This window comes from Bradyrhizobium guangxiense (assembly GCF_004114915.1).
Classification (GTDB): Bacteria; Pseudomonadota; Alphaproteobacteria; order Rhizobiales; family Xanthobacteraceae; genus Bradyrhizobium; species Bradyrhizobium guangxiense.
The window spans coordinates 2114066-2170819 of sequence record NZ_CP022219.1 but is presented as its reverse complement, the minus strand read 5'-3'; the positions used below and the strand labels follow the sequence as shown (position 1 = coordinate 2170819).

Here is a 56754-nt window from a genome sequence, read left to right as displayed (position 1 = left end):
TGAAGGGCTACGCCGATCCGATCAACGAGGGCGCGCGCTGGCTGCTGGCGCACCTGCCCTTCTATGTGCAGTGGTACCGCTTCAACATGTTCTGGCGCTACGGCGACGGCCTGCTGCCGTTCCTGCGCAAGGATCCGGCCTGGCCGCATCCGGAGCGCGCGGTGAACAAAGGCAACGACCGGCACCGCCAGGAGCTGACGGACTTCATCTTGTCGGAGCTGCAGGGCCGACCCGACCTGATCGGGAAATGCGTGCCGACCTATCCGCCCTACGGCAAGCGCATCCTGCTCGACAACAACTGGTTCAAGACCTTGAGGCGGGACAATGTCGAGCTCGTCACCGACACGATCGACCATTTCGACGAAACCGGCATCGTCACTGCAGACGGCAAGCACCGTCCCGCCGACATCATCGTGGTCGCGACCGGCTTCAAGGTGACGGAAATGGCGGCCCGTCTCAACATTACTGGCCGCGACGGTAAGGATTTGCGCGAGGCCTGGGCCAACGACAATCCGACCGCGTTTCTCGGCCTCACCGTGCCCGGTTTCCCAAACTTCTTCTGCATGCTCGGGCCGAACTCTGGCCCGGCCCATGGCGGCAGCGTCATCTTCCAGTCCGAATGCCAGAGCCGCTACATCTCGGCGTGCCTGGTCGACATGATCGAGAAAGGCGTCACCGCGATCGACGTCCGCCAGGACGTGCTCGACGATTACGTCCGGAAGGTCGACGCCGAGCACGAGGCGATGATCTGGACCCACAAGGGCATGAGCACCTACTACCGCAACCGCAGCGGCCGCGTGTTCTCGGCGATGCCCTGGCGCTTCGTCGATTATTGGCGCATGACGCACGACCCGGATCTGCGGCAATACAGACTGACGAAGGGGTAAGAGATTGAGGCGCTGATCGCCACTACGACATCGGTGCACCCTCTCCCCTTGCGGGAGAGAGTGGCTTCGCAAAGCGAAGACGGGGGAGGGGTTCTATCCTCACCAACAGTAGCGCGAGTGGATAGAACTCCTCATCCGGCGCTTCGCGCCACCTTCTCCCGCAAGGGGAGAAGGAAGAACGCCCCGCTTCGCAATGACGGCCTTGTCAGGCCGCCAGCCCGCTCTCCACCGGGGCGAACTCCAGCCCGAGGCTCTCCGCCACTGCCTTGTTGGTGATGCGGCCGCGATGGACGTTCAGCCCATTGCGCAGATGCGGATTTTCCAGCACCGCGGCAAAGCCCTTGGTCGCCAGCATCAGGCCGAACGGCAGCGTCGCGTTGTTCAGTGCCTGGCTCGACGTCACCGGCACCGCGCCTGGCATGTTGGCGACGCAATAGTGCACGACGCCGTCCACCTCGTAGGTCGGATCGGCATGCGTAGTCGGATGCGAGGTCTCGAAGCAGCCGCCCTGGTCGATCGCGACGTCGACCAGTACCGCGCCGGGCCGCATTGATGTCAGCATGGCGCGCGTGACCAGCTTGGGTGCGCTGGCGCCCGGCACCAGCACCGCGCCGATCACGACGTCGGCGGCAAACACTTCCTCCTCGACCGACTCGATCGTGGAGAAGCGGGTGCGCACCCGTCCGGCAAAGAGATCGTCCAGCTGGCGCAGACGGGGAAGCGAGCGATCGATCACCGTGACTTCCGCACCAAGGCCCGCGGCCATGCGGGCCGCCTGCGTTCCGACCACGCCGCCGCCAAGCACGACGACGCGGGCCGGCTGCACGCCGGGCACGCCGCCCAGCAGCAGGCCACGCCCGCCGGCTGACCGTTTGAGCGCGGCGCCGGCGGCCTCGATGGCGAGGCGGCCGGCGACTTCGCTCATCGGCGCGAGCAGCGGGAGGTGACCGTTCGCGTCCGTGACGGTTTCATAGGCGATCGCGGTGCAGCCCGAGGCAAGCAAGCCCTTGGCCTGCTCCGGATCCGGCGCAAGGTGAAGATAAGTAAATAGAATCTGGCCTTCGCGAAGCTGAGCCCATTCGCTTTTCTGCGGCTCCTTCACCTTCACGATCATGTCGGACTTGGCGAAGATGTCGCGGGCGTTCTCGGCAATGGTCGCCCCCGCCCGCCGATATACCTCGTCGGACGCGCCGATGCCGCCGCCGGCGCCGGTCTCGACGGTCACCTGATGCCCGGCCGCGACATATTCACGGACGGCCCCCGGGGTGAGCCCGACGCGATATTCCTGTAGCTTGATCTCCCTGGGAACACCGACGCGCATCTTGAGCTCCTTCGCCAACGCATTGATTCCGCTTCTCATCGTAGCGACCGGGGCGGTTTGGTTTCGTGCAAATATCCGCTAGTTTCGCCCGGGCCGCGCCGGTTTCCGGCGCCGAACTGCCCTTTCACGCTGGAAACGAAACCTTGGCCCTCGACCGGAAAGACCTCGCGATCCTGGCGGAACTCACGACCAATGCGCGCGCCAGTCATACCGAGCTGGCCAACAAGATCGGCTTGTCCAGCACCGCCCTGGCACGGCGACAGAAAGCGCTCGAAGACGACGGCTACATCCAGGCCTACCAGGCCGCGCTCGACCTCGCCCAGTTCGGCCTCACCACCACCGTGCTGGTTCGCATCGCGCTGGAGAGCCAGAGCGACGAGGCGCTCAAGGCCTTCGAAGCCGAGGTGGTGAAATGCCCCTCCGTCGTGCGCTGCTTCCTGATGTCGGGCACCGACGACTACATCCTCATCGTGCTCGCCCGCGACATCCAGGATTTCGAGCGCATCCACCGCACCGAGCTGTCCCGCCTGCCCCGCGTCGCACGCGTGCAGTCGAGTTTTGCCCTGCGCGAGATCGTCAACCGCGCGGTGCCGACGGTGGTGTTCGGCGAGGCGAAGCGCTGACCTCGTCTGTCTGACCGCAAGAAACGATCAGGAACCAAGCAACCCGTCATCCGTTGGGCGCTATCGGCCAGCGGCGGCAACGCAGTCTCGCGTCACGTCCCAATCTCTGCCCAGCTCGGCCTTTTCGCAGGGAAATCAAAGATGGCCGACATTGCGATCCCCGAACGCATTCCGATCAACCTCATCGTCAATGGCGAAAGGCGCACCCTCGAGGTCGTGCCATGGACCACGCTTCTGGATGCGCTGCGAGACCGCCTGGAGTTGACCGGCACCAAAAAAGGCTGCGATCACGGCCAATGCGGCGCCTGCACCGTGCTGGTTGATGGAAGACGGGTCAATTCCTGCCTGACGCTCGCGGTCATGAAGGATGGCGCTGAGATCACGACGATCGAAGGCCTGGCCAGGGACGGCACGTTGCATCCCCTGCAACAAGCCTTCATCGACCATGATGCCTTTCAGTGCGGCTATTGCACGCCGGGACAGATCTGCTCTGCCGCGGGCCTGTTGGCCGAGGGCCGTGCGCGAGATGCCGACGAGATCCGGGAGCTGATGAGCGGAAACCTCTGCCGCTGCGGCGCATATCCCAGCATCGTGGCAGCGATCGAGCAAGCCATGAGCCGGTCATGAACAACTTTCATTATTCCCGCGCAAGCGACGTTGCCGACGCCATTCGCCTGCTTGCCGCCGATCCAGGCGCAAAGCTGATTGCCGGCGGCACCAACCTGATCGATCTGATGAAGGAGAATGTCGAACGGCCCTCCCGGCTCATCGACATCTCGCGCCTGCCGCTCCGCGATATCGAGGAGACGGCCGACGGCGGTCTGCGCATCGGCGCCTTGGTGCCGAATTCAGACCTCGCCTACCATCCCTTGATCAAGCAGCGCTATCCGCTCCTCGCCAGCGCGATCCTGGCCGGCGCCTCCGCGCAACTGCGCAACATGGCCTCGGTCGGCGGCAATCTGATGCAGCGAACGCGCTGCCCGTACTTCTATGACACCACGACGCCTTGCAACAAGCGAAGCCCCGGCACGAGCTGCTCGGCAATCGATGGCCTCAATCGCAACCACGCAATCCTCGGCGCCAGCAAGTCCTGCATCGCCACCAATCCATCCGACATGAGCGTGGCGCTGGCCGCGCTCGGCGCGCGGGTGCATGTCGCAGGCCCCTCGGGTCAGCGCAGCATCGCGCTGACGGACTTCCACCGGCTTCCGGACGATACGCCGCATCTCGACACGAATCTGGGCAAAGGAGAGATCATTACGGCAATCGAGCTGGCGCCGCACGGCTTTGCACGGAACTACAGCTATCTGAAGCTCCGCGATCGGCTGTCCTACGCCTTTGCCCTGGTCTCGGTCGCAGCCGCGCTCGAACTGGAGGGCAACGCGATCAGCGAAGCGCGCCTGGCACTGGGGGGCGTGGCTCACAAGCCCTGGCGAAGCCCTGAGGCCGAAGCAGCATTGCGCGGCCAGGCGGCGACACCGGATCATTTCGGACGCGCCGCTGACCTGCTGCTGCAGGGGGCAACTGCTCGATCTCATAATGGATTCAAGATCGAGCTGGCCCGCCGAGCGATCGTGCGTACGCTCATGCAAGCCGCAAGTGCCACGCCGCAGTCACAAGCTCACAAGAAGATCGCATGAGGGGCCGATGAACGCCTATGTCGGAACACCAGCGTCGCGCGTCGACGGCCGGGCCAAGGTCACCGGAGCTGCGAAGTACGCCGGCGAATTCAACGCCAACGGCCTGGTCCATGGGTTCGTGGTCGAAGCCACCATACCGCGCGGTCGTATCGTGCGGCTCGACACCCGCGAGGCTCTGAAGATTCCCGGCGTTCTCAACGTGCTCACGCATGCCAACCGTCCTCCCCTGGCGGAGAAGGACGAGGCCTGGAAGGATGAAGTGGCCCCGGAGGGGTCGCCGTTCCGGCCGCTTTATGACGACAGGATCAAGTTCAACGGACAGCCGATTGCTCTCGTCGTCGCCGACGAATGGGAAACCGCGAAGTTCGCCGCGACGCTGGTGCGGATCGACTACGAGCAGGATGGGTTTGCGACCGATCTGGAGGCCGAACGCGGCAGTGCCAGCGAGATGGACAAGCCGCACAAGCCGCGCGGCGACGCCAAAGCAGCGCTCGCGGCCGCAGCCGTCCGGCACGAAGCGGACTATCTCATTCCGACCGAGCATCACAATCCGATGGAGCTCTATGCGACGACGACCGTCTGGGAAGACGACGGCAGGCTCACGGTCTACGACAAGACGCAAGGCGTTCAGAACGTGCATAAGTTCCTCTGCGGCGTTTTCGAGAAGAAGCCTGAACAGATCCGCGTGCTTTCGCCCTATGTCGGCGGCGCGTTCGGCTCCGGTCTACGGCCACAATACCAGGTGGTGCTGGCAACGATGGCCGCGCTCGCCCTCAAGCGCTCCGTCCGCGTCGTGCTGACACGACAGCAGATGTACGGGCTTGGCTATCGGCCGATGACGATAGAGCATGTCGCGCTGGGGGCAAGGTCCGACGGTACCCTTGATGCCGTTGCCCACGAGGCGATCGCCGTGACCTCACGTTATGAAGACTTCTCCCGCAATGACACGGGGTGGGCCGAGCAGCTCTACAGAAGCCCGAATAGCTACTTTTCCCACAGACTGGTCGACCTCGACGTCTCGACGCCCTGCGACATGCGCGCGCCGGGTGCGGCAACGGGCGTTTGCGCTCTCGAATGCGCCATGGACGAATTGGCTGTCGCGCTGAAGCTGGATCCGATCGAGCTGCGCCTGAAGTGCTACTCGGATCGCGACCAGAGCGAGGACCTCCCTTACACCAGCAAGCAGTTGCGCGAATGCTACGCCCGCGGCGCCGAAGCCTTCGGCTGGAGCCGGCGCAGTCCAGCGCCGCGCTCCATGCGCGACGGCAAGGAACTGGTCGGCTGGGGCATGGCGACTGGGGTCTGGGAAGCACTGCAGATGCCGGTCGCCGCCCGCATCGTCCTGACGGCCAACGGCCACGCCGAGGTCTCCTGCGCCGCCTCCGACATCGGCACCGGCACGTACACCATCGTGGCACAGGTAGCGGCCGATGCCCTCGGGCTTCCGATCGAGAACATCAGCGTGCGGCTCGCCGATTCGACCTTGCCGCAAGCCCCCGTCGAGGGCGGCTCCTGGATGGCGGCATCCAGCGCGCACGCGGTGTTGGGAGCGGCCGAAGACATTCGCCAGGAGCTAGCACGTCTCGCCAAGGCCATGCCCGGCTCGCCGCTCGCTGACCTCGACGCCGCCAATGTCATCCTGGCAGACGGCATGATCGCCAGCGACGACAGGCGCGGGGCTGCTGTCTCGGTTGCGGATGTCATGCGCTACAGCAAGCTTGAGCGGATCGAAAAGGAGAAGCTCAACCAGTTCACGGAGGATAAGTCGCATGCCCGCAACACGCATTCGGCGGTCTTTGCCGAGGTAAAGATTGACGAGCAGTTGGGAATCATCCGCGTCACGCGGATCGTCAGCGCGATCGCAGCCGGGCGCATCCTGAACACCAAGACGGGCCGCAGCCAAGTCATGGGCAGCGTGGTCTGGGGAATTGGTATGGCGCTACACGAGGAGACGATGATGGATCACCGCTTCGGCCGCATCATGAACGCTGACATCGCCGAGTACCACATTCCCGTGAACGCCGACATTCACGACATTGACGTCATTTTCGTCGACGAAACCGACAGCCGCATCAATCGACTGGGCGTCAAGGGTCTCGGCGAAATCGGCATCGTCGGCGTACCTGCGGCGATCGCGAACGCTGTCCATCATGCGACCGGCAAGCGCATCCGGCGCTTCCCGATCACGCTAGACAAGCTGCTGGCCTAAGGGGGCGGGCCAGCCCTACTGCGGCAGTCGGGCCTGTCATCCAGGTGTCATCGAATGTGCAGAGAGCTGTATCTCCTGCACATTCGGGACACGCCATGGACTATTTCAAGCGCTTCAACTTCCTGTTCGCCGCACCAATGTTCGACGCCGACGATCTCGAAGGCGTCCGCTTCAACCAGATCATTGAGGAGATCCAGCGCTCCGGCTTCGAGGTGGTCCGGGCCCGCAGGCTCGAGGACGCCGAGATCGCGGTGCAGACCGATGCGGCGATCGGCTGCATGGTCGTGGACTGGGGCAAGAAGGGCCTGGAGGGCAAGACCTCGGCGCTGATCAATCTGATGCGGCGCCGGGGCCTCGACTTCCCGATCATCCTCCTGATCCGACGCAAGCGCTTCGAGGACCTCCCGGTCGAGGTGCTCGACTTCATCGACGGCTACGTGTTCCTGTCAGAGGAAACCCCGCCCTTCATCGCCAAGAACTTGATCAGCCGTCTCAAGCAATATGCCGAGACGCTGAAGACGCCGTTCTTCGGCGCGCTGGTCGACTATGCCGAGGAAGGCAACCAGCTCTGGACCTGTCCCGGTCACAATGGCGGCTCGTTCTACAGCCGCAGCCCGATTGGCCGCGTCTTCGTCGAGCATCTCGGCGAATCCGTGTTCCGCGACGACCTCGACAATTCCGTGCTCGATCTCGGCGACCTCCTGACCCACGAAGGGCCGGCGCTCAAGGCGCAGAAGGAAGCCGCCCAGATCTTCGGCGCCGAAAAGACCTATTTCGTGCTCAACGGCACCTCCACCTCCAACAAGGTTGCGCTCGGCGCCCTCGTCACCGACGGTGATCTCGTGCTGTTCGACCGCAACAACCACAAGGCCGCCCATCACGGCGCGCTGATGATCAACGGCGGCATCCCGGTCTACGTCCCGACCATCCGCAACGCCTGGGGCCTGATCGGCCCGATGCGCTGGGACGCGCTCGACGAGAAGGCCCTGCGTGAGGCGATCCGCAACCATCCGCTGGTCAGCGACAGGGACGCCTGGCGCAAGGGGCGGCCGTTCCGCGTCGCCGTCGTCGAGCAGTGCACCTATGACGGCTCGATCCATAGCGCCGAGATGATCATCAAGCGCATCGGCCATCTCTGCGACTATATCCTGTTCGACGAGGCCTGGGCCGGCTTCATGAAGTTCCATCCGCTCTATGCCGGCCGCTTCGCCATGGGCCTTTCCAACCTTCCCCCGGAGGCACCGGGCATCATCGCGACGCAGTCGACCCACAAGCAGCTTGCCAGCTTCTCACAGGCTTCGCAGATTCACATCAAGGACCGCCACATCCGCGGCCAGAAGCGACGCGTCGAGCACCGCCGCTTCAACGAAAGCTTCATGCAGCACGCATCGACATCTCCCTTCTATCCACTCTTCGCATCACTGGATGTGGGCGCGCAGATGATGAAGGGCCGCTCCGGCGAAGTCTTGTGGGACGACACGATCCGTCTCGGCATCGAGCTGCGCAAGAAGATCCGCGCGATGCGCCGGGAGTTCGAAGAGAAGGAGCAGACCCCCGATCGGCGCTGGTTCTTCGAGCCCTTCGTTCCCGACCGTATCGCCATTCCCGACGTCAGCCGCCCCGGCGCGGTGCACAACGTCGCCTGGGAAACCCTCTCGACCGACGAGCTCGCCACCAATCCCACGCTCTGGCAGCTTTCCCCCGATGGCAATTGGCATGGCTTCCCCGGCCTCACCGAGGGCTTTGCCATGACCGACCCGAACAAGCTGACGCTGCTCACGCCGGGCTTCGATCGTGCCACCGGCGCCTATGCCGAGCACGGCATCCCCGCCCCCGTGGTCGCGCAATACTTGCGCGAGAACCGCATCGTCCCGGAAAAGAACGACCTCAACTCCCTGCTCTTCCTGCTCACCCCCGGGGTCGAAGCAAGCAAGGCCGGCACGCTGATCTCCGGGCTCGTCGCCTTCAAGAAGCTCCACGACGACAATGCGCTGCTGGAGGACGTCATTCCCGAATTCTACCAGCGGCGGCAAGCGCGCTATGCCGGCGTGCGCCTGCGCGATCTCTGCGGCGAGATGCACCGCTTCTTCCGCGCCGCCGACGTCAGCGCGCTCCAGGCGCGGCAGTTCATGCCCGAGCACATGCCCGAGATCGCGATGTCCCCCCGTGACGCCGCGCGGTACCTGTTCCGCAACGATGTCGATTATCTGCCGATCGAGGCGATCGCGGGCCGCGTCGCCACCACGCCCTTCGTGGTCTATCCGCCCGGCATCGCCACCATCGTTCCGGGCGAAAGGCTTAACCAACAAGCCAGGCCTATGATCGATTATCTCAAGATGTTCGAGACCTGCTTCAACACATTCCCGGGCTTCGACGTTGAGATCCAGGGCGTCTACAAGGAGATCGACGCCCACGGGCGTATCGGGCTCTATACGTACGTCGTGGCCGAGTAGGTGCGAATGAACGACACCGCAATTGTACGTCCAGATGACGAACCCGTCCTGGTCCGCACCTCACGCGAGAGCGATGTCGAGGCGATGCTGGCGATCTACCGCCATCACGTCCGCAATGGCGTGCCGCGCGATGTCGAGGGAACCGGCGCCCCCGAGCCGGACGATCTCCGCGACCGGCGCAAGAACCTGAAGCAGACCCGCCTTCCCCATCTGGTCGCGACCTTTCGCGGCGAGGTGGTCGGCTATGCCTACGCCGTCCTGTTTCGCAAGCGGCCGGCCTATCGCTACACGGCCAAGCATTCGATCTACGTCCACCACGCGCAGCTCGGCCGCGGGGTTGGACGGCTGCTGCTGCAGGAATTGGTCGATGCTTGTGCGGCGGCGGGCTTTCGCCAGATGATCGGCTATATCGACGCCGACAACGCCTCCTCGCTGGCGCTGCACGAAAAATTTGGCTTCGCGCGCGCCGGCCTGCTCTGCGGCGTCGCCTATCGCCACGGCCGCTGGTCCGACACGGTCATGGTGCAGCGCTCGCTCGGCGCGGGAACGACGGCGCCCCCGCCAGTCACGGCGCCCGGGCGTTAGCCCTACGACGGAAAGTCGGCCGGCTTCACATGGATGCGGTCGGCATGCAACGACCAGTGATGCAACGCCTGGTCCTTGCAGAACTTCGCTTTCGCCCGCTCCGTGGCCTCCTCCTCGTCGGCGGCATCGATCTCGAGCGTGCCCTGGCAGACCTCGCACTGTCGGCCGTACTCGCCGAGCACGTTCTTCATGAACCTGACGACATAAGTAGCCATGGGACCTCCTGCTGCCATCGCAGCACCTTAGTCCCATTTAGGCCGGGCGGGGGAAGGAGATTTTGACGCGGATCAAGGCCGGGCAGCCCTGACGGAAGATCCGTTGCGGAACCCGCCGCCCGGGTTTATGGGCAAATGCCGGTCGCCCATGAGGATCTTGCCTTGCACTTTGTCTCCGATACCGAAGTCACGAGAGTTCTGACGTTTCCGATCCTCATTGCGGCGCTGGAAGCGGCGCATCGCCGGCCGAAGATGGAGGTGCTGGACGCCTTCCTGGGCGATGAGAAGGGACAATACGTCATCCGCAGCGCCGTCGATCCCGGCCGTTACATGGCGAGCAAGATGTTCACCAGCTTCCCCAGCAATCTGGCAGAGGGCAAGATGCCGGCGGTGCAGGCCGTGTGCGTACTGTTCGACGGCACCAACGGACGGCCGCTTGCGGCGATGGACGGGACCGAGATCACGCACTGGCGCACGGCCGCCGATTCCGCACTCGGCACGAAATTGCTCGCCGCGCCCGCCCCCGAGACGCTGCTTTGCGTCGGTGCCGGTGAGATGTCCGAATGGCTGATCCGGGGGCATCGGACGGTGAGACCGTCGCTCGAGCGCGTCCTGATCTGGAATCGAAGCCCGGAGCGGGCTTCCGACCTCGCCAGGCGGTTGGCGGAAGGCGGCGTGAAGGCGGAAACGACCTGGGATCTCGACGCCGCGACGCGCGAGGCTGATGTCATCACCACCTGCACGAGATCGCATCAGGCGCTGATCAAGGGCCGCAATTTGCGGCCGGGCGCGCATCTGGATCTCGTCGGTGGCTACACGCCGCAAACCCGTGAAGCCGATGACGAGGCAGCAAGGATGTCGCGCGTGTTCGTGGACCGCAGGGAATCCGCCTTCCACGGCGTCGGCGACATCCTGCAACCGATCGCAAGCGGTGCGATCAGCGGGGCGGACGTGCTGGGCGATCTCTACGATCTCGCCGGCGGCCGTGTGCAGGGACGCGTCTCACCGTCCGACATTACCTTCTTCAAGAATGCCGGCGGCGGTCATCTCGACCTCATGACCTGCGAGGCCGTGTTCCAACAGCTCGGCGCAAAACTTGGGTAGACGACCGGAGCAGGCGAGCAGGAGGCTGGCGAAGGCAAGGCCGAATTCAGCCGTCAGGCCTTGATGTCGAGGAGCGACTCTGTCGTTTCCGCGTAGGCCTGAATGACCTTCGCATTGGCAATGAAGCTGTACTTGGCGGCCGCCAGTTGAACGAACTCGCCCGCGATATCGACATTCGGGGCTGCGACCAGGCCATCCTGGTTTGCAAACGGGGCACTTGGGTCGGATTGCGCGGTATAGCTCGGCGAAACCGTCGACACGGTCGCGGTCGTGCCGCCCGGCGCCGAGCCGCTGGATTGATCGACCTGATCGACGCGCAACGGCACGTAGGCCGCAGGAAACGTCGGAGCAATGCTCGAACTGCCTGTAACGGCCGACGTGCCCGACGACGCGCCTGATGCGGGCAGCGGGCCCGTCGTACGGACATTGGCAATGTTGCTCGCGGCAACGTTCGCGCGCAAGCTCGCCGCGGAAAGTCCGGATGTCGCAATCGAGAATATGCTCATGGACTTTCAATTACCGGACAAGTGATACGCGTTCACTTACCCGGTCGATAAGATGCGGCGCTTTGCCTTTCCGTCGTGGTAACCAGTGATGGGAGGGCAATCAGATTGCGCGGCCCCCTACCCCGGCATCACGCCGAACGCCTGCTTGAAACGCTCCGCATAGCGCGGCCAGACCTCGGGATTGATGATGCGCGGAGGACGCTTGCCGTCGAGCGTGTCCAGCACCTGCTCGGCCGCGATCCGGCCCATGTTCTGACGCGCCTCGATCGTCACCCCCGCGGTATGCGGGCTTGCCAGCACGTTGTCGAACTGCAGCAACGGATGCTCCGGCGGCGGGGGCTCCTTGGACCAGACGTCGAGGCCGGCACCGGCGATGCGCTTGTCGCGCAGCGCCTGCAGCAGCGCATCCTCGTCGTGAATGAAGCCGCGCGCCGTGGTGATGAAGTAGGCGTGCGGCTGCATCAGGGCGAACTCGCGCGTGCTGATCATGTTGCGGCTGCCCTTGTCGAGTGGGCAGGAGATCGAGACGAAATCGGCGCGCCGCAACAGCTCGTCGAGCTCGACTTTCTCGCCGCCCCGCTCGGCCATCACCTCGGCCGACAGATAGGGGTCGTAGGCCAGCACCTTCATGCCGAGCAGGCCCTTGCACAGCGCGGCGATGCGGCGGCCCACATTGCCGAGGCCGATGATGCCGACGGTCTTGTGCTCGACCTCGTTGCCGACCAGCTCGTTGCGGTTGACGTCGCGCTCGCGACGCAGGCGCCGATCCGACTGGATGATGCGTTTGGACAGCGTTAGCATCATCGCCAGCGCGTGCTCGGCAACCGAATGGGCATTGCCCCCCGACTGATTGACGACCAGCACCCCCGCAGCCGTGCAGGCCTCGACATCGACAGGGTCGAAGCCCGCACCGTTGCTGGAGACAAGCACCAGGTTCGGCGTGCGCTTCAGGAAGGCGCCATCGACATGGAAATGGGGGGCGAGTTCGTCCCGGGCCGCGCCGATCTGGTAGACATGCGCCGCCCTCAGGATCGGCGCGTAGAAATCTTCGGGACTCTCGTTCTCGATGCGGTCGAGCCGGACATCGGGCCGCGCCTTGAGAATATCGACATAGATCGGATTGGCCAGGTATTTGACGTAGAAGACGCGCTTGTTGTTGACGGACATCAGGACCCTTCCGGCTCTCTCGTGGGAGATCCGCAAGGTCAGCGCGATGCGCGCCCGTCCGTGCCCCCTCCCGTCTTCTGGTTATAGCCGCTTATGCCATGGCGGCGCCGGCCACGGCAGGCCGTCTGGCGCAGATCACGGTGCCGGCCCGGACATGTTGACAATCCCGCTGCCTGCGTCAAGTTCGGCAGACCGCCGCGACGGCCACAACCAAGAAGCATGCGCGGCTCGAGGGAGAACGCAATGGCGATTGCGGAACAGCAGACTCAGGCGCCACCTGGATCCAGCGACAGGAGCTGGCACAGCATCGTCCTGCAAAGCCTGAAACGGAACGAGATCAGCCTCGTCCCTTACGTGCCCGACCGCGTGCTGACCCCGCTGATCAAAAACCTACACGCCGATCCCTTCTTCACCACTTTCGCCACGGCGCGCGAAGAGGAGGCGGTCGGCATCGTCTCGGGCGCCTGGATGGGCGGCCGGCGAGGCGCGGTGCTGATGCAGACCTCCGGCTTTGCCACGCTCGCCAACGTGCTCGCCTCGCTCGCGGTGCCCTACCAGATCCCTCTGATCATGTTCGTCTCCGAACGCGGCACGCTCGGCGAATTCAATTACGGCCAGTCGCTGGTCTGCCGCACCATGCGCCCGGTGCTGGATTCGCTGGCGCTCGAGCACCACACCATCACCCGGCTCGACGAGCTCGAATTCATCACCGACCGCTCGATCAAGCAGGCCGTCACCACGCAGGCGCCGGTGGCGCTGATCCTCAACCCGCTGCTCACCGGCGGCAAGACGTTCGACAAGTGAGGTCGGCCGTGACTATGCGCAACACCAAGGTGATGAACCGCTTCGACCTGACCTCGCGCTTGATCGGAAAGCTGAAGCACGAGGAGGCCGTGATTGGCGGCATCGGCAACACCAATTTCGACCTCTGGGCCGCCGGACACCGGCCGCAGAATTTCTACATGCTGGGCAGCATGGGTCTCGCCTTCCCGATTGCGCTCGGCGTCGCGCTGGCGCAGCCCGACCGCCGCGTCTTCGCGCTCGAAGGCGACGGCTCGCTGCTGATGCAGCTCGGCGCACTCTCGACCATTGCGGCGTTGAAGCCGAAAAACCTCGTCATGGTCGTGATGGACAACGGCATCTACCAGATCACTGGCGCACAGCCGACCCCCGCGGCGAGCGTCGCGGACATCGTTGCCATCGCCATCGGCTCCGGCCTCGCCAACAGCGCCTGGGCCGCAGACGAGGAGGATTTCGAGCGTCTGGTCGACGCCGCGATGTCCGCTACCGAGCCCAGCCTGATCGCGGTCCGGATCGACGACAAGCCCGGCGTCGGGACCACAAGGCGAGATCCCGTGCAGATCCGCGAGCGCTTCATGCACGGGCTCGGCGTGCGGGAGCCTCTTTAACGCTTCGTCATTAACTACACGGCGATCTGATGGGACGATGGTGCCGGCTGGCTGCAAATCTGTGCTAAGCGGGCCGAATGTCCATTTTGGTTCGATCCATTGCCTGGCTGCTCGCAGCCGCCGTTACGTTCGCCACCCTCGGTCCCCCCGGCCTGCGGCCCCATTCCAACCTCGGCCGGAACGGCGAACACGCGCTCGCATTCATCCTGGTGGGGCTGACCTTCGGCCTCGCCTATCCGCGCCGGCGCCTGCTGATCGCGGCGGCCGCGATCGTCCTGATCGGTGTGCTCGAGCTGATGCAGTTTTGGGCGCCCGGACGCCACGCCCGGCTGGAGGATTTTCTGGTCGACGCGCTCACCGCCTGCATCGGCTTTGCGCTCGCGGCCGCGGCCGACTGGTTGCTCACGCGCTTTCGCCCTGGGCCCGCCCTGACGAGCGAAGGCCCCGCGGAGTGACACTCCGCAGGGCCCATCTTCTCAACGCCTGGGATTGCCGAGGGGTCAGTCGATGATCTTGACGACGCGACGCGTGCGCGGCTCGACGATCACGCGGCGGTCGTTCACGACTGCATAGCGGTACTCGGTGTAGTTCGGCACGGGGCGCAGCACCACGGTCGGCGGCAGCGGCTCGCCGACGACGACGCGCTCGTGGATGACCACTGAATCATCGCGCGGAATTCCGCCCAATACGGCATTCGGAATTTCCAGACCGGCGCCGACGGCCGCACCGACGGTGCCGCCGACCATCGCGCCGATCGGACCGCCGATATCGCCACCCGCACGCGCGCCATCCGCTGCGCCCTGGGCGGTCGTCGACTGAGCAAAGGCTGCACTCGACGCCAGCAGCGACGCGGCAGCCAACGAAATCGCAAGACGGGTCTTCATGTTGTTTTGTCTCCAGTGATTGTCCTGCGCCTTCAACCGCGGGGCCGGATCATTGTTCCGGTTCCCGCGTGCCGAAGAACGCACCAAAGCTGGAGAGTGTTACGGCGTAACAGTTCAGGCTGCGGCGATCTCGTGGCCGGCCATCAGTTCCAACGCTCGCACCATCGCCGAATGATCCCAGCCCTCGCCGCCATGGGCGGTGCAGGCCGAGAACAATTGCTGCGCCACCGCCGTACTCGGCAGCGAGAGACCGAGCGAGCGCGCGCCTTCGAGCGCGAGATTGAGATCCTTCTGGTGCAGCTCGATGCGGAAGCCGGGATCGAAATTGCGTTTCACCATGCGCTCACCATGCACTTCGAGGATGCGCGAGGAAGCAAACCCGCCCATCAGCGCCTTGCGCACCAGCGCAGGGTTTGCGCCGGCTTTCGATGCAAACAGCAGCGCCTCGCTCACAGCTTCGATGGTTAGCGCGACGATGATCTGGTTGGCGACCTTCGTAGTCTGGCCGTCGCCATTGGCGCCGACATGCGTGACGTTCTTGCCCATCTTGTCGAAGACCGGCTTCATGGTCCCAAAAGCCCGCTCCGGCCCGCCGACCATGATGGTGAGGCTCGCGGCTTTCGCCCCGACCTCCCCACCCGAGACCGGCGCGTCGAGATAGTCCGCCCCGAGCGCCTCGATCTTCTTCGCAAACTGCTTCGTCGCCAGCGGCGAGATCGAGCTCATGTCGACGACGATCTTGCCGTTCGAGATGCCGCTGGCCACCCCGTCCTCGCCGAACAGTACGGCCTCCACATGCGGCGTGTCCGGGACCATGATGATGACCGCATCGGCCTCCTCCGCGACCTGCTTGCCGGACTTGCAGGGAATGCCGCCCGCCGCGATCAGCTCCGGCGCAACCGGCGCGACGTCATGCAGCAGAACATGGTGCCCCGCCGCTAGGAGATGGCCGGCCATCGGCCGTCCCATGGTGCCAAGCCCGATGAAGCCGATGTCGATCATGTCTGCGTTTCCCTCAGTTGCATTGGCAAGATTTCATCCGCACGCCCGGTGCCCCTCTCCCGCACGCGGGAGAGGGAGCGCACTGTCACTGCGTTCGGTATCCCCTACGTCTCGAATGTCTGCGCCGCGTGCCAGGCCAGCCCTTCCAGCGTCGTGGTGCGCGGCTTGTATTCGCATCCGACCCAGCCGCGATAGCCGATCGCGTCGAGGTGGCGGAACAAGAAGGGATAGTTGATCTCGCCGGTGCCGGGCTCGTGACGGCCGGGATTGTCGGCGAGCTGGATATGGGCAATCTGGGGCAGATATTCCTGCATCGTGCGGGCGAGATCGCCCTCCATGATCTGCATGTGATAGATGTCGTATTGGATGAAGAGGTTGTTCGAGCGCACCTCCGAGATCAGCTGCACCGCCTGCTCGGTGCCGTTGAGGAAGAAGCCGGGAATGTCGAGCGTGTTGATCGGCTCGACCAGCAGCCTGATGTTCTCCCGTGCCAGCGTCGAAGCGGCAAAGCGCAAGTTTCCGACCAGCGTCTCCTGAAGCTCGCGCGGGTCGGCATCGACGGGCGCGATGCCGACGAGGCAGTTGAGCTGCTCGCAATCGAGCGCCTTGGCATAGTCGATGGCGCGGAACACACCGTCGCGGAATTCGGCGGTGCGATCGGGCAGGATCGCGATGCCGCGCTCGCCACCCGCCCAGTTTCCGGCCGGCAGATTGTGCAGCACCTGCGTCAACCCGTGCGCCTCGAGCTGCTCGCGCAGCTGCGCCTTGTCGAAATCATAGGGGAAGAGATACTCGACCCCGACAAAGCCTGGCGCCTTGGCCGCAGCGAAGCGGTCGAGGAACGGCATTTCGTTGAAGAGCATGGTGAGGTTGGCGGCAAATTTCGGCATGATGTGGTCCTTCCCTATTCCGCCGGCTGCAGCACGCCAGGGCGCGCCCGCTCGACCTCGTCGAGCGGCAGGGCCAGCACCTCCTCGAACTCGACGATGTTGTCGATCTCCGTGCCCATCGCGATGTTGGTGACGCGTTCGAGGATGAACTCGACCACCACGGGCACGCGATGCTTGGCCATCAGTTCGCGCGCGGTCGCGAACGCCGCTTGAGCGTCCTTCGGATCGGTGACGCGGATCGCCTTGCAGCCGAGGCCTTCGGCGACGGCGACATGGTCGACGCCGTAGACGCCGATTTCGGGCGCGTTGATGTTCTCGAAGGAGAGCTGAACGTGATAGTCCATGTCGAAGCCGCGCTGGGCCTGTCGGATCAGACCGAGATAGGAATTGTTCACGACGACGTGGATGTAGGGCAGATTGAACTGCGCCCCGACCGCGAGCTCCTCGATCAGGAACTGGAAGTCGTAGTCGCCGGAGAGCGCAACGATGTCGCGATCCGGGCATGCGGCACGTACGCCGAGCGCTGCGGGCAATGTCCAGCCGAGCGGCCCCGCCTGCCCGGCATTGATCCAGTTGCGCGGCTTGTAAACGCCGAGGAACTGCGCGCCGGCGATCTGCGACAGGCCGATCACGGTGACGTAGCAGGTGTCCCGGCCGAAGGCCTTGGTCATCTCCTCATAGACGCGCTGCGGCTTGATTGGGACGTTGTCGAAATGGCTCTTGCGCAGCATGGTCTTCTTGCGATCGCGGCAGGCCGCGGGCCACGCCTGGCGCTCGCGGAGCCTGCCTGACCGCCGCCACTCCCTGGCGACGGTGACGAACAGCTCGAGCGCGGCCTTGGCGTCCGAGACGATGCCGAGATCGGGATTGAACACGCGCCCGATCTGCGTCGGCTCGATATCGACATGCACGAAGGTGCGGCCCTTGGTGTAGGTCTCGACCGAGCCGGTGTGGCGGTTGGCCCAGCGATTGCCGATGCCGAGCACGAAGTCGGATTCCAGCATGGTGGCATTGCCGTAGCGGTGGCTGGTCTGAAGACCGACCATGCCGGCCATCAGCACGTGGTCGTCCGGGATCGCGCCCCATCCCATCAGGGTCGGTACCACAGGCACATTGGCGATCTCGGCAAATTCGACCAGGAGGTCCGAAGCGTCGGCATTGATGATGCCGCCGCCCGCGACGATCAGCGGACGCTCGGCGGCGTTGAGCATCTCCAGCGCCTTCTCGACCTGCTTGCGGGTCGCTGCGGGCTTGTAGACCGGCAGCGGCTCGTAGGTCTCGTCGTCGAACTCGATCTCGGCGAGCTGCACGTCGAGCGGCATGTCGATCAGCACCGGCCCCGGCCGTCCTGAGCGCATGATGTGAAAGGCCTGGCTGAACACGCGCGGCACCAATGCCGGCTCGCGCACTGTCACCGCCCATTTGGTCACAGGCTTTGCGATCGACTCAATGTCAACGGCCTGGAAATCCTCCTTGTAGAGCCGCGCCCGCGGTGCCTGGCCGGTGATGCAGAGGATCGGGATGGAATCGGCGATCGCGGAGTAAAGCCCGGTGATCATGTCGGTGCCGGCCGGCCCAGAGGTTCCGATGCAGACCCCGATATTGCCGGCCTTGGCGCGCGTATAGCCCTCGGCCATATGCGAGGCACCCTCGACATGCCGCGCCAAGATGTGGCGGATCGAGCCGCGCTTCTTCAGCGCCGAGTAAAGCGGATTGATCGCAGCACCGGGAACGCCGAAGGCAGCCGAGATGCCTTCCTTCTCCAGGATACGCACGGCTGCATCGACGGCTCGCATCTTCGCCATATCGGACCTCGCTTGGTTCAAGTCAGCGAGCGAGATCATCAGGTGCGCAGAAGCCGATCTCAACGAGATCGATTTTATTTTCCACGATGCGGCAGCCACGAGAAAATCGTGGGCGTCTCAAGCGGTTAGATCACGAGATGCGTGAAAGCCGTTTCACTCGAACAGCGGCGCCAGTTCCATCTGCGGCACCAGCACGAGGCCCTTGTCGGTGATGCGAATTTCCGGAATGACCGATAGCGGAATCAAATTGAAGCCCATGTACGGGATGGTGCAGCCGGCCTCCGCCCACTCCTTTTTCAGCGCCTTGACTTCCTCCGCCACTTCGGTGACGCGCTTGTCGGAGAGCAGCCCCGCGATCGGCAGCGGAACAAGTGCCCTCACCTTGCCGTCGGCAACGACGCAAACGCCGCCCTGGTGCGTCTTGATGGCGGCGATGGCGACCTGCATGTCGGCCTCGTTGGTTCCGGCCACGATGATGTTATGGCTGTCGTGGCCAACGCTGGAGGCCACCGCGCCGCGCTTCAGGCCGAAATCCTTCAGCAGACCGTAGGCGACGTTGCCAGCCGACTTGCCGTGGCGCTCGACTACCGTGACGAAGCACAGGCCGTAGCGCGCGAACAGCGACGGCCAGTCCTTTGCGGGCTCGATCGCCACCTTCTCATGGATCAGCGTGATACCGGGCAGCGCCGTCTTGATCGCGTTGACCCTACACGCGTTTGCCGGCAACTCCGGTGTGAGCTTCACCTTCTCCGGCAGCTTCACCGTGACATAGGCCGCCTTCGGATATTGATAGCGCTGCGAGAGCGCTTCATCGAGGCGTGGCGTGATCTTGCCATGCTCGACCACGAGCTCGCCGCCATACCAGGTGCATTGCGGCTTGAGCTGATCATCCATCAGCACGAGATCGGCGCGGCGGCCGCCGCCGAGCCCACCGATGTCGCCATCCATGCCGAAGCGCGTCGCGCCATGCAGCGAGCCCATCGACCAGGACTGCTCCGGCGACATGCCCGCCTTGACAGCTTCGCGCACCACCCAGTCGAGCCCGAACAGCAGCAGATCGTCGGCGTCGCGGTCGTCGGTGCACACGGCCGCGCGCTTGTGCGAAGCGCCGAGCTCGGTGATGGTGCGGATGGCCTGCGGCAGCGAATGCCATGGCGTCGTCGGCGGTCCGCCGCGCAAGAACACCCAGACGCCGGCATCGAGCAGATCGTCGGCGATATCGCGGTCGATTGCCTCATGCGTGTCGGTGACGCCGCTCGCCGCATAGGCCGCGACGAATTCGCGGCCGTAGACGTGGCCGGACACCGGACGGCCACGCTGCAACGCGGCCGCGAGGATCGCATGGCTGCGCTCATCACCCATCGTCACCGGCACAAAGTCCATCTTCTCGCCGAGTGCGACGGCTTCGGGCCAGCGGTCGAACAGGCCCGCGATCTTGTCCGGCGTGAGATCGCCGCCCGCCGTCTCGAGCTCGGCCGAGGTCGCCGGGACCGTCGAAGGCACCGTCAGGAAGATCGAGAGCGGCGCCTCGCGCGCGTCCTCCAGCATCGCCTCGACGCCGGCGACGTCCATGACGTTGCCGATCTCGTGGCTGTCGCAGAAGATCGTCGTGGTGCCGTTGAGCAGCGCGGCCTCGGCATAGGCGCAGGCCGTCACCATCGAGGACTCGATGTGGATGTGCGGGTCGACGAGGCCCGGCGCAATGATCCCGCCGGCGGCATCGTACAGCGGAACATCGCTCCAGACCTTCTTCGCTGTGCCAGCCGGCTTCACCGCCGCGATGCGGCCGCCGGTGATCCAGACCTCTCGCCCCGGATGGATCCGCTCCGAATAGGTCGAAAGCGCCCGCGCGCCCGAGATGACGAGATCCGGCGCGAGGCGGGCCGAGGCGACATCGGCCAGACGCCGCGTCATGCTGTGCAGCGGCGCGACGGAGAAACGGGTGAGTTTGGTCATCGGGACTCTCGCGTGGCGTTACGGGCGAGCGATGGTTACGCCCCGCGCCAAACCGGGCAAGCGCAAATATGACGGCAGGCCCTGCTTACGTCTTAGGCGCCGAACTGCCTGCCGTCCCCGACCCGGCAGATCTCCGCGAGTTCCGCCGCCGCGGCGGCGGTGCGGCAGTAGGCTTGACCCGGATTCGCATCGACCGGCCCTTTGCCTCATCGATCTCGAACGAATTCGTCTTTCGCACGAGATCACTCAGCTTGCGGAAGCCGAACGTCCTCGGATCGAAATCGGAAGCCAGGTTTGCAAGCTGCCGCCCGACTTCTCCGAGCGTGACCCAACCGTCCTCACTCTCCATCTGGGTGATGACCTTCTTGATGATGGGCGTGGCTGCATCGGGCGGTTGAAGCGGTGCAGACCTCGAGGCGGCGTCCTGGGTGGTCGTCGTGCCGGCCAGCAGGTTCTCTGTGTAGACGAACCTTCGGCAGGCCTGCCTGAAGCTTTCCGGCGTTTTCTGCTCGCCGAACCCAAAGACATCGATGCCCTGCTCCCGGATACGGGCGGCAAGCCGGGTAAAGTCGCTGTCGGACGAGACGAGGCAAAAACCATCGAACCGTCCGCTGTGCAGCAGGTCCATCGCGTCGATGACAAGGGTAATGTCCGACGCGTTCTTTCCTGTCGTGTATGCGAACTGCTGCTGCGGGATGATCGCATGTTTGGACAGGATGTCGGCCCAGCCCCTGGAACGCGCATTGGAGAAATCGCCGTAGATGCGGCGAACGCTGGCCTCGCCGATCTTGGCAATCTCCTCGAACAGTCCGTCCGCGATCTTTGCGGAGGCATTGTCAGCATCGATCAGGACAGCGAGACGGGGCGAGCGAACTTCAGACGGCATGGCATGTCCCCACGAGATGGACGCAACATCAAAAGATGCATGCGTCGGAACCACTAGTCCTCGTTCGCCTTGAACCGGCCAAGCCCCTTCAGCACGAAGGGCGCCAGCAGCGCGATCAGCGCGACGCCGAGCAGCGTCGCCGAGATCGGGCTCTGCAGCAGCGCCATGGGATCGCCGAGGCTGATCGCGAGGGCGCGGCGCAGCTGGCTCTCGGCGATGGGGCCGAGGATCAGGCCGACGACGACAGGCGCGATCGGAAAATCGAACCGGCGCATCAGGAAGCCGAGCACGCCGAAACCGGCCAGCATCGACAACTCCACCACCGACGGCTTTGCCGCAATAGTGCCCATGGTCGCGAACACGAGGATGCCGGCATAGAGCCAGGGCTGCGGGATCGCGAGCAGCCGCACCCACAGGCCGACCAGCGGCAGGGTCAGCACCAGCAGCATCACGTTGGCAATGAACAAGCTGGCGATCAGGCCCCAGACGAGATCGGGCCGTTCGGCGAACAGCAGCGGCCCCGGGTTGAGGCCGTATTGCTGGAACCCCGCCAGCATCATCGCGGCGGTGGCCGAGGTCGGCAGTCCCAACGTCAGCAACGGCACCAGCGTGCCGGCGGCCGAGGCGTTGTTGGCAGCTTCAGGGCCGGCCACGCCTTCGATCGCACCCTTGCCGAATTCCTCGGGATGTTTTGTGAGCCGCTTCTCGGTCGAATAGGACAGGAAGGTCGGAATCTCCGCACCGCCCGCCGGCAGCGCGCCGATCGGAAAGCCGAACAGGGTGCCGCGTAGCCACGGCTTCCACGATCGCTTCCAGTCCTCTTTCGTCATCCACAGCGAGCCGCGCACCGGCTCGAGCTTCTCCTCGCTGTGGTGGCGGCGCGAGGCGACGTAGAGGGCCTCGCCGACCGCAAACAGGCCGACCGCAAGCGTCGTCACCTCGACGCCGTCGAGCAATTCAGGAACACCGAACGCAAGCCGCGCCTGACCTGTCAGCTTGTCGATGCCGACGAGGCCGAGCGTCAGGCCGATGAACAGGCTGGTCAGGCCGCGGATCGGTGAATCGCCGAAGGTCGCCGACACCGTGACGAACGCAACGCACATCAGCGCGAAATAGTCCTCGGGGCCGAAACGCACGGCGAAATCGACCAGCCATGGCGCGAGGAAGGCGAGACCGATGGTGGCGATGGTTCCGGCGACGAAGGAGCCGATCGCGGAGGTCGCCAAAGCCGGCCCGCCACGGCCGGCCTTGGCCATCTTGTTGCCTTCGAGCGCGGTCGCCATCGAAGCGCTCTCGCCGGGCGTGTTGATCAGGATCGCGGTGGTTGAGCCGCCGTACATGCCGCCATAATAGATGCCGGCAAACATGATCAGCGAGCCGCCGGGGTCGAGCTTGTAGGTCACGGGCAGCAGCAGCGCGACCGTCAGTGCCGGGCCGATGCCTGGCAGCACCCCGACGGCCGTGCCGAGGAACACGCCGATCAGCGCATAGAGCAGGTTTATCGGCTGGACGGCAACGGCCATGCCGTGGGCCAGCGCCGCAAAAGTGTCCATCACAGCAGTCGCTCCAGCGGGCCGGTCGGAAGGCTCAGCGTCAACAGCCGGTCGAACGCGAGATAGATCAGGGTCGACATCACCAGCGCGATGATGGCGTCGACGAGGATGGCGCGGCGTCCGAACGCCGCCGACGTCGTCACGAACAGCGCCGAGGTCGCCAGGATGAAGCCGCCGCCGAAACCGATGATGGCGATCAGCAGCGCAAGGCCGATGAGAATCAAGACCACCGGCACCGGGTCGGCGCTCTCGCGCGCCGGCAAATTGCCGCGCAGCGCATCGATGAAATTGCCGATCGCAAGCAGCGCAAGACCGCTCGCGACCACGACCGGCATCGCCTCCGGTCCCATTCCGTACATCGCGGCAGATTGCAGGCCGCGCGCGTCCCAGACCAGCACCGCGGCGAGACCTGCGAGCAATGCAGCGATGACGAGGCCGGCGCGATCCACGCGCCGCGGCGGCTGAGCCGGATCGCCCGAGGTCATGACTTGACGAGGCCGACCGATTTCAGCACGTCGGTGACGCGCACCGTCTCCTTCTTCAGGAAGTCGGCGAAGGCGTCACCGCCGAGATAGGCATCCTCCCAGCCCTTCTGCTTGAGGATCTCCTTCCAGGCGTCCGACTTCACCATCTTCTCGACCGCATCGCTCAGCGTCTTCTTCTGCTCCGGCGTGATGCCGGGAGGCGCGACCACCGAACGCCAGTTGGCGATCACGAGGTCGATGCCCTGCTCCTTGAAGGTCGGGATGTCGCTGCCGGCGATGCGCTTCTCCGAGGTCACGCCGATCGCGCGCAGCTTGCCGGACTTGATCTGCCCTTCATATTCGCTGAGGCCCGAAATGCCCGCAGTGACTTTGCCGCCGAGGATCGCCGCGAGCGATTCGCCGCCGCCGGAGAACGGGATGTAGTTGATCTTCTTGGCGTCGGCGCCGACTGCGCCGGCGAACAACGCCGCCATGACATGGTCGACGCCGCCGGCCGAGCCGCCGGCGAAGGTCACCTTGGCAATGTCGGCCTTCACCGCAGCGGCCAGATCCTGCGCGGTCTTGATCGGCGAATTGGCGGGAACCACGATCACCTGGATTTCCTCGGTGAGGCGCGCGATCGGCGTCACCTGCTCGAGCGTCACCGGTGACTTGTTCATGGCGAGCGCGCCCACCATGACGAAGCCGTTGACCATCATCTGGTTGCCGTCGCCCTTGGCGCCGTTGACGAACTGGGCGATGCCGACGCTGCCGCCCGCACCGGGAACGTTGGTGACCTGCACGCTGCGCGCGACACCGGAGGCGACAAGCGCCTGCTGCATCGAGCGCGCGGTCTGATCCCAGCCGCCGCCGGGAGCCGCCGGCGCCATCAGCTTGAGCTCGAGCTGCTGGGCAAAAGCGGCCGTCGCCGCTGCAAGGGTCAGCGCGACGGCTGCGCCGGCAAGGCGCGCAAAAAATTGGAACATCAGGACGCTCTCCAGGCTCATGCGGACGGTTGCCGCATTGTGTCGTTTGGCCGCATATCAGCCAAAACGGCCCATGCTGTCCAGCGACCGCGCCCAGATTTCCGAGTTAGTGGGGCGGCATCACCCCACCCAGCGCGACAGTCAGCTCGCCCGCGACGTCGCGTACGATTTGGCCGACCTCAGGCAATCGGTCGTCGGTCAGGCGGCTGGTCATGCCCGAGACCGAGATCGCCGCGAGCGGCTCGGCGCAGTCGTTGTATACCACCGCGGCGATGCAGCGCAGGCCCATGCACGCCTCCTCGTCATCGATCGCAAAGCCCTGCTGGCGGATCTTTTCGAGCTCCCTGAACAGGTCGCTCGGCCGCACGATCGACTTCTCGGTCAGGCGGGGCATGCCATGGTGGCGAATGACCGCGCCGACATCCTCGTCGGAATAGGTCGCGAGCACCGCCTTGCCGACGCCCGACGTCACCATGGCGACGCGGCCGCCGACCTGGGTCAACGAGCGCATGATCTCACGGCTCTCCATGCGGGTCAGCAAGATGATGAATTCGTCGTCGACCACGGCGAGGTTGGCGGTCTCGCGGGTGAGATCGCGCAGCTTGCGAAGATAGGGAATCGCCTGCGCGGAGAAATTGCGCCGCCGCGCAAAGCTCGCGCCGACCGTGAAGGCACGCGAGCCGACGTGCCATTTGGATTCGGCGCGGTCGAACTGGACGAAGCGGCGGCTTTCCAGGGTTGCGAGCAGGCGATGCACGGTCGAGGCCGACAATCCCGTGCGGATCGCCAAGTCTCTGAGGCGATAGCCCTCGTCATCCTCAGCCAGCGTTTCCAGGATCGACAGCGCGCGGTCGACCGACTGAACGCCGCCGTCGCGGGTCTCGTGCTCGGCGTCGGCAGTCGATCTGGGCTCGAGCGATTTGCGCCGGATCACGTTCTTGCTCATCGCGACCTGCCGCTTGTGCATCCGTCGTTCCGGGATGGTGCGCCGGGACTGCGCGCAGCGCGGGCCTGGCGTACCAGACCCGGAATCTCGAGATCCTCAGGTGCGCAAGTGCGCACCATAGTTCGATGCTCCGCATCGCCCCGGGGATGACAGGAGAGTTAGGCTCAGAGCAGCCCTGCCCCGCGCGCCCATTTGTACTTGGCGCCAAGCACCTCGACCGGCAGCTCGGTCGAGTAGGCATAGGCCGGGATGCCGTTCTGGTAGAGATATTCGGCGGCCTCCTCGACCTCGACGTCGCCGGCGAGCGAGGCGACCATCGGCTTCACAAAGCCCTTGGCCTCCATCTCCTTCTTCACCTCGACCATGTTGCGGGCGAACACCATCGGCGGGGGGACGATGGTGTGCCAGTAACCGAGGATCAGCGCGTGGATGCGCTCGTCCGACAGACCGAGCTTCACAGTGTTGACGTAGGTGATCGGCGGCTCGCCGCCGGTGATATCCACAGGATTTCCGGCCGCGCCGAACGGCGGGATGAACTTGCGGAACGCCGCATCGAGATCCGGCGGCATCGACATCAGCGACAGGCCGTTGTCGACACAGGAGTCCGACAGCAGCACGCCCGAGCCGCCGGCACCGGTTATGATCAGCACATTCTCGCCCTTCGGCGTCGGCAGCACCGGCACACCGCGGGCGAATTCGAGCAGCTGCCGAAGGCTGCGCGCGCGGATCACGCCGGACTGCTTGAACACATCCTCGTAGATGCGGTCGTTACCGGCGAGCGCGCCGGTGTGCGAGGACGCCGCCTTGGCACCCGCCGAGGTGCGGCCGGCCTTGAGCACGACGACCGGCTTCTTCTTGGAGACGCGCTTGGCGGCTTCCGCGAAGGCGCGGCCGTCCTTGAGGTCTTCGCAGTGCTGGGCGATCAGGTTCGTGTTCGGATCCTGCTCGAAGAAGGCGAGCAGATCGTCCTCGTCGATATCGGACTTGTTGCCGAGGCCGACGATCGCCGAGACGCCCATCTTCGCCGAGCGCGAGAAGCCGATGATGGCCATGCCGATGCCGCCCGATTGCGACGACAGCGCCGCGTGGCCCTTCACGTCGTAGGCCGTGCAGAAGGTCGCGCAGAGATTGGCGGGCGGATAGTAGAAGCCGTAGATGTTCGGCCCCATCAGGCGGATGTCGTACTTCTTGCCGACCTCGACGATCTCGGCCTGCAGCTCCGGCGCGCCGGCTTCGGCGAAGCCCGACGGGATCAGCACCGCGCCCGGAATTTTCTTCTCGCCGCATTCGGTGAGCGCGCCGGCGACGAATTTCGCAGGGATCGCGAACACCGCGACGTCGATCACGCCAGGCACATCCTTGACGCTCTTGTACGCCTTGTAACCAAGAATCTCGGCGGCCTTGGGATGGATCGGAATGATCTCGCCCTTGTAGCCGCCGTTGATGAGGTTCTTCATCACCGAATTGCCGATCTTGCCGTCCTCCGCGGAGGCGCCGATCACGGCGACCGCCTTCGGCTGCATGATGCGGTTCATCGCCACGACGATCTCTTCGGTCGGACGCGGCTTCGGCCTCGGCTTGTAGGCGAAGTCGACGACGATGCGCACGTCGGCGGCGGTCGCCCCCTTCGGCGTCGCGAACACCGGATTGAGGTCGAGTTCGACAATCTCGGGGAAATCGGTGACGAGCTGCGAGACCTTGACGATGATTTCGGCGAGAGCATTGCGGTTCACCGGCTCGCTGCCGCGTACGCCCTTGAGAATCTCATGCGCCTGGATGCCGTCGAGCATTGAGAGTGCGTCTTCCTTGGTCGCCGGCGCGAGGCGGAAGGTGATGTCCTTGAGCACCTCGACCAGCACGCCGCCGAGGCCGAAGGCGACCAGCTTGCCGAACGAGCCGTCGGTGATCGAGCCGACGATGACCTCGGTGCCGCCGGTCAGCATCTGCTGCACCTGGACGCCTTCGATCTTGGCATCGGCCTTGTACTTCTTGGCGTTGCCAAGAATGGTCTCGTAGGCCTTCTCGGCCTCGTCAGCCGTCTTGAGGCCGACGATGACGCCGCCTGCTTCGGTCTTGTGGAGAATGTCCGGCGAGACGATCTTCATCACCACCGGGAAGCCCATCGAGGAGGCCATCTTGCCGGCCTCGCCCGCCGACTTGGCCACGCCCTCCTTCGGCACCGGAATGCCGTAGGCGTCGCAGACCAGCTTGCCTTCCGGAGCCGTCAGGCTGGTGCGGTTGTCCGCCTTGACCTGGTCAAGCACCTTGCGGACGGCATCTTTGGAATTGGACATGTGGCTTCTCCCTTGACCTCAGTTCGTTCTTTTCAAAGCGCGCGCGTATTTGCGGCTGCCCGTGATGCTTGCCATTCGCCGCGCTCTGTTCCATGTCGCGGGCCGGAGCGGCATGACGCCTGAGACTACTCCGCCGCCCTGGATCAAAAATGGCTGGCGATGGCATTTGGTATGCCAGAAGCCAACTTGTCAAGCCGCTGCATGCCGCAGAACACCGCAAAAAATAGGCAGCTTGACATTCTGGCATGTGGTATGCCAAAAACTTTCCAGCCAATATTCCTGTAAAAGACGACTCCCACTGGAGGAGATTCGTCGTGTCACTACGGAAACCAACCAAGGCGTTGCCGAACATGGCCGAGGCAGACATCGCAATCGTTCGTATTGCCCCGGAGAGCAGCTTCAAGAACAAGGCGTATGACGCCTTGAAGGAAGCGATCCTCAAGATGGACATCTATTCGACGCCCGAGCCGGTGATGCTCGACGAGCGCGCTTTGTCCGAACGCCTCGGCGTCAGCCGCACCCCGATCCGTGAAGCCATCGCGATGCTGGAACAGGACGGCTTCGTGAAGACGGTACCGCGCCGCGGCATCATGGTGGTGCGCCGGACCAAGAGCGAGATCGTCGACATGATCCGCGCCTGGGCGGCGCTCGAGAGCATGGCCGCGCGCCTCATCACCACCACCGCGCGGAAGAAGGACATCACGGCGCTGCGCGACTTCTTCAAGGATTTCGGCAAGGACCGTCTGCCCGAGGATCATGTCGAGGAATATTCCAAGGCCAACATCGCCTTCCACCAGGCGCTGATCTCGCTGTCGGAATCGCCGGTGCTGGTCGACCTCACCAACGACCTCTTGCTGCACGTGCGCGGCTATCGCCAGCTGACCATCGGCCGCAAGGACCGCACCGCGACCTCGCTGCCCGAGCATCTCGCCATGATCGAGGCGCTGGAGGCACGCGACACCGAGCTCGCCGAGAAGCGCGCCCGCGACCACACTCTCGGCCTTGCCGCCTACGTCGAAGCGCACGGCCAAGAACTGTTCACGTAACTCTTCACTTAGCAACGTTCACCAGAAGGGCGAAAAATTCGCCCCACTATCTGAGACCAGGGAGACAAGGCCCATGCTGAATACCGCGACCAAGTCCGAGGCACCGGGCACCGAGCAAGAACTGACGGATGGCTTCCATCTCGTCATCGACGCGCTCAAGCTGAACGGCATCAACACCATCTACAATGTGCCGGGCATCCCGATCACGGATTTGGGCCGCATGGCGCAGGCCGCCGGCATTCGCGTGATCTCTTTCCGCCACGAGCAGAACGCCGGCTACGCCGCAGGCATCGCTGGCTATCTCACCAAGAAGCCCGGCGTCTGCCTCACGGTCTCCGCGCCCGGCTTCCTCAACGGTCTCACCGCGCTCGCGCACGCCACCACCAATTGCTATCCGATGATCCTGGTCTCCGGCTCCTCCGAGCGCGAGATCGTCGACCTCCAGCAGGGCGACTACGAGGAGATGGACCAGCTCGCGATCGCAAAGCCGCTGTGCAAGGCAGCCTATCGCGTGCTGCACGCCCAGGACATCGGCATCGGTTTCGCCCGCGCCATCCGCGCCGCGGTCTCGGGCCGTCCGGGCGGCGTCTATCTCGACCTGCCGGCGAAGCTGTTCGGCCAGGTCATGAACGCCGACGCCGGCCAGAAGTCGCTGGTGAAGGTGATCGATGCTGCGCCCGCACAGATCCCCTCGCCCGCTTCGGTGAAGCGCGCGCTCGACGTGCTGAAGAGCGCCAAGCGTCCGCTCATCATCCTCGGCAAGGGCGCGGCCTACGCGCAGGCGGATGAAGAGATCAAGAGCTTCGTCGAGAAGAGCGGCGTTCCGTTCCTGCCCATGAGCATGGCCAAGGGCCTGCTGCCCGACACCCATCCGCAGTGCGCCGGCGCGGCCCGCTCGACCGTGCTGAAGGAGTCCGATGTCGTCATGCTGATCGGCGCGCGGCTGAACTGGCTGCTCTCGCATGGCAAGGGCAAGAGCTGGGGCGAGACGCCGAAGAAGTTCATCCAGGTCGACATCGAGCCGAAGGAGATGGACTCCAACGTCGAGATCGTCGCGCCCGTCGTCGGCGACATCGGCTCGGTGGTCTCCGCCTTCAATCAGGCGATGGGATCAGCCTGGACTGCCCCGCCAGCCGACTGGACCAAGGCCGTCTCGACCAAGCGCGAAGAGAACGTCGCCAAGATGGCGCCGAAGCTCATGAACAATAAATCGCCGATGGACTATCACGGCGCGCTCGGCGTGCTGAAGAACGTCATCAAGGAATATCCCGAGGCGATCCTCGTCAACGAGGGTGCCAACACGCTCGACCTCGCCCGCGGCGTCATCGACATGTACAAGCCCCGCAAGCGTCTCGACGTCGGCACCTGGGGCGTGATGGGCATCGGCATGGGCCAGGCGATCGCGGCCGCACTCGAGACCGGTCATCCCGTGCTCGCGGTGGAGGGCGACTCGGCCTTCGGCTTCTCCGGCATGGAGGTCGAGACCATCTGCCGCTACAACCTTCCGATCTGCGTCGTCATCTTCAACAATGACGGCATCTATCGCGGCACCGACGTCAACGGCGCCAACGCCGACCCGGCAACCACCGTGTTCGTCAAGGGCGCGCGCTACGACAAGATGATGGAAGCCTTCGGCGGCGTCGGCGTGAACGCGACCTCGCCCGACGAGCTCAAGCGCGCCGTCAACGAGGCGATGAAGTCCGGCAAACCGACACTCATCAACGCGGTGATCGATCCGGCCGCGGGCTCGGAGAGCGGCCGCATCGGCAACCTCAATCCGCAGAGCGTTCTGCAGAAGAAGAAGTAAGTCCACCCCTCAACCCTTTATTCCCTGCGGGTGCAGGGGCAGACACAGTGTACGGAGCAACATGATGACCAAAGCGCTCACGGGCGTTCGCATTCTCGACTTCACCCACGTCCAGTCCGGACCGACCTGCACGCAGCTGCTGGCCTGGTTCGGCGCCGACGTGATCAAGGTGGAACGCCCGGGCGTGGGTGACATCACCCGCGGCCAGCTGCAGGACATCCCGAACGTGGACAGCCTGTATTTCACCATGCTCAACCACAACAAGCGCTCGATCACGCTCGACACCAAGAACCCCAAGGGCAAGGAAGTCCTGACCGAGCTGATCAAGAAGTGCGACGTGCTGGTGGAGAATTTCGGCCCCGGCGTGCTCGACCGCATGGGCTTCCCCTGGGAGAAGATCCAGGCGATCAACCCGAAGATGATCGTCGCCTCGATCAAGGGCTTTGGCCCCGGACCCTACGAGGACTGCAAGGTCTATGAGAACGTCGCCCAGTGCACCGGCGGCGCCGCCTCCACCACCGGCTTCCGCGACGGCCTGCCGCTCGTGACCGGCGCGCAGATCGGCGATTCCGGCACCGGCCTGCACTTGGCGCTCGGCATCGTCACCGCGCTCTATCAGCGCACGCATTCGGGCAAGGGCCAGCGCGTCACGGCTGCGATGCAGGACGGCGTGCTCAACCTCTCCCGCGTCAAGCTGCGTGACCAGCAGCGCCTCGCCCACGGCCCCTTGAAGGAATACAGCCAGTTCGGCGAAGGCATTCCGTTCGGCGATGCCGTGCCGCGCGCCGGCAACGATTCCGGCGGCGGCCAGCCCGGCCGCATCCTGAAGTGCAAGGGCTGGGAGACCGATCCCAACGCCTATATCTACTTCATCACCCAGGCCCCGGTCTGGGAGAAGATCTGCGACGTGATCGGCGAGCCCACCTGGAAGACCGATCCGAATTACGCCAAGCCCGCCGCTCGCCTGCCGCGCCTGAACGAGATCTTCGCCCGCATCGAGCAGTGGACGATGACCAAGACCAAGTTCGAGGCGATGGAGATCCTCAACAAGGACGACATCCCCTGCGGTCCGATCCTGTCGATGAAGGAGCTCGCCGAAGACCAGTCGCTGCGCGCGACCGGCACCGTGGTCGAGGTCGACCACCCCACCCGCGGCAAGTACCTCTCGGTCGGCAACCCGATCAAGCTGTCGGATAGCCCGAGCGATGTGCAGCGCTCCCCGCTGCTCGGCGAGCACACCGACGAGATCCTGCGCTCGGTGCTCGGCTTCAGCGATCACCAGGTCGCCGAGATCCACAAGTCCGGCGCGCTCGACCCGCCGCAGAAGCAGGCCGCCGAGTAAGCGGCATCACCTTGGACGAGACGAAAGGGCCGCCCGAAGGGGCGGCCCTTTTTGCGTCGGCAAGGCCATGCTGTCGCAGGCCCAAACTCAAAAACTGAAAAACAACCCCATGCACAGTAGCCAACGCACTGGCAGCAAAGAGATTTCGTATTCGCGAATCGCCTTTGCGCCGTCGGGCAAAACACGGGTACTATGCCAAGGTCGGAGAAGCCGAACGTCCTGCTCCCCACGGCATCACCCCCGCAGCCTTCGGCTGCAGCGGGCTCTTTTGTTGATGCCAAGCGAGTTGCCCCGGGAGCTCTGAGGAAGCGCCAACGCCGAATTGAAGCCGCCTGAAAGGAACGGACGGGGTTCCGGCTCGTTATCTCCTGCACCGGCGCCCGCTTGGAGCGCAGCCGGCCATCCGACGACAAGTCAGACGCTACCGGCCCGCGAGCTGGACACGCCGGTCAGGCGCGTTTCGAGATCGCGCCCATTCGCCGACATCGAGGTCGACATGACGAGAGATCATCCCGCGTCCCGGGCTCTGCGGGAGGCCAACAAGGCATTCAAGCCGGTCGAGACCAAGAAGCCGATGACCGACTATGCAAAGGCACAACAATCCCATGACGAAAATCGCGAGCGCCTGAAAGCGGAACGGCTGGCGCGAGAGGCCAAGCAGGGAAATCGTCGTACATAAAGGAATGCCGGTGCCGCATTATTACTTCGACATCAGGGACGGCCAGACACTCTCTGTGGACGAAGAGGGACTGACCCTGGCGAACCAGAGGGCTGCCGAGATCGAAGCTGCGCTGTCGCTTGCGGACACCGCCAAAGACCTCGTGCCGTCCGCCAGCAGCGGCAGCCTGGCGATCGAGGTTCGCGATGACGATGGACCGATCTTTCGGGCGGCATTCCTGTTCGGGACCGCACGGTCGAACGGTTGAGATCGCAGGCTTCAGAGCATCGAGAGGACGATGACGCCGTCCTCGAGCTCTCCGGAGGCGAGCTGTGCCCGCGCGATGCGCTCGAACTCCGTCCGATACTTCTGAAGATAGCTGAAGGCCTGCTTCTGCGTCCGAAAGGTCGTCGCAAGACGGCATAGCTGTCTGCCTGCGCCGAGCGCAAGGAAGAAGGTGATTGTGCCGCCACCATCCGGTTTGATCCTAGGCACGACCTGCACTCTTTCGCATGTGAACGGCCCTTATCAGATTGTCGCCTGCACGATCGAATGCGGCTATCTCGGCAATTTCCTCCGGCGCTTCTTCGCTGCAGGCGCCGGCGACGATGCGGGAAGACTGGCATCGGCCGCTTGCTCGGCTGCTTCCTCGGCGGCTTCCCTGGCCTCACGCAGCTCGCGAAGCCGCGCCATGTTCTTGCGGACGTCGACAGCGTGCCTTTCGACATCGGCGATCGCGCGCGCTCCCTCTTCGGCGGCCAAGCGTTGGCGCTCGGACCGAGCGATGGACTCGGGCGACCGTTCGGCCGATTTCTTGCCGCTCATCTCGTCGCGCTCGCCTTTCGCCTACCCGGCAACGGAGAGAACCCGCTCAATCCCTTACGATCGAGCGGGTTGCATAGCCGTTCCAGTACATCCGTGAAACGGCCGTACAGAGCTCAAGCCAGCGAGAGATTCTCTGCGCTGACCTTGCCCCGCATCTTATCGGTCTTGGTCTCGAAGTTGACCTTCTGGCCCTCGGCGAGACCTGCAAGACCAGCCCGCTCGACCGCGCTGACGTGAACGAACACGTCATTGCCGCCGTCGTCGGGTTGAATGAATCCAAAGCCCTTCTGGCCGTTGAACCACTTCACAGTACCTGTCGTCATTCTCTTCTCCAAAGCGCACAGACGCGCGTTCCGCGTGACGATCACGCAGACCCAATTCAATTCGTCGATGTCTCTGGAAAAGGAGCCCGCAGGCGCATTCAACAAGCACAGCGGTGAACGAACAAGAACGAGCGTATACCTCGCCATCGACCTTAGCAAGGCTTCCTGCGGATTTAATCGCGCGGCTTCTTTGGAACCTTCGCAGGCCAAGGGATTCGCCGCGGCAGTCAGCGGCCTCCACCGCCAAGTTGCTCGCGAAAGAACTGCAGCACCGCCGCGTTGAACTCGCGATGAAAGCCTGCACGGTCGAAGCCTACCGGCACATCGGTGCAGATGCGCGGAGCAGCCGCGGCGAGATCGGCCGAGCACGGCGCGAGGAACGCATAGTGGCCGGCCGGCACGACGTGAATGTCGGGCTTGCCGGGCAGGCCCTCCGCGACGCGCGCGTTGCCCGAGCCATCGCCGACGCCGGGTCCGCCGAACTGCGATCGCCAGAACTGGAAAGGGACTTTGACCAGGGCGAGGTTCTCCCGCGTCAGGACGGCCGGCACAGGATCAACGATGACGGCAGCGCGGATACGTGCATCCCGTATCGGCTCAGGCGGCGTCTCGCCGTTGTGAAGTTGTGCGCACACGCCGGTCGTCTCCTTGCAGAGGCTGGCGACCCTGGCGAAATCCGGCGTGGTCCCCATCAGTACGAGACCAGTCGCCCCTCCGAGCGAGAAGCCGAAAAACCCGACCCCGGCGGAATCGATCGCCGCCCGGTCCTTCCAGTCGTTCAACAGAAAATCAAGCAGGCGCACGATGTCCGCCGGGCGCGATCCCCAGACCGACAGGGTATCGCGCCTTGAGGAGTCGCTGAACGTATCGCCGGGATGATTGATGGCGGCGACGATGAAGCCGGCATCGGCCAGCGCCTCCGCTGTGTCATGCTGCTGGCCGAAAAATCCGCCCCGGCCGTGCGAGTAGATGACCAGCGGCAGCTTCGCACCCGCGACAGGACAATCCTTCGCGCCCTTCAGGCCGAAATCGGCGCCAACCGACAAACTGCCCAGCGCCACCCGCGTCGGCTCGCTCGCGCACGGATACCAGATTGCACCCGACAGGGCCGGATCGGACTGGAGAAGCTGAATGCCTGCAGCCTGCACAGACGAGCCGAGACAGCAGAGGATGACGGCAACAGCCCAAAGCGTGCAGCGCAACGAAAGTCCCCCGATTTCGCGCTGGAGCTGAGCGGGGAACGATAGCGGAATTGTGGCTGATTGATCAGGAGCGCATCCTGAAGCAATCTGCGGGACGACGAGAGGGAGGTCAGCATGTCACTGCTCGGCAAGGCCGCCGTCGCAATGTGGTGGAGCGTTCGCCCCGCGCAGCGCGCCGCGTTCGGCGACTGGCATTCGCATGAGCACTTTCCGGAGCGGATGAGCATTCCGGGCTTTCGGCGCGGGTCGCGATGGACCAGCACGACCGACGCCGAAGGTTTTTTCGTGCTCTACGAGCTCGAGCATTACGACGTCCTCACATCGAAAGGCTATCTCGACCGGCTCAACGCACCGACGCCATGGTCGATGAAGATGATGCCGCATCATCTCGGCATGATCCGTAGCCAGTGCCGGATCGTTGCCAGCTTTGGCGGGGGTGTGGCCACTTCGCTCGCCACCATCAGGCTGTCACCGGAGGCCGGACGGGAAGCGGCGCTGCAGGCGCGCCTTTCGGAAATGCTCGGCGCGCTGGCGCAGCAGCCGGGGCTGACCGGTGCCCACCTCCTCCTCACCGACACGCCCCGGACGAATGCGCCCACCACCGAACAGCAGATCCGCGGCAAGGACGGCGCTGCCGACTGGATCGTGCTGCTGTCGGGTTACGATGCCGACGCCGTCGAGAGTGCGGTAATCGCACAGTTGGCGCCATCGGTGCTGCATGCGGCGGGGGCTCAAGATCACCCGACGGTCGGCCGCTACCGGCTGGCGTTCACGATGACGCCACAGGACGTGGCGGCGATTTGACATCGAGCAAGATCAGCCGCCATCTGACTAGAGGCCACGGGCGGCTCTCTTCCCGGCTCATCTATCGCTTGAGCTCCCTGATGAGGTTCGCCAATCGTGGATCGTCAGGCCGGAGCAACGCCAGTCGCTCGGCATAACCCAGCGCGGCAGCCATGTCTCCCTTCTCCCTGCTGACGTTCAAGGCGGCTGAAAGCAGCTCCAGATTGTTCGGATGCTCCCGCAGGCTCTGGTTCAGCGCGGAAAGTGCATCGTCACGCCGGCCCATTCCATTCAGTCCGACGGCATAGACGTAGGCGTACCGCATCTGGCCGGGGTCGAGAGAGGCAGCCCGACGCAGCTCGTCGAGCGCCTCCTCGCTCCGCTTCAGGCGCACGAGTGTCAGCCCGAGCGCGTGGTGGAGAGATGCGTCCTGCGCCGACGCGGAGAGCGCTTCACGCAGGACTCTTTCCCCGTCACTGTCGCGTCCGAGCTGCCGGTACAAGTCGGAGAGGTTGATGGCGGCTGCCGCAAACGAGGGATCGAGCCTGAGGGCAGCGCGGTATTCGGCCTCCGCCGCGCCGGGATTAACCTGGCGCAGAAAGAAGTTGCCGAGCGCCGTTCGCGAATCCGGTCGATCCGCATTCAGCTTGTGCGCAGCGACGAATTCGGCAGCCGCCCGCGTGAACTTGTCGCGATCGGCCGCGGGCTGGCGCGCGGAAGGCACGGCGGCCAGAAGCTCGGCGGCACGAATGCGCACACCACGCACGGGATCGTCCAGCTGCGGCGAGGCGAGCGGCCAGAGTTGATCGGCCGGCGCTCCTTCGAGCCGATCGAGCGCGCCGAGCCTCACGAGCGGATCGGAATCGGAAAGCCCATGCCGGATCAGATCGGGAATCGGTGCCGGAAGCTCCGCCAGCGCACTGGCGCGGACGATACCGGGAACGTCAGCCGATGCAGCAATCGCGGCGAGTTGCGCTTGCGCGTCGGCAGCCTCGCTCCAGGCAGCATGAAACGCACGCGCATAGGTCTGGTGGCCGCGCCGCTCCGGCCCGAACCAGCCGTCGATCTGATACGCTGCCCAGGCCGCCGACTTGTCGCGATGGCAATCGTTGCACGCATTCGGTGCGCCCGCCTGCAGCGACAGATCGGGACGCGGAACGCGAAAGCCGTGGTCGTGGCGGCGGTCGACCACCATGTAGCGGCGCTCTGGCATGTGGCAGGACGCACAGCCTGGTTGCGGCGACACATCGGCATGATGTCGGTGCGCCACCGATTCATATTTGGCGGGCGCATGGCACTGCGAACAAACGCCGTCTCCGGGCGCCTTCAACGCTGCACTGTGCGGGTCGTGGCAGTCGCTGCAGGTCACGCCCTTGGCGAACATCCTGCTCTGCCTGAACGGCGCATAGTTGTAGGTTTCCTCATCGTCGCGCATCTGGCCGTCAGCATGAAAGCGCTCGCGGTGGAGCAGCGATACGCGGTGCGTGTCAGAGAGCGGTCGGCCCGGTATCCAGTCTTCCGAAAGCTGCCCGCGGCGCGCGTGGCACCGCCCGCAGGTCTCGACTTCCTTGCGCAAGCCGGGTGGCGGCGCGCTGCGTACCGGCGTCAATGTGCCGGCAGAGGCGGACCAGGTGATGCCGGTGCGCTCGTCGAAGCGGACCAGCAGGCCGTTATCGTCGCCGCGCGCCGCCGGGTTGATACCGGCCCAAGTGACGTGGCGTGAGCCGGCGCCGTGGCACGCCTCGCAGCCGACGCTGATCTCGGAAAATGTCGTCGCGAACCTGTCCTGCTCGGCTTCGTAGCCCTTGTGCACATTCGTCGAATGGCACTCCGCACACATGAAATTCCAATTCTGGTTCAGCTTGGTCCAGTGCAGGGAATCGCTGCTGGTGATGGCGCTGTCCGGATAGAGATGAAACCAGCGTTGACCGCCCTGCTGTTTCGGCCGCGTGTCCCAGGCGATGGACAGAGCCTGGATGCGCCCATCCGGGAATTGGATCAGATATTGCTGCAGCGGCTCGATGCCGAAGGTGTATTTCACCTCGAAGGTCGCGAGTCGGCCGTCAGGTCCATCGGTCTCGACCAGAAACTTGTCGTCCTTGCGGAAGAAGCGCGAACGGGTGCCGGCGTAGTCGAACGTCGCGTCGTTGAAATCGGCGCGCACGGACTGCGCCGTCGCGTGATCCATGGCGCGGCGATGCTGCGAGGTCCGCCAGAGTCTTGCTTCCGTTTCGTGACAACCGGCGCAGGACTCGCTGCCGACGAAAGCCAATTCGGCAGGGGCCGACGTCTGGACCGGAGCCTTCGAGGGTTCGAACCAGAGCAGCCCGACGGCGATTGCGGCAACGACTGCGCTCGCGCCGGCGATCCAGCGCCGCGTGGCACGGTGAGAGACCCGCGGCGGATGCGGCACTGATTGCACCGGTTTGGGCGACGGCGCCTTGCGGAGCTTGCCGTCATTGCGCTTGTTTCGCGAGCCTCGTGCCACGTCTGCTTACCGCCCCCAACGTCCCGCCTATACGCGAAGGTCATTGTCGTGAAGCGCAATTCTGGTTTCGCGCGCGAGATCGACGAGGGCGGCGCTGAACATCAGCATCGCCGCCATGAACAGGATCGCCACCCCATATTCGTGCGCGATTCGCAGGAGCGCGCTGACGAATGCAACGAAGATGATGAGAGCCGTCAGGATCGCCGCGACGATGGAACAGAACAGCGACCGGTTCAGAAGCCTCGCCCTCCGCCGCAGCCGCGGCAAATCGGCTTTCAGGAAGACTCTCGCAGAATCGGCTGCAGGAATGCCTTGAATGAACTGCGAGCGGTCGATCACCCGGTTGATCCGCGAGATCACGACCGAGATGAAAGCAGCAACCGCGCCGAGCAGAAAGGCCGGAGCGGCGACGTTGGCGATGATGCGGCCAAGTTCGTCGATCGAAGGTGTGATTGGGATCAGATCGGTCACGCTTTGCATGTTACAGCCGTTCGATGCCGGGGCGCGCGCGTCGTCACCGGAGCGGTTCGACCTTGGCGGCCATGTCCGGTGCGCGGCTCACCCGATAGCTCGCATTGCTGCATCTGAGTACCCAGACCGCATGATCGGCCCTCGAGCGCGCGGTGTCCTTCGTCGCGCCGAGCGCCTTGTCACACGTAAAACCCTGCGAACGGATCTGGGCGGCGAGCATGCCCTGCACTGTCTCTGCCGCACCCTGCGCCGCGGCGCGGCTGGCAGACGAGACGTCGATCAGTGCGAGCGCCGAAAGGAATATCCAAGGACCGTTCTTCATGAGAGCTTCTCCGATTGCGCATCAGTGCATCCGGCCGCCGGAAAGCCGATTGGCTTCCCGGCGATCCCGCGCCGCACTATTGCCGGACACATTCCTCAACGAACTTGACCCGGTCCACGACACCGAGGTCCTTTGCCTCGGCCTGCTTGCGGCAGCCTTCGCGCTTGTCGATCCGCAACTGGATCTTGTCGACGAGGCCCAGGCCAATGTTGCTGGAGACCTGCGGCTCCGCCGAAGCCACCTTCCCGGCATCGGCTGTGGGACCATCGCCCGCCGCACGCGCGGCTTCCTGCAACCGCTTGATGTCCTCCGGGCTCAGCTTGGGCCGATCGATGTCGAGAGTGATCCTGTTGATCTTGCCGGTGAAGGCGAACGGCGTCTGATAGTCGCTGTCATCGACCGGCGTGCCGGTGTCGGACCCGATGTCCATCGCCTCATCCCATTGCAGGATCAAGGGAAGGGTCTGCTCCATCTTCTCCGAAGCCACCAATTTACCGTCGATCTTCAGCGTCCCCGTGCCACCTTGTCCGATGCCGCTATAGTTACCGAACAGCATCGTCGCCGCGCCGAGGCCGTCATATTTGAAGGCAAACTCAATCACGTGCTTGCCGGGTGTGAGCTCCGGCCCCTCCCAGCGCACGCGTTTGAGGTCAACGAGATTCCAGGTAAAGACGGGCTTGTTCTTGAGCACATAGAACCCATAGCCGCCGAAACGGCCGCCCTGCGTTACCAGCATGCCTTCGGCGCCACCCCGAGGAATCTCGACGTCCGCCTTGAAGACATAGGACGAGTTGAGCAGGCTCGGCGCGTCGCCGTTCGGCGTGCCGGATATCGGCCGCGTCCAGGCGAAGCTTGTCCGGCCGGCGCTGAGGCTCGGACGCGGCGTGAGAAGCCGGGTCGCCACGGAGCCATCGAGCGGCAGCACCTGATATTTTTCCGCCTCCTTCCAGAACAGCGCCTGCAGCTCCTTCAGCTTGTCCGGATATTTGGTCGCGACGTCATCCGCCTGCGTCCAGTCGTTCTTCAGGTCATAGAGCTCCCACGGATAATCGGCCGGGTTCGGCAATTTGACGCCTCCCGTCACCCACGGCGGCCGCAGCACCTTGGTGCTTGCGATCCAACCGTCATTGTAGATCGCGCGATCCGCGAACATCTCGAAATACTGCGTCTTGTGGGTCGAGGCTGCCTTCGCATTCTTCGCGTCGAACGTGTACATCATGCTGACGCCCTCGATCGGCTTCTGCTTGATGCCGTCGACAAGGTCAGGCGCCTTGATGTGCGCGGCCTCGAGGATGGTCGGCACGACGTCGATGACGTGGTGGAACTGAGTGCGGACGCCGCCCTTGTCCTTGATCACGGCCGGCCAGGAGATCGCCATGCCCTGGCGCGTCCCGCCGAAATGCGAGACGATCTGCTTGGTCCAGGAGAACGGCGTGTCAAAGGCCCAGGCCCAGCCAATCGACATGTGGTTGTAGGTCCGATCGGTACCCCAGACGTCGTAGAAATATTTGAGCTGATCCTCCACCGACGGGTTGATCTGGTTGAACATCGCCACTTCGTTGGGCGTGCCGTTCGGCTGACCTTCCGCGCTCGTCCCGTTATCGCCCTCGATATAGATGATCAAGGTGTTGTCGAGCTTGCCCATGTCGTCGATCGCCTGGATCACCCGGCCGATTTCATCGTCGGCATAGGCCACGAAGGCTCCGAACACATCGGCCTGACGGATGAACAGCTTCCTCTCGTCAGCTGTCAGCTGATCCCATTCCTTGATCAGGTCCTTTGGCCACGGCGTCAGCTTGGCATTCTGCGGAATGACACCGAGCTTCTTCTGGTTCGCGAAGATGGTCTCGCGCAGTTTGTTCCAGCCCTGATCGAACAGGTGCATATCGCTGATCTTCTTCACCCACTCCTTGGTCGGATGATGCGGTGCATGCGTCGCGCCGGGCGCGAACTTGATGAAGAACGGCGTATCGGGCGAGAGCGCGTTCATGCGATTGACATAGTCGATGGCATCGTCCGCCATCGCCGTCACCAGATTCCAGCCGGGATTTCCCTGGTAGGGATAGATTGCCGTGGTGTTGCGAACGAGATTGCCCGGCTCCCACTGATTAGTATCGCCCCCCATAAAGCCGTAGAAATACTCAAAGCCCATGCCGGTCGGCCACTGGTCGAACGGACCGGCCTGACTCGACTGATATTCCGGCGTGTTGTGGTTCTTGCCGAACCAGGCGGTGTGATAGCCGTTGTCAGTCAGGATGCGGCCGATCGTGGCCTTGTCCTTGGTGATAATGCTGTCGTAGCCGGGATAGCCGGTGGCCTGCTCGGCGACCACGCCGTAGCCGGCCGAGTGATGATTGCGGCCCGTGATAAGGGCCGCGCGCGTCGGCGAGCACAGCGCAGTCGAATGGAAATTGGTGTAGCGCAATCCGCTCTGCGCAATGCGGTCGAGCGCCGGCGTTGGAATGACGCCGCCGAACGTGCTCGGCACGCCGTAGCCGGCATCATCGGTGATGATGAGCAGCACGTTCGGTGCGCCCTTGGGCGGCACCACGCGCGCGGGCCAGAAAGGCGTCGAATTGCGCGCATCGCGCTCGATCTTGCCACCGAACTTCTGCGGCGGCGGCGGCAGCTGATTGCCGGGGATGGTGATGGTCGCGGCGGGCGAGCCCGGAGGCGGGGCGGCTTGTTGTACTTGCTGTGCGAATGCTGGCGCCGAAAATGCAAGGGTCAGTGAAAACGCGACACGATGAAAGGACCGGGCAGTGCTCATTGCAATTCCTCCCGTCAAATGAGCCGCCATCATTTTGCGGCGGCCCGAAAAAGGGATTGATATGGATCAACAGATCGGGATTACGGATCGGTAGCGGACATGCTGGAGACGGAGGAGCGCCCCTTTTCCGTAAATTCCCGGAGCTTCATTTCCATCAGCTGGTATCATGGCGCGGTAGTGTTGTTCTCGCGCTACACCTGACTGCCAAAAATTCCCGATTCATCGACAACTATGGCAAGCCCGGTCGGCTGGGTCATATGATCAGCAACATATCAGGCGCTCCCACTGAGCGAAGCTCGTGGTTCGGGAGGAGTTTTCATGCGATTGGCGAAAGCGTTTGCCGCTATTGCATTTGCGGCGCTGGCATCAATACCGACCAAGAGCCTGGCCGACGAGAGCGGCATCAGCTTCTGGATCCCGGGCATGTTCGGCAGTCTCGCTGCCACACCTCAGCAACCGGGCTGGACGGCCGCTGCGATCTACTATCACACTTCGGTCTCGGCCGGTGGTGACGTGGCGCGTGCGCGCGAGATTCAAATCGGGCGAATTCCGGCGAACCTGACAGCCACGTTGAGCGCGAACGTCAATGCAAACGTGGATCTCGGGCTGTTGAACGCGACCTACGTCTTCGCGACACCCGTGCTCGGCGGTCAGGCCTCGGCCAGCCTGATCGGAATCTACGGTGCCAACACCACTTCGCTCAACGGGTCGGTGACGGGGACGCTGGCGACGCCGCTGGGCTCGATTCCCTTCTCGCGATTCGATTCGATCAGCGATTCCGTGACCGCCTTCGGCGATGTGATCCCGCAATTCGCGCTGCGCTGGAATGCCGGTGTCAACAACTACATGACCTACATCACGGGTGACATTCCGGTCGGGGCTTACCAGTCGACCCGGCTCGCCAATATCGGGATCGGACACGGCGCGATCGACGCGGGCGGCGGCTATACCTATTTCAATCCGCAGACCGGACATGAGCTGTCCGGCGTGCTCGGCTTCACCTACAATTTCAAGAACACCGATACGCAATATCAAAGTGGCGTAGACATGCACTTCGACTGGGGTGCGTCCCAGTTCCTGAGCAAGCAGGTGCAGGTTGGTCTCGTCGGCTATTTCTACCAGCAACTCGGCTGCGACAGCGGATCCGGCGATCGCGTCGGCTGCTTCCGCTCGCGGGTGGGCGGGATCGGCCCGCAGATCGGATTCATCTTCCCGGTCGGCGACAAACAGGGCTACCTCAACTTCAAGGCCTATAAGGAATTTGCCGCCGAACACCGGCCGGAGGGCTGGAACGCGTGGGTGACGTTCGTGATTTCGCCGGTGGCACCGCCGCCCGCAGTGACGCCGACGAAACACATCATCACGAAGTGACGGGCGTTCACGATGCCCCGTGGGGTGGGGGCCGTTTCGCGGCTCGCGTCAGACCATCTGCCGCCGGCGTCCCCGGCAAAAAATCTGCAAGGCTGTGTCGGATCGGCGGCTTGCCCGTCGTCCTCGTGACATGAATGGGCCATAGACGCCAAACTCGGGCCCATCAATCACCGAGGATAACAACCATGCCCAGCACTGTCCGCCTACACCGCGTTCTCGCCACCAGCCCGCAGAAGGTCTACCGCGCCTTCCTCGAGGCGGACGCGATGGCGAAATGGCTTCCGCCGAACGGCTTTACCTGCACCGTGCATCATTTCGAGCCCAAGGTCGGCGGCACGTTCAAGATGTCGTTCCGGAACTTCACGACGGGCCACAGCCATTCGTTCGGCGGCGAATATCTCGAGCTCGTGCCGGGCGAACGGCTCCGCTACACCGACAGGTTCGACGACCCCAATCTGCCGGGCGAAATCCAGGTGACCGTGATCCTGAAGAAAGTCTCGGTCGGCACCGAGATCGACATCACCCAGGCCGGCATCCCCGACGTCATTCCGCTGGAGGCCTGCTATCTCGGCTGGCAGGAATCGCTGCGCAATCTGGCGAAGCTCGTCGAGCCGGAGATCAACCAATAGGGCGCATTCGGCGCCAACGACGAGCGGATGCCCGGTGGAGGCACCTCGAGACTTCACTCGATCACGCTGTCCGCACTGACGAGAATGGATGCCGGGAGGGTGAGGTTCAGTGCGGTCGCAGTCTTGGTATTGGCGATCAGCTGAAAGCGCGTCGGGCGTTCGATCGGCAGCTCGGCAACCGAGCTGCCCTGCAACACCTTGCGCGTCATGAAGCCCGCTTGCGTGAACAGGCTGGGCAGATCGGGCCCGTAACCGAGCAGCCCGCCGCTCGCAGCGAACTCGGGAAAGGTATTGATGGCCGGAAGACGATGACGCAGCGTCAGGTCGGCCAACAGGCCCAGATTGCCAGCGAAGAGCGAAGACGACAGCATGATGACGCCCTTGACGTCCGATTTTGCCATCGCAGCGATGGCACCCCCCAGATCGCCGACGCTGTCGACCTCGAAAATATCGAGCGTGACGCCAAGACTGGCTGCCGCACCCCGCAAGGCGCCGAGCTGAAGGGATCCGCTTGGGCGGTGCCACAGCACGGCAACGCTTCGGATGCCCGGCACGATCTCGCTAAGCAATTGCAGAGTCTTCGCGTTGAAGCCGGGAATGTCGAGGAAGATGCCGGTGACGTTACCACCGGGATGCGCGAGGCTGGCAGCCCAAGCGCTCGCAACCGGATCGCTCTCCAAATCGAGCGCGACGATCGGGATCGCCGCGGTCGCCTGCCGTGCCGCACGAACCGCGGGCGGGGAAATGGCGCAGATGGCCTGGACTCCCTGCCCGACGAGATCTGCGGCCATCGGGGCCAGCCTGTCGATCTGGCCATTGGCCCTGCGCTCAAGCACCTCGATATTGATAGCGTCCTGGCCGCGGCCGATGACCCCTTCGCGAAATGACGCGACCCGGCCGTCGACCAGCGGAGACCGATCGGCGCCGAGCGTCAGAAAGCCAACACGCGCGTTGCGCGGGGAAACCGCTCTGACCGACAACGGCAAACCCGCGGCCATAGCGGCTGCGATCCCGATGAAATCGCGGCGCCTCATGACGCCCCGTCTTGCATCGCGATCCCTCAAATTCCCAATCGTCATGACAATCCAGAATGTAATGCGGACAGGTAACCACGTCGCCATCAGCCCTGGCAAGGCCGGCGGCTGAGCCGGCGACCCACGAGGCTGCATGGTAGCGACGCTGTTCGTTCTTCCGCGGCCACACTGTGTCTGCGGTCTTGATGTGCGTCAAACTGTCAGAAGGACAATGCGGCTACGAGACAGAAGTCTTCCCTGCAGGCGTCGGAGGCGAGATGATGAGATCTGCTGTCGAATGGTTGATCATTGCCGGGCTTGCCGCCGGTTTGGCCACTGCCGCCGGGGCCGAGGAAGTTGATATCGGCAGGGCGGAATTTCAGTCTTCGTGCGCGAGTTGTCACGGTCTCGATGCCAAGGGCAACGGACCGGTCAGCGGACAGCTCAAGACGGCGCCTTCCGACTTGACCGTGTTGACCAAGAACAACAACGGCGTGTTTCCCACCAACGCCGTTTACGAAACCATATACGGGTCGAAATCAGTCCCAGCTCACGGCACCCGTGAAATGCCGATCTGGGGCGAGCGGTTCAACCCCATCGTCAACCTGCCTCACGCCGTCGATTCCTATTATTGGCAGAAGGCCGGGCCGCAGCAAAACCCGGAGGTCGTCGTGCGGACCCGCATTCTCGCCGTGATCGACTACCTGAACCGAATTCAGCAGAAATAGCGACTGAACAGCCTCCTAAAGCGCGATGACGATTCATCTAAGTCTCATCGCGCTCTACGCCTTCGCGGCGAGCCCGCCGCTTGCCGTCCAGCGGTCCGGGTCCGGACTGTGTCCGATCAGCGCAAGCCCATAGGCGATCGACTCGAACTGGTCGCCCGACATCAGCCGCTCGTTGCCGAACCGTTCGGCGAACAGCTTTCGAACGGCGGGCACGAAAGAGGTGCCGCCGGTCAGGAACACCTTCTCGACCTCGCGCGCAGTGATACCGGCTTCGGCCAGCACCTTGTCGACGGTGGCCCCGAGCCGGGCGATGTCGTCGGCAATCCAGGCTTCGAAATTCTTCCGCGTGACGGCCGCGCCGATGTCGACGCCGCCGCCCTTGAAGCGGAAATCCACCTCGTCCCGCGCCGAGAGCGCGACCTTGGCATCGGACACTGCGCGGTACAGCGCAAAGCCGAGGTCGAGATCGACGATGGTGATGAAATCCTCGAGCAGGTCGGGCTTCAGCGCGGTGCGCGCGAGCTCCCGGAGCTCGCGCAAATCGCCGTTGCTCTTCATCATCGCCAGCTGATGCCAGCGCGCCAGATTGGTGTAATGCCCGCTGGGAATCGGCAGCACCTTGTCGAAGGAGCGGAAGCTGGAGCCCTTGCCGAGCCGCGGCGAGACGATGTGGTCGACGATGCGGTAGTCGAACGTATCGCCAGCGATGCCGATGCCGGCGTGTCCCAGCGGCTCGGCGCGCAGGCTGCCTCCCTTGCGCGAGAAGCGCATCACGGAGAAATCGCTGGTGCCGCCGCCGAAATCCGCCACCAGCACGGTGGCATCGCGCTCCAGCCTTCGGGCAAAGGAGAACGCCGCGCCTACGGGCTCGTAGACATAGCGCGCGTGGCCGGCCCCGAGGCGCTCGAAGGCGGCGTGGTAGCGCTGCATCGCCAGCGCCTCGTCGGGATTGCCGCCGGCAAAGCGGACGGGGCGGCCGACCGTGATGGTCGAGGTCTCGAAGCCGAACTTCTCGCCGCCATGGCGCGCCAATGTCCGCAGGAACGCGGCCAGGATGTCCTCGAACTTGAAACGCTGCCGGAAGACTTGCGTGGTGTTGAAGCTGCTGCTCGCGGCGAAAGTCTTGAACGACTGCAGGAAACGGTAGACGTGACGCCCTTCGAGGAACTGCTCGATCGCCCAGGGGCCGCCCTCGGCCTGGGCGCCGGCGCCCGGCCGGTCCTCCCAGAAGCACAGCGCCGACACGTAGACGCTGTGGCGCTGTCCGCCGTGGTCGAAGCGGATGGCCTCGACCCGGCGGTCGTCGGCCGCAAGGGCGACGACCGTATTGCTGGTCCCAAAATCGATGCCGATCGAGACGGCGGGCGAGGCGCTCGACATGAACCACTCTGACAGTTGATTGGATAAGGGGGCGGACCACTAGCCGCTTTGCATGACCCTGCCAAGCCTTGAACCTGCCAAGCCCTTAGGCCTTGTTCTGTCCCGGTTCCCGCCTCAGGGCGCGTCGTTTGCCCTTGATTCCGCATCGTTGCGCGTCCGAGCGGACCACGACCTGACTTTCCGAGCGATTTAGGCCCGAATCGGTCACATTAACCCGCTATAATGTTGCAATGCGGCGCGCCGCATGCTGCTATGCAAACAAATACGTAGACGCTGGCATCTGGTATACATAAATTGTCCCCCGAAACGAGACGCCAAGCCTGTCCGTCTCAAGAAAGGGAATTCCGATGTCCAAGACCGCTTCCGTCGCCTTCGCCCCCCCTTCCTCGCTGTTCGCCCGCTTTCTGGCCGCGGTGGACCGTTTCCTGATGGCGAGCGCCGAGATTTCGAATCACAACGGCGACCTGCCGCGTTTCGGCCTGTAACCCCGGCACTTTCCCGCGCTGCCGCAGAGCGCGGCGGTTTCAGAACGATCCACATGCTACTTTTGATGAATGGCCCCGCAACGCGGGGCCATTTCTACTTGCACTGTCCCGAGTCACAGCCGCAGCCGGCAAGGCCTGCGACATTTGCGCACGGTGGCCGGACCAGCGCTTGAAGCTTGGCATAATGCATACAAGAATGCCACTCCAGCGCTCGCATAAAAATTAGAGGCGCCACGGGAGGCTTTATGACGGACATGGTGCAGGCAACCGCCCCTACAACCGCGCGCGTTAGCGACACGTATCGCTGGGCGCAATTGGCGATCGGTGTAGGCGCGATGGTGATGATCGCCAACTATCAATACGGCTGGACGTTCTTCGTCCCTGACATCCAGAAGAAGTTCGGCTGGGATCGCGCGTCGATCCAATGGGCCTTCACCCTCTTCGTCCTGTTCGAGACCTGGCTGGTGCCGGTCGAGGGATGGTTCGTCGACAAATACGGCCCGCGCATCGTGGTGCTGGTCGGCGGCGTGCTCTGCGCCATTGGCTGGGCGATCAACGCGCAGGCCACCACGCTCAACGGCTATTATCTCGGCATGATCATCGCGGGTATCGGCGCGGGCGGCGTCTACGGCACCTGCGTCGGCAACGCGTTGAAATGGTTTCCGGACAAGCGCGGTCTGGCCGCGGGCATCACGGCCGCAGGCTTCGGTGCAGGCTCCGCGCTGACCGTCGCGCCGATTCAGGCCATGATCAAGGACAGTGGCTTTCAGACCACCTTCCTCTATTTCGGCCTCGGCCAAGGCATCATCATCTGCATCCTCGCCTTCTTCCTGCTGGCGCCGAAGGCGGGCCAGGTGCCGAACGTGGTGGCGAACGCCAACCTGCTGCAGCCCCGCCGCAACTACCAGCCAACCGAAGTTCTGCGTCAGCCGATCTTCTGGCTGATGTACTTCATGTTCGTGATCGTCGGCGCCGGCGGCTTGATGGTGACGGCCAACCTGAAGCCGATCGCGGCCGACTGGAAGGTCGACAACGTGCCGGTGACGCTGATGGCGGTGACGATGACCGCAGTGACGTTCGCGGCCACGATCGACCGCGTGCTCAATGGCCTGACGCGTCCATTCTTCGGCTGGATCTCCGACATGATCGGCCGCGAGAACACGATGTTCATCGCCTTCGGCATGGAAGGCCTCGGCATCTGGATGCTCTATCTGTGGGGCCACGATCCGGTCTGGTTCGTGCTGCTCTCGGGCTTCGTGTTCTTCGCCTGGGGTGAGATCTACTCGCTGTTCCCCTCGACCTGCACCGACACCTTCGGCGCCAAGTTCGCGACCACCAATGCCGGCCTGCTCTACACCGCGAAGGGCACCGCCGCGCTGCTGGTGCCGATCGCCAACTACATGCAGCAATCCTCGGGCACGTGGGACAGCGTGTTCATCATCGCGGCGGGCGCCAACATCCTGGCGTCGCTGCTGGCGATCGCGCTGCTCAAGCCCTGGCGCAAGGTCGTGGTCGCGAAATCGACGATCTGACCCGCCTCACCAACAGCGGTTTCCAAACACCGACGCCCGGCCTCGCGGCCGGGCGTTTCGTTTTGGCGAGGTCCAGGCGCCCCCGACTGAAAGGGAACCGCAGATTTTGTGACAACCCCCGCAGTTAGGGCTTGCCATCTGGAATATGGTATACCAATCTGCACGCCGCGCTTGCGACGATAAGCCACAACATTTGCGACACTGGGTCATCTTGCAAGCCAGAGTCGCACTCAATCAGGCGCGTTGGGAGGTTCTTATGATTTCCAGCACGGATGGCGCCGTCACGGCCGCGCCACTTCGCACCGGCTTCCGTTGGCTCCAACTCGCGATGGGCATCGTCTGCATGGCGATGATCGCCAATCTGCAATATGGCTGGACGCTGTTCGTCGATCCGATCGATGCGGCCCACCATTGGGGACGCGCCGCGATCCAGCTCGCTTTCACCATCTTCGTCGTCACCGAGACCTGGCTGGTGCCGGTCGAGGCCTGGTTCGTCGACAAATACGGCCCACGTGTCGTCATCATGTTCGGCGGCGTGATGATCGCGCTGTCCTGGATCCTCAACTCTTACGCCGACAGTCTGACCCTGCTCTACACCGCGGCGATCATCGGCGGCATGGGCGCGGGTGCGGTGTATGGCACCTGCGTCGGCAACGCGCTGAAATGGTTTCCCGACCGCCGCGGCCTCGCCGCCGGCGCAACCGCCGCGGGCTTCGGCGCGGGCGCAGCGCTCACGATCGTGCCGATCGCGCAGATGATCGCCGAAAGCGGCTACCAGCACGCCTTCTTCACCTTCGGCATCGGCCAGGGTCTGATCGTGTTCGTGCTCGCCTTCTTCATCCAGCCGCCGCGGCTCTCGATCCCGCCGAAGAAGAAGCAGCTCAATCTGCCGCAGACCAAGATCGACTTCCCCCCGCCGCAGGTGCTGCGCAGCCCTATTTTCTGGGTCATGTACCTCGTTTTCGTGATGGTCGCATCCGGCGGCCTGATGACCGCGGCGCAGATCGCCCCGATCGCGCACGACTTCAAGATCGCCAACACGCCCGTCACGCTCGCCGGCTTCCAGATGGCGGCGCTGACCTTCGCGATCTCGCTCGACCGCATCTTCGATGGCTTCGGCCGGCCCTTCTTCGGCTTCGTCTCCGACACGATCGGCCGCGAGCACACCATGTTCATCGCTTTCGGCACGGCCGCGCTGATGCTGTTGACGCTGTCGGCCTATGGGCACATCCCCATCGTGTTCGTGCTGGCGACCGCGCTTTACTTCGGCGTGTTCGGCGAGATCTACTCGCTGTTCCCCGCAACCTGCGGCGACACCTTCGGCTCGAAGTTCGCAACCACCAACAACGGCATGCTCTACACCGCGAAGGGCACCGCCTCCCTGCTCGTCCCGCTCGCAAGCGTGATCTCTGCAGCGTACGGCTGGAAGGCCGTGTTCGTGGTCGCGGTGGCGTTGAACGCAACGGCGGCACTGATGGCGCTGTTCGTGATCAAGCCGATGCGACGCTCCTTCATCCTCGGCAAGGAGGCCGAGAGCGCTGAGGCGACGACCGGCACAGCCAAGACCGAGACGGCGTAGCCACCAAGCGCATCCGCACCAAGCGAAAGGGGCGCAGCCGTGCGCCCCTTTCTTTTTGTCCCGTCGACAAACGTCAGTATCGCTGTCGCAAGATTTTTCGGATCAGCCAAAACCAGCTCTTGACGATTGGCATTATGTATACCACACTTCCCTCATCGTTCACCCAGGGAGGTTGCAATGCTGGTCGGAGACATTCTGCGCAAGAAGACGCCGCGCGTTGTCACGGTGCGAATGAACGAAACGGTGGGTATTGCCGCCAAGCTGATGCGCGCCAACAACATCAGCGCGCTGGTGGTCAAGGACGTGGTCCGCTCCGAGGGCAACACCGCGGTCGGCATGTTCACCGAGCGCGACGTGGTGCGCGCCGTCGCCGAGCACGGCGCCAACGCCGTCAACATCAAGGTCTCGCAGCTCGTCTCGGTGCAGCAGCTGGTGTCCTGCACCTCGAGCGACACGATCGAGCACGTCCGGCATCTGATGAACCGGCATCACATCCGCCATCTGCCTGTCATCGACGATTACAGCCTCGTCTCCGTCATCAGCATGCGCGACATCGCCGCGGCCGTTGACGAAGCGACCAACTCGACGCCGCAAGCCGCCTAAAGCGACACACTTCCCCTGCGACTGCCGGCCCCGGCTCGGATCCTTCCGAGCCGGACCGGATCTTTCGTCCCAAATTCCGGCTTCGGCTCCCTTCGCGAGGATTTCATGAAGATCTGCATCTACGGCGCCGGCGCGATCGGCGGATATCTCGGGGTTCAGCTCGCGCGCGCAGGCGCCGACGTCAGTCTCATCGCGCGCGGCGCGCACCTTGCCGCGATGCGCGAGCGCGGCCTGACGCTGCTCGCGGGCGGGGAGACGCACACCGTGCATCCGCGCTGCACCGACGACCCCGCCGAGCTCGGCGTGCAGGACTTCATCATCATCACCTTGAAGGCGCATTCGATCACCGGCGTGATCGAGAGGATGCAGCCGCTGCTCGGGCCCCACACCCGTATCGTCACCGCCGTCAACGGCATTCCCTATTGGTACTTCTACAAGCACGGCAACCAATACGAGAACGCGACGCTGGAGAGCATCGATCCAGGCGGGCGACAGTGGCGCGAGCTTGGGGCCGAACGCGCCATCGGCTGCATTGTCTATCCCGCGACCGAGATCGAGGCGCCCGGCGTGATCCGCCACGTCTACGGCAACAATTTCCCGCTCGGCGAGCCCTCCGGCGAGATCACGCCGGACGTGCAGCGCCTCGCCGACCTGTTCGTCGCAGCCGGGCTGAAGGCCCCGGTGCTCGACCGCATCCGCGACGAGATCTGGCTGAAGCTGTGGGGCAATGTCTGCTTCAACCCGATCAGCGCGCTCACGCACGCAACGCTCGACGTGATCTGCACCGATCCGGCGACGCGGGCGCTGTCGCGCGCGATCATGGTGGAGACACAGGCGATTGCCGAGACGTTCGGGGTCAAATTCCGCGTCGACGTCGAGCGCCGCATCGAGGGTGCGCGCAAGGTCGGTGCCCACAAGACCTCGATGCTGCAGGATCTCGAGCGCGGCCGCCCGATGGAGATCGACCCGCTGGTCACCGTCGTACAGGAGATGGGCCGCCTCACCGGCATCCCGACGCCGGCGCTCGACTCGGTGCTGGCGATGGTGACCCAGCGCGCCCGCATCGCCGGCCTCTATGACGGCGTCTCGACGCCGGCCGATCCCCGTGCACTGGCGGTGGCGTGATGACGACCGCGGTGAAGAAGTGGCTGCGCTTCCGGTGCAAGGGCGCGACCGGTTTCGGCACGCTGACCTCGTCGGGCATCAGCGTGCACGAGGGCGAGATGTTCGGCCGCCATGCGCCCACCGGCAAGACGCTGGCCCTGTCGGACGTCGAGCTGCTCGCGCCTTGCGCGCCCAGCAAGATCGTTGCGCTCTGGAATAATTTTCACGCGCTCGCGGCCAAGCTCAACCAGCCCGAGCCGCCGGAGCCGCTCTATCTGCTCAAGGCCACCACCACCGTCACGACGCCGGGCGCCGTGATCCGCCGGCCCTCTTATTACGACGGCAAGACCACCTACGAAGGCGAGCTCGGCATCGTCGTCGGCAAGACCTGCGCCCGCGTCTCGCTAGATGAGGCCGACAGCTTCATCTTCGGCTACACCTGCGTCAACGACATCACCGCCAACGACATCCTGACCAGCGACCCCACCTTCCCGCAATGGGCCCGCGCCAAGGGCATCGACGATTACGGTCCGTTCGGCCCCGTGATCGCAACCGGCCTCGATCCCGCAAAACTCACCGTCCGCACCATCCTGAACGGCACGGAGCGGCAGAACTACCCGATCTCCGACATGATCTTCAGCGCGCAGGAGCTGGTCAGCAAGATCTCCCACGACATGACCCTGCTGCCCGGCGATCTCATTGCGGTGGGCACCTCGGTCGGCGTCGGCGTGATGAAGGAGCCCCTGAACACGGTGACCGTCGCGATCGACGGCATCGGCGAGCTCACCAACGAGTTTCGGCTGTAGCTGAGAGTGCAGTGCCGCAAGCCTGGATAAAGTGATATCCGGGACGCTCTGCGGGTGGTGCCTCATGTCGCTCCGCTCGCGCGGGCCGCTTACTTATTCTCGCCGCAGCGCGGCAAAATTGATCCGGCGCAAATCGCGTCGGCACGGCTGTCTTATCCTTCCCGACAATCAATTTCTGACGCCAGGGAGGATGCCATGACAAATGCAGGTAACGCACTTTTATGGACGGCTCTGTACTTTGCTCTCGCGTTCGGTGCGATCTTCGTGGTCTGGTTCGCCGACAAGATGCGCTCGAATTTCCTCGGGAAGTGATCGCGCGCACGATGCCGTAGCCCGGACGAGTGGAGCGACATCCGCGACGTATCCAGACACATCACATCTGCGCGCGCCCGATCAATGCCGCCAACATGTCCCACACGCGCCGCAACTTGGACGCATTCGGTCGCCCTTTTGGGAGGCGTGTCTGGGGGCACGGCATGGCCGTGTTTGGACCAAACCTTCTAGGGGTATCGCTGTGAAGAAGATTGTATTTGCTCTGGGTGCCACGCTTGTTCTGGTGACGGCCGCGAACGCTGCGGATCTGCCGCGCCGCCAGCCGGTGCCGGTCTATCCGGCGGAGCAGGCCCCGATCGGCAAGATGCCGATTGGCAAGAGCCCGGTCGGAAAGGCCCCGATCGGCAAGGCGCCGGGCCCGGTCGCGGCGCGCTACTGACGCGCTCGCGCAAAACCAGCGTAAGCGGCCGACAGTCGAGGGGCACAGCGTGACGAACAGACCTGATCGATCGGGATCCTGCATCCTTGCCGGACTCGCCCTCGCGGCGATGATCGCCTGCCTGATGCCCTCGGCTTCGGCGCATGAAGCCAACAAGCGCGCTGCCGACGCCGGCGCGCTTGCCACCACCGACTCCGCGTCACGTCCGACACCGCAATCGACGCGGCGCTTGGTCGCGCGCGCGGAGAAAGGTCCCTACTACGTCGATTTCCGCGCCCGCACGGCCGCGAGCTGGGGCCATGCCTTCGTCTGGTATGGCAAGACCAGCGAGAAGGCGGTCGAGGTGGCAGGGCTTACGCCGGCCGGCGACACGCTCGCTTACGTGCTCGGCCACATCACCTTTGTGCCGTCGGAGACCGGCGCCAGCTACGGCGATCTCGATCCCGAATATCTGACCGCGAGCTATCGCGTCTATCTGAACGAGGCCGACGCCAAGCGCGTGTTCGCCTACATCAAGAAGCTGCAGGCGAACTCGCCGGTGTGGAACGCCGAGACCGCCAACTGCACCGGCTTCATCGGCGACATCGCCGAGTTCATGGGCCTCGAGGTCCCCAACCGCTGGCAGCGTCCGGAGAACTTCGTCAACCGCCTCAAGGAAATGAACGGCGGCCGCCAGATGGTGCGGCTGTCGGCGGAGTAGCTCCGCTCTCACTGTCATTGCCCGCGTAGGCGGGCAATCCAGTATTCCAGAGACAGCGAGGCTAGAGCCGAGAGGCCGCGGCGTACTGGATACCCTGCCTGCGCGGGTATGACGGCGGAGTTTGAGGAAAGGGCTTGCCCTCTCATCAGGCAGCGGCGCGCCTCAATTATCCGCCCCGCGGAATCACCCCCGCCGCCCGCATGACGCCCCGCCTCCATCGCACACCCCCGCAATAGACATTTCCCGACCCCGGCGGCATCCTTCCTGTCATCAACGGACAACAGAGCCTGCGGGCCACCCAGGGGGGAAGCACATCCATGTTGCAGACACGGTTCACTGAGCTCGTCGGCGTCGAGCACCCGATCGTTCAGGGCGGCATGCAGTGGGTCGGCCGCGCCGAGCTGGTCGCCGCCGTTGCCAATGCCGGCGCGCTCGGCTTCATCACGGCGCTGACACAGCCGACGCCCGAGGATCTGACCAGGGAGATCGCGCGTTGCCGCGACCTCACCGACAAGCCGTTCGGCGTCAACCTCACCATCCTGCCCGCGATCAAGCCCCCGCCCTACGCCGAATACCGCGCCGCCATCATCGAGGCCGGCATCAAGGTGGTCGAGACCGCCGGCAACAAGCCGCAGGAGCACGTCGACGAGTTCAGGAAGCACGGCGTCAAGGTCGTGCACAAATGCACCAGCGTGCGCCACGCGCTCTCGGCCGAACGCATGGGCGTCGACGCCATCTCGATCGACGGCTTCGAATGCGCCGGCCACCCCGGCGAGGACGACACGCCCGGTCTGATCCTGATCCCGGCCGCCGCCAACAAGATCAAGATCCCGATGATCGCCTCGGGCGGCTTCGCCGATGCCCGCGGCCTCGTCGCCGCGCTGGCGCTGGGTGCGGACGGCATCAACATGGGCACCCGCTTCATGGCCACCAAGGAAAGCCCGATCCACCAGATGATCAAGGAGAAGATCGTCGCCAATGACGAGCGCGAGACCGAGCTGATCTTCCGCACCATGCGCAACACCTCCCGCGTCGCCAGGAATGCGATCTCGACCAAGGTCGTCGCGATGGAGAAGGAAGGCGCCAAGTTCGAGGACATCCGCGAACTCGTCGCGGGCGCCCGCGGCAAGATGGTCTACGCGACCGGGAATTCCGACGAAGGCATCTGGTCGGCCGGCCAGGTGCAGGGCCTGATCCAGGACATCCCGAGCTGCGCCGAGCTGGTCTCCCGCATCGTGCGCGAGGCGGAGGCGATCATCCGCGGCCGGCTGGAAGGCATGATCGTTCAGCCGCAACGCGAAGCTGCGGAGTGATCGTTCTTTCCCCTCTCCACGCAAGCGGGGAGAGAGGAAGAACGGCATCGCTCTTCATCTACAATCTCAGGTGAGTTCGAGGTAACGCATGAAGGCCTACGTCTATGGTCCTGATGGGGCTCAGATTTCCGAGGTCGCTCAACCAAGACCGAAGGGCACGCAGGTGCTGGTTCGCGTCCGCGCCTGCGGCCTCAATCGCGCCGACACCGGCATGCGCAAGGGCCACGCCCATGGCGCCGCGGGCGGCGTCGGCACCGTGCTCGGGATGGAATGGGCCGGCGAGGTCGCAGAGCTCGGACCGGATGCCAAGGGCGTGAAGATCGGCGATCGCATCATGGGCTCGGGCGGCGCGGCCTTCGCCGAATACACGCTGGCCGACCACGGCCGGCTGTTCCATGCGCCCTCGAACATGAACTTCGAGGAGGCAGCCACCCTCCCCGTCGCGCTCGCGACCATGCACAACGCCGTGGTCACCGTGGGCGGCGTGCAGCCCGGCCAGAGCGTGCTGATCCAGGGCGCCAGTTCCGGCGTCGGCCTGATGGCGATGCAGATCGCAAGGCTCAAGGGCGCCAAGCTCGTGATCGGCTCCTCCACCGACGTCTATCGCCGCGGCCGGCTCAAGGAGTTCGGCGCCGACCTCGCCGTTGATTCCTCCGATCCCAAATGGGTCGACGAGGTGCTGGCGGCGACGAACGGGGACGGCGTCGACCTCATCGTCGACCAGGTCTCCGGCAAGGTCGCCAACCAGAACCTCGCCGCGACCAGGGTCAAGGGCCGCATCGTCAATGTCGGCCGGCTCGGCGGCACTCATGCCGATTTCAACTTCGACCTGCATGCGGCGCGCCGCATCGACTATGTCGGCGTCACCTTCCGGACCCGCACCATCGAGGAGGTTCGCGAGATCTTCGAGGAGGTCAGGAAGGACATCTGGGGCGCGGTCGAGTCGCGCAAGCTGCAGCTGCCGATCGACAAGGTGT

At 64.3% G+C, this 56754-nt stretch carries 55 protein-coding genes (2 of these 55 only partly in view); 30 read left to right on the top strand and 25 right to left on the bottom strand.

The features are described 5' to 3' along the window. Window positions 1-887: the 3' portion of a flavin-containing monooxygenase gene (locus X268_RS10115; RefSeq protein WP_128924806.1), read on the top strand. It extends 1024 nt beyond the left edge of the window; 887 of the gene's 1911 nt are visible here — the last part of the coding sequence; its start codon lies off the left edge, out of view; its stop codon occupies window positions 885-887. 205 nt (window positions 888-1092) lie between these two features. Here the strand turns inward: X268_RS10115 and ald are convergent, their stop codons facing one another. Further along, window positions 1093-2208 carry an alanine dehydrogenase gene (gene ald, locus X268_RS10110; RefSeq protein WP_128924805.1) on the bottom strand — a complete coding sequence of 372 codons (1116 nt, stop codon included), beginning with the start codon at window positions 2206-2208 and terminating at the stop codon, window positions 1093-1095. 143 nt (window positions 2209-2351) lie between these two features. Here ald and X268_RS10105 point away from each other — a divergent pair, with 143 nt between their 5' ends. From X268_RS10105 to X268_RS10080, 6 genes are all read left to right on the top strand, one after another. Further along, window positions 2352-2831, top strand: coding sequence for an Lrp/AsnC family transcriptional regulator (locus X268_RS10105; RefSeq protein ID WP_164937643.1), 480 nt, complete (start codon window positions 2352-2354; stop codon window positions 2829-2831). 141 nt (window positions 2832-2972) lie between these two features. Continuing rightward, window positions 2973-3458: a (2Fe-2S)-binding protein gene (locus X268_RS10100; protein WP_128924803.1), complete on the top strand. Its 486-nt coding sequence runs from the start codon at window positions 2973-2975 to the stop codon at window positions 3456-3458. Continuing rightward, complete coding sequence (locus tag X268_RS10095) at window positions 3455-4471, top strand: FAD binding domain-containing protein (RefSeq protein ID WP_128924802.1); 1017 nt, start codon at window positions 3455-3457, stop codon at window positions 4469-4471. Before X268_RS10100 ends, X268_RS10095 begins: the two co-directional genes overlap by 4 nt. 7 nt (window positions 4472-4478) lie before the next feature. Continuing rightward, on the top strand, window positions 4479-6680 hold the full coding sequence (locus tag X268_RS10090) for a xanthine dehydrogenase family protein molybdopterin-binding subunit (protein WP_128924801.1): 2202 nt from the start codon (window positions 4479-4481) through the stop codon (window positions 6678-6680). Between the two features lie 95 nt (window positions 6681-6775). Continuing rightward, window positions 6776-9133 (top strand): Orn/Lys/Arg family decarboxylase, encoded by a 2358-nt coding sequence (locus X268_RS10085; protein WP_128924800.1) that lies wholly within the window; start codon window positions 6776-6778, stop codon window positions 9131-9133. Window positions 9134-9139: 6 nt separating this feature from the next. Further along, window positions 9140-9718 carry a GNAT family N-acetyltransferase gene (locus X268_RS10080; RefSeq protein WP_164937642.1) on the top strand — a complete coding sequence of 193 codons (579 nt, stop codon included), beginning with the start codon at window positions 9140-9142 and terminating at the stop codon, window positions 9716-9718. Between the two features lie 2 nt (window positions 9719-9720). Here X268_RS10080 and X268_RS39325 read toward each other — a convergent pair whose 3' ends face one another. Next, window positions 9721-9933 (bottom strand): hypothetical protein, encoded by a 213-nt coding sequence (locus X268_RS39325; protein ID WP_164937641.1) that lies wholly within the window; start codon window positions 9931-9933, stop codon window positions 9721-9723. A 162-nt stretch (window positions 9934-10095) separates the two neighbouring features. Here X268_RS39325 and X268_RS10070 point away from each other — a divergent pair, with 162 nt between their 5' ends. Beyond that, complete coding sequence (locus tag X268_RS10070) at window positions 10096-11037, top strand: ornithine cyclodeaminase family protein (protein WP_128924797.1); 942 nt, start codon at window positions 10096-10098, stop codon at window positions 11035-11037. Between the two features lie 53 nt (window positions 11038-11090). Here X268_RS10070 and X268_RS10065 read toward each other — a convergent pair whose 3' ends face one another. Further along, window positions 11091-11543: a flagellar basal body rod protein FlgC gene (locus tag X268_RS10065; RefSeq protein WP_128924796.1), complete on the bottom strand. Its 453-nt coding sequence runs from the start codon at window positions 11541-11543 to the stop codon at window positions 11091-11093. A 117-nt stretch (window positions 11544-11660) separates the two neighbouring features. Continuing rightward, entirely contained in the window at window positions 11661-12710 is a 1050-nt protein-coding gene (locus tag X268_RS10060) for a hydroxyacid dehydrogenase (protein ID WP_128924795.1), read from the bottom strand. A 243-nt stretch (window positions 12711-12953) separates the two neighbouring features. Between X268_RS10060 and X268_RS10055 the strand changes: the two genes are divergently transcribed. The 3 genes from X268_RS10055 to X268_RS10045 all read left to right on the top strand — a co-directional run bounded on the left by X268_RS10055 (window position 12954) and on the right by X268_RS10045 (window position 14574). Beyond that, window positions 12954-13514, top strand: coding sequence for a thiamine pyrophosphate-binding protein (locus X268_RS10055; protein ID WP_164937640.1), 561 nt, complete (start codon window positions 12954-12956; stop codon window positions 13512-13514). A gap of 14 nt (window positions 13515-13528) precedes the next feature. Then, window positions 13529-14119, top strand: a complete 591-nt coding sequence (locus X268_RS10050) for a thiamine pyrophosphate-dependent enzyme (protein WP_128929208.1) — start codon at window positions 13529-13531, stop codon at window positions 14117-14119. A 77-nt stretch (window positions 14120-14196) separates the two neighbouring features. After that, window positions 14197-14574 carry a VanZ family protein gene (locus tag X268_RS10045; RefSeq protein WP_128924793.1) on the top strand — a complete coding sequence of 126 codons (378 nt, stop codon included), beginning with the start codon at window positions 14197-14199 and terminating at the stop codon, window positions 14572-14574. A 45-nt stretch (window positions 14575-14619) separates the two neighbouring features. Here the strand turns inward: X268_RS10045 and X268_RS10040 are convergent, their stop codons facing one another. From X268_RS10040 to X268_RS09990, 11 genes are all read right to left on the bottom strand, one after another. Further along, complete coding sequence (locus tag X268_RS10040) at window positions 14620-15003, bottom strand: DUF1236 domain-containing protein (RefSeq protein ID WP_128924792.1); 384 nt, start codon at window positions 15001-15003, stop codon at window positions 14620-14622. A gap of 114 nt (window positions 15004-15117) precedes the next feature. Further along, entirely contained in the window at window positions 15118-16005 is an 888-nt protein-coding gene (locus X268_RS10035) for a 2-hydroxy-3-oxopropionate reductase (protein ID WP_128924791.1), read from the bottom strand. A gap of 104 nt (window positions 16006-16109) precedes the next feature. Continuing rightward, on the bottom strand, window positions 16110-16895 hold the full coding sequence (gene hyi / locus X268_RS10030) for a hydroxypyruvate isomerase (protein WP_128924790.1): 786 nt from the start codon (window positions 16893-16895) through the stop codon (window positions 16110-16112). Between the two features lie 14 nt (window positions 16896-16909). Continuing rightward, window positions 16910-18700 carry a glyoxylate carboligase gene (gene gcl, locus X268_RS10025; protein WP_128924789.1) on the bottom strand — a complete coding sequence of 597 codons (1791 nt, stop codon included), beginning with the start codon at window positions 18698-18700 and terminating at the stop codon, window positions 16910-16912. A 153-nt stretch (window positions 18701-18853) separates the two neighbouring features. Then, a complete protein-coding gene (locus tag X268_RS10020) occupies window positions 18854-20656 on the bottom strand; it encodes an adenine deaminase C-terminal domain-containing protein (RefSeq protein WP_128924788.1) in 1803 nt (600 codons plus the stop codon). Window positions 20657-20741: 85 nt separating this feature from the next. Then, on the bottom strand, window positions 20742-21542 hold the full coding sequence (locus tag X268_RS10015; protein ID WP_128924787.1) for an NYN domain-containing protein: 801 nt from the start codon (window positions 21540-21542) through the stop codon (window positions 20742-20744). Window positions 21543-21595: 53 nt separating this feature from the next. Further along, window positions 21596-23095 carry a tripartite tricarboxylate transporter permease gene (locus tag X268_RS10010; protein ID WP_128924786.1) on the bottom strand — a complete coding sequence of 500 codons (1500 nt, stop codon included), beginning with the start codon at window positions 23093-23095 and terminating at the stop codon, window positions 21596-21598. Beyond that, on the bottom strand, window positions 23095-23580 hold the full coding sequence (locus X268_RS10005; protein ID WP_128924785.1) for a tripartite tricarboxylate transporter TctB family protein: 486 nt from the start codon (window positions 23578-23580) through the stop codon (window positions 23095-23097). Before X268_RS10005 ends, X268_RS10010 begins: the two co-directional genes overlap by 1 nt. Continuing rightward, window positions 23577-24545, bottom strand: coding sequence for a Bug family tripartite tricarboxylate transporter substrate binding protein (locus X268_RS10000; protein ID WP_128924784.1), 969 nt, complete (start codon window positions 24543-24545; stop codon window positions 23577-23579). The genes X268_RS10005 and X268_RS10000 overlap by 4 nt, the downstream gene beginning before the upstream one ends. Window positions 24546-24651: 106 nt before the next feature. Beyond that, a complete protein-coding gene (locus tag X268_RS09995) occupies window positions 24652-25491 on the bottom strand; it encodes an IclR family transcriptional regulator (protein WP_164938112.1) in 840 nt (279 codons plus the stop codon). Between the two features lie 164 nt (window positions 25492-25655). Beyond that, a complete protein-coding gene (locus X268_RS09990; RefSeq protein WP_128924782.1) occupies window positions 25656-27785 on the bottom strand; it encodes an acetate--CoA ligase family protein in 2130 nt (709 codons plus the stop codon). 350 nt (window positions 27786-28135) lie between these two features. Here X268_RS09990 and X268_RS09985 point away from each other — a divergent pair, with 350 nt between their 5' ends. The 5 genes from X268_RS09985 to X268_RS09965 all read left to right on the top strand — a co-directional run bounded on the left by X268_RS09985 (window position 28136) and on the right by X268_RS09965 (window position 32906). Next, complete coding sequence (locus tag X268_RS09985; protein WP_164938111.1) at window positions 28136-28831, top strand: GntR family transcriptional regulator; 696 nt, start codon at window positions 28136-28138, stop codon at window positions 28829-28831. Between the two features lie 73 nt (window positions 28832-28904). Continuing rightward, on the top strand, window positions 28905-30638 hold the full coding sequence (gene oxc, locus X268_RS09980) for an oxalyl-CoA decarboxylase (protein WP_128924780.1): 1734 nt from the start codon (window positions 28905-28907) through the stop codon (window positions 30636-30638). Window positions 30639-30702: 64 nt separating this feature from the next. Continuing rightward, window positions 30703-31980 carry a formyl-CoA transferase gene (gene frc / locus X268_RS09975; RefSeq protein ID WP_128924779.1) on the top strand — a complete coding sequence of 426 codons (1278 nt, stop codon included), beginning with the start codon at window positions 30703-30705 and terminating at the stop codon, window positions 31978-31980. A gap of 496 nt (window positions 31981-32476) precedes the next feature. Further along, on the top strand, window positions 32477-32659 hold the full coding sequence (locus tag X268_RS09970; RefSeq protein WP_128929207.1) for a hypothetical protein: 183 nt from the start codon (window positions 32477-32479) through the stop codon (window positions 32657-32659). 4 nt (window positions 32660-32663) lie between these two features. Continuing rightward, window positions 32664-32906, top strand: coding sequence for a DUF6894 family protein (locus tag X268_RS09965; protein WP_128924778.1), 243 nt, complete (start codon window positions 32664-32666; stop codon window positions 32904-32906). Window positions 32907-32917: 11 nt separating this feature from the next. On the opposite strand, the gene X268_RS09960 is transcribed toward X268_RS09965, so the two are convergent. The 4 genes from X268_RS09960 to X268_RS09945 form a co-directional block, all read right to left on the bottom strand. Next, window positions 32918-33142 carry a hypothetical protein gene (locus X268_RS09960; protein WP_128924777.1) on the bottom strand — a complete coding sequence of 75 codons (225 nt, stop codon included), beginning with the start codon at window positions 33140-33142 and terminating at the stop codon, window positions 32918-32920. Window positions 33143-33196: 54 nt separating this feature from the next. Continuing rightward, window positions 33197-33463, bottom strand: coding sequence for a transcriptional regulator (locus X268_RS09955; protein ID WP_128924776.1), 267 nt, complete (start codon window positions 33461-33463; stop codon window positions 33197-33199). A 113-nt stretch (window positions 33464-33576) separates the two neighbouring features. Next, on the bottom strand, window positions 33577-33786 hold the full coding sequence (locus X268_RS09950; protein ID WP_027558854.1) for a cold-shock protein: 210 nt from the start codon (window positions 33784-33786) through the stop codon (window positions 33577-33579). 227 nt (window positions 33787-34013) lie between these two features. Beyond that, window positions 34014-34934 (bottom strand): alpha/beta hydrolase family protein, encoded by a 921-nt coding sequence (locus X268_RS09945; RefSeq protein ID WP_245477844.1) that lies wholly within the window; start codon window positions 34932-34934, stop codon window positions 34014-34016. Between the two features lie 168 nt (window positions 34935-35102). On the opposite strand from X268_RS09945, the gene X268_RS09940 reads away from it, so the two are divergent. Further along, window positions 35103-35792 carry a hypothetical protein gene (locus X268_RS09940; RefSeq protein ID WP_128924774.1) on the top strand — a complete coding sequence of 230 codons (690 nt, stop codon included), beginning with the start codon at window positions 35103-35105 and terminating at the stop codon, window positions 35790-35792. Window positions 35793-35853: 61 nt separating this feature from the next. On the opposite strand, the gene X268_RS09935 is transcribed toward X268_RS09940, so the two are convergent. From X268_RS09935 to X268_RS09920, 4 genes are all read right to left on the bottom strand, one after another. Beyond that, on the bottom strand, window positions 35854-38259 hold the full coding sequence (locus tag X268_RS09935) for a cytochrome c3 family protein (RefSeq protein ID WP_128924773.1): 2406 nt from the start codon (window positions 38257-38259) through the stop codon (window positions 35854-35856). Between the two features lie 27 nt (window positions 38260-38286). Further along, window positions 38287-38739, bottom strand: a complete 453-nt coding sequence (locus tag X268_RS09930) for a DUF2721 domain-containing protein (protein WP_128924772.1) — start codon at window positions 38737-38739, stop codon at window positions 38287-38289. A 34-nt stretch (window positions 38740-38773) separates the two neighbouring features. After that, a complete protein-coding gene (locus X268_RS09925; protein WP_128924771.1) occupies window positions 38774-39052 on the bottom strand; it encodes a hypothetical protein in 279 nt (92 codons plus the stop codon). A gap of 76 nt (window positions 39053-39128) precedes the next feature. After that, on the bottom strand, window positions 39129-41822 hold the full coding sequence (locus X268_RS09920) for an arylsulfatase (protein ID WP_164937638.1): 2694 nt from the start codon (window positions 41820-41822) through the stop codon (window positions 39129-39131). Window positions 41823-42140: 318 nt separating this feature from the next. On the opposite strand from X268_RS09920, the gene X268_RS09915 reads away from it, so the two are divergent. Together X268_RS09915 and X268_RS09910 are read left to right on the top strand one after the other, a co-directional pair. Then, a complete protein-coding gene (locus tag X268_RS09915) occupies window positions 42141-43193 on the top strand; it encodes a SphA family protein (protein WP_245477841.1) in 1053 nt (350 codons plus the stop codon). Window positions 43194-43378: 185 nt separating this feature from the next. After that, window positions 43379-43822: an SRPBCC family protein gene (locus X268_RS09910; protein ID WP_128924769.1), complete on the top strand. Its 444-nt coding sequence runs from the start codon at window positions 43379-43381 to the stop codon at window positions 43820-43822. Between the two features lie 53 nt (window positions 43823-43875). On the opposite strand, the gene X268_RS09905 is transcribed toward X268_RS09910, so the two are convergent. Then, a complete protein-coding gene (locus X268_RS09905) occupies window positions 43876-44856 on the bottom strand; it encodes an ABC transporter substrate-binding protein (RefSeq protein WP_164937637.1) in 981 nt (326 codons plus the stop codon). Window positions 44857-45116: 260 nt separating this feature from the next. Between X268_RS09905 and X268_RS09900 the strand changes: the two genes are divergently transcribed. Next, window positions 45117-45563, top strand: coding sequence for a c-type cytochrome (locus X268_RS09900; RefSeq protein ID WP_245477839.1), 447 nt, complete (start codon window positions 45117-45119; stop codon window positions 45561-45563). Window positions 45564-45617: 54 nt separating this feature from the next. On the opposite strand, the gene X268_RS09895 is transcribed toward X268_RS09900, so the two are convergent. After that, the gene (locus tag X268_RS09895) at window positions 45618-46943 is read right to left on the bottom strand and encodes an Hsp70 family protein (RefSeq protein WP_128924766.1); all 1326 of its coding nucleotides are present in this window, start codon (window positions 46941-46943) and stop codon (window positions 45618-45620) included. A gap of 347 nt (window positions 46944-47290) precedes the next feature. Between X268_RS09895 and X268_RS39320 the strand changes: the two genes are divergently transcribed. The 10 genes from X268_RS39320 to X268_RS09845 all read left to right on the top strand — a co-directional run. After that, window positions 47291-47428 carry a hypothetical protein gene (locus X268_RS39320; RefSeq protein WP_164937636.1) on the top strand — a complete coding sequence of 46 codons (138 nt, stop codon included), beginning with the start codon at window positions 47291-47293 and terminating at the stop codon, window positions 47426-47428. 245 nt (window positions 47429-47673) lie between these two features. After that, window positions 47674-48960: an oxalate/formate MFS antiporter gene (oxlT, locus tag X268_RS09890; RefSeq protein ID WP_128924765.1), complete on the top strand. Its 1287-nt coding sequence runs from the start codon at window positions 47674-47676 to the stop codon at window positions 48958-48960. A 256-nt stretch (window positions 48961-49216) separates the two neighbouring features. Then, the gene (gene oxlT, locus X268_RS09885; protein WP_128924764.1) at window positions 49217-50539 is read left to right on the top strand and encodes an oxalate/formate MFS antiporter; all 1323 of its coding nucleotides are present in this window, start codon (window positions 49217-49219) and stop codon (window positions 50537-50539) included. Window positions 50540-50716: 177 nt separating this feature from the next. Next, window positions 50717-51142: a CBS domain-containing protein gene (locus X268_RS09880; protein WP_128924763.1), complete on the top strand. Its 426-nt coding sequence runs from the start codon at window positions 50717-50719 to the stop codon at window positions 51140-51142. A gap of 105 nt (window positions 51143-51247) precedes the next feature. Then, window positions 51248-52267: a 2-dehydropantoate 2-reductase gene (locus tag X268_RS09875; RefSeq protein ID WP_128924762.1), complete on the top strand. Its 1020-nt coding sequence runs from the start codon at window positions 51248-51250 to the stop codon at window positions 52265-52267. Next, window positions 52267-53052 carry a fumarylacetoacetate hydrolase family protein gene (locus tag X268_RS09870; protein WP_164937635.1) on the top strand — a complete coding sequence of 262 codons (786 nt, stop codon included), beginning with the start codon at window positions 52267-52269 and terminating at the stop codon, window positions 53050-53052. Before X268_RS09875 ends, X268_RS09870 begins: the two co-directional genes overlap by 1 nt. A gap of 514 nt (window positions 53053-53566) precedes the next feature. After that, the gene (locus tag X268_RS09860) at window positions 53567-53764 is read left to right on the top strand and encodes a hypothetical protein (protein WP_430648330.1); all 198 of its coding nucleotides are present in this window, start codon (window positions 53567-53569) and stop codon (window positions 53762-53764) included. A gap of 49 nt (window positions 53765-53813) precedes the next feature. After that, window positions 53814-54464, top strand: a complete 651-nt coding sequence (locus X268_RS09855; protein ID WP_128924759.1) for a hypothetical protein — start codon at window positions 53814-53816, stop codon at window positions 54462-54464. Window positions 54465-54781: 317 nt separating this feature from the next. Then, on the top strand, window positions 54782-55777 hold the full coding sequence (locus X268_RS09850; protein ID WP_128924758.1) for an NAD(P)H-dependent flavin oxidoreductase: 996 nt from the start codon (window positions 54782-54784) through the stop codon (window positions 55775-55777). 88 nt (window positions 55778-55865) lie between these two features. Continuing rightward, a protein-coding gene (locus X268_RS09845; RefSeq protein WP_128924757.1) for a zinc-binding dehydrogenase crosses the window boundary here: on the top strand, window positions 55866-56754 show its 5' portion. 80 nt of this gene lie beyond the right edge of the window; only the first 889 of its 969 coding nucleotides appear in the window; it begins with the start codon at window positions 55866-55868; its stop codon lies off the right edge, out of view.

Excerpts from the sequence above, each read along its gene's own strand:
- ald (WP_128924805.1), bottom strand. The coding sequence starts at position 2,208 with ATGCGCGTCGGTGTTCCCAGGGAGATCAAGCTACAGGAATATCGCGTC.
- X268_RS10100 (WP_128924803.1), top strand. The coding sequence starts at position 2,973 with ATGGCCGACATTGCGATCCCCGAACGCATTCCGATCAACCTCATCGTC.
- X268_RS10095 (WP_128924802.1), top strand. The coding sequence starts at position 3,455 with ATGAACAACTTTCATTATTCCCGCGCAAGCGACGTTGCCGACGCCATT.
- X268_RS10090 (WP_128924801.1), top strand. The coding sequence starts at position 4,479 with ATGAACGCCTATGTCGGAACACCAGCGTCGCGCGTCGACGGCCGGGCC.
- X268_RS10085 (WP_128924800.1), top strand. The coding sequence starts at position 6,776 with ATGGACTATTTCAAGCGCTTCAACTTCCTGTTCGCCGCACCAATGTTC.
- X268_RS10080 (WP_164937642.1), top strand. The coding sequence starts at position 9,140 with ATGAACGACACCGCAATTGTACGTCCAGATGACGAACCCGTCCTGGTC.
- X268_RS39325 (WP_164937641.1), bottom strand. The coding sequence starts at position 9,933 with ATGGCTACTTATGTCGTCAGGTTCATGAAGAACGTGCTCGGCGAGTAC.
- X268_RS10065 (WP_128924796.1), bottom strand. The coding sequence starts at position 11,543 with ATGAGCATATTCTCGATTGCGACATCCGGACTTTCCGCGGCGAGCTTG.
- X268_RS10060 (WP_128924795.1), bottom strand. The coding sequence starts at position 12,710 with ATGTCCGTCAACAACAAGCGCGTCTTCTACGTCAAATACCTGGCCAAT.
- X268_RS10055 (WP_164937640.1), top strand. The coding sequence starts at position 12,954 with ATGGCGATTGCGGAACAGCAGACTCAGGCGCCACCTGGATCCAGCGAC.
- X268_RS10050 (WP_128929208.1), top strand. The coding sequence starts at position 13,529 with ATGCGCAACACCAAGGTGATGAACCGCTTCGACCTGACCTCGCGCTTG.
- X268_RS10045 (WP_128924793.1), top strand. The coding sequence starts at position 14,197 with ATGTCCATTTTGGTTCGATCCATTGCCTGGCTGCTCGCAGCCGCCGTT.
- X268_RS10040 (WP_128924792.1), bottom strand. The coding sequence starts at position 15,003 with ATGAAGACCCGTCTTGCGATTTCGTTGGCTGCCGCGTCGCTGCTGGCG.
- X268_RS10035 (WP_128924791.1), bottom strand. The coding sequence starts at position 16,005 with ATGATCGACATCGGCTTCATCGGGCTTGGCACCATGGGACGGCCGATG.
- hyi (WP_128924790.1), bottom strand. The coding sequence starts at position 16,895 with ATGCCGAAATTTGCCGCCAACCTCACCATGCTCTTCAACGAAATGCCG.
- gcl (WP_128924789.1), bottom strand. The coding sequence starts at position 18,700 with ATGGCGAAGATGCGAGCCGTCGATGCAGCCGTGCGTATCCTGGAGAAG.
- X268_RS10020 (WP_128924788.1), bottom strand. The coding sequence starts at position 20,656 with ATGACCAAACTCACCCGTTTCTCCGTCGCGCCGCTGCACAGCATGACG.
- X268_RS10015 (WP_128924787.1), bottom strand. The coding sequence starts at position 21,542 with ATGCCGTCTGAAGTTCGCTCGCCCCGTCTCGCTGTCCTGATCGATGCT.
- X268_RS10010 (WP_128924786.1), bottom strand. The coding sequence starts at position 23,095 with ATGGACACTTTTGCGGCGCTGGCCCACGGCATGGCCGTTGCCGTCCAG.
- X268_RS10005 (WP_128924785.1), bottom strand. The coding sequence starts at position 23,580 with ATGACCTCGGGCGATCCGGCTCAGCCGCCGCGGCGCGTGGATCGCGCC.
- X268_RS10000 (WP_128924784.1), bottom strand. The coding sequence starts at position 24,545 with ATGTTCCAATTTTTTGCGCGCCTTGCCGGCGCAGCCGTCGCGCTGACC.
- X268_RS09995 (WP_164938112.1), bottom strand. The coding sequence starts at position 25,491 with ATGAGCAAGAACGTGATCCGGCGCAAATCGCTCGAGCCCAGATCGACT.
- X268_RS09990 (WP_128924782.1), bottom strand. The coding sequence starts at position 27,785 with ATGTCCAATTCCAAAGATGCCGTCCGCAAGGTGCTTGACCAGGTCAAG.
- X268_RS09985 (WP_164938111.1), top strand. The coding sequence starts at position 28,136 with ATGGCCGAGGCAGACATCGCAATCGTTCGTATTGCCCCGGAGAGCAGC.
- oxc (WP_128924780.1), top strand. The coding sequence starts at position 28,905 with ATGCTGAATACCGCGACCAAGTCCGAGGCACCGGGCACCGAGCAAGAA.
- frc (WP_128924779.1), top strand. The coding sequence starts at position 30,703 with ATGACCAAAGCGCTCACGGGCGTTCGCATTCTCGACTTCACCCACGTC.
- X268_RS09970 (WP_128929207.1), top strand. The coding sequence starts at position 32,477 with ATGACGAGAGATCATCCCGCGTCCCGGGCTCTGCGGGAGGCCAACAAG.
- X268_RS09965 (WP_128924778.1), top strand. The coding sequence starts at position 32,664 with ATGCCGGTGCCGCATTATTACTTCGACATCAGGGACGGCCAGACACTC.
- X268_RS09955 (WP_128924776.1), bottom strand. The coding sequence starts at position 33,463 with ATGAGCGGCAAGAAATCGGCCGAACGGTCGCCCGAGTCCATCGCTCGG.
- X268_RS09950 (WP_027558854.1), bottom strand. The coding sequence starts at position 33,786 with ATGACGACAGGTACTGTGAAGTGGTTCAACGGCCAGAAGGGCTTTGGA.
- X268_RS09940 (WP_128924774.1), top strand. The coding sequence starts at position 35,103 with ATGTCACTGCTCGGCAAGGCCGCCGTCGCAATGTGGTGGAGCGTTCGC.
- X268_RS09930 (WP_128924772.1), bottom strand. The coding sequence starts at position 38,739 with ATGCAAAGCGTGACCGATCTGATCCCAATCACACCTTCGATCGACGAA.
- X268_RS09925 (WP_128924771.1), bottom strand. The coding sequence starts at position 39,052 with ATGAAGAACGGTCCTTGGATATTCCTTTCGGCGCTCGCACTGATCGAC.
- X268_RS09920 (WP_164937638.1), bottom strand. The coding sequence starts at position 41,822 with ATGAGCACTGCCCGGTCCTTTCATCGTGTCGCGTTTTCACTGACCCTT.
- X268_RS09915 (WP_245477841.1), top strand. The coding sequence starts at position 42,141 with ATGCGATTGGCGAAAGCGTTTGCCGCTATTGCATTTGCGGCGCTGGCA.
- X268_RS09910 (WP_128924769.1), top strand. The coding sequence starts at position 43,379 with ATGCCCAGCACTGTCCGCCTACACCGCGTTCTCGCCACCAGCCCGCAG.
- X268_RS09905 (WP_164937637.1), bottom strand. The coding sequence starts at position 44,856 with ATGAGGCGCCGCGATTTCATCGGGATCGCAGCCGCTATGGCCGCGGGT.
- X268_RS09900 (WP_245477839.1), top strand. The coding sequence starts at position 45,117 with ATGAGATCTGCTGTCGAATGGTTGATCATTGCCGGGCTTGCCGCCGGT.
- X268_RS09895 (WP_128924766.1), bottom strand. The coding sequence starts at position 46,943 with ATGTCGAGCGCCTCGCCCGCCGTCTCGATCGGCATCGATTTTGGGACC.
- X268_RS39320 (WP_164937636.1), top strand. The coding sequence starts at position 47,291 with ATGTCCAAGACCGCTTCCGTCGCCTTCGCCCCCCCTTCCTCGCTGTTC.
- oxlT (WP_128924765.1), top strand. The coding sequence starts at position 47,674 with ATGACGGACATGGTGCAGGCAACCGCCCCTACAACCGCGCGCGTTAGC.
- oxlT (WP_128924764.1), top strand. The coding sequence starts at position 49,217 with ATGATTTCCAGCACGGATGGCGCCGTCACGGCCGCGCCACTTCGCACC.
- X268_RS09880 (WP_128924763.1), top strand. The coding sequence starts at position 50,717 with ATGCTGGTCGGAGACATTCTGCGCAAGAAGACGCCGCGCGTTGTCACG.
- X268_RS09875 (WP_128924762.1), top strand. The coding sequence starts at position 51,248 with ATGAAGATCTGCATCTACGGCGCCGGCGCGATCGGCGGATATCTCGGG.
- X268_RS09870 (WP_164937635.1), top strand. The coding sequence starts at position 52,267 with ATGACGACCGCGGTGAAGAAGTGGCTGCGCTTCCGGTGCAAGGGCGCG.
- X268_RS09850 (WP_128924758.1), top strand. The coding sequence starts at position 54,782 with ATGTTGCAGACACGGTTCACTGAGCTCGTCGGCGTCGAGCACCCGATC.